Raw genomic sequence first — 57,671 nt, 5'->3', positions numbered from 1 at the left:
CGTTCATTGTTTCCAACTGTTCAAATAACTACGGTCCGAATCATTTCCCAGAGAAATTGATTCCTCTTTGTATTTCAAATATTCTTAATGAAAAACCTTTACCAATTTACGGTGACGGAAAATATACAAGAGACTGGTTATTTGTAATCGACCATGCAAAAGGAATTCATCAGATTTTCAACGAAGCTAAAACAGGAGAAACTTACAATATCGGAGGTTTCAACGAATGGCAGAATATCGATTTGGTAAAAGAATTAATCAAACAAATGGATGAAAAGCTTGGACACCCTGCAGGACATTCAGAAAAATTAATTACTTATGTGAAAGACAGACCTGGTCACGACAAACGTTACGCAATCGACGCAACTAAGTTGAATTCAGATCTAGGATGGAAACCGTCTGTAACTTTCGAAGAAGGTTTGGCAAAAACTATCGACTGGTATCTTGAAAATAAAGAATGGCTGGAAAATGTAACCAGCGGAGATTACCAAAAATATTACGAAACACAATATAATTAATATGAGGCTTTTACTGACTTTTTTCACATTTATAATTCCTCTTATTGCTTTTTCGCAAAATCCTCCACCTATGTCTATGCCTAAAGGTAATCAAGTAGCATTAATTGAAGAATTTGTTAAGGTTTCTAATTATGAAGAATCTTTGAAGAAGTTTGGAATGGAATACATGTATTCTAAAATGTTTAAATATAAAAATGGGGAGAATATCAGAGTTTTAACAAAAGAACAAGCAGAACAAATACTTAATCAGTTTGATTTTAAATCCTTTAAGGAACATAGTATTTATAATACATTTTCACTTGTTTCAGAAGACAATTTGAAAGCCCTAATAGAATTTTATAAAACATTAAACGGAAAGATAGACAAATCAGGAGGATTGTTTATAAACAATAATGCAATTATTACAAACTTCACAGGTTATCTTAATCAAGAAATTGAAAAAACAAAAGCAAACAAATGAAAGGAATAATATTAGCCGGAGGTTCCGGAACAAGACTCTACCCTCTTACCATTGCTGTAAGTAAGCAATTAATGCCTGTTTACGACAAACCAATGATCTATTATCCTTTATCAACATTATTGTTGGCAGGGATTAAAGATATTTTAATTATCACGACTCCACATGATCAGGCAGGATTCGTTAAACTTTTAGGTGACGGTTCACAAATCGGCTGTAATATTGAATATGTGGTACAGCCAAGTCCGGACGGATTAGCTCAGGCATTTATTTTAGGAGATAAATTCATTGGAGACGATTCTGCGGCATTGGTTTTAGGTGATAATATTTTCTATGGTTCCGAAATGGGAACTTTGCTTAAAAACAAGACAAACCCAGAAGGAGGTGTAGTTTTTGCCTATCACGTTTCAGATCCTGAAAGATACGGAGTTGTAGAATTTGATGATGATTTCAAGGCTGTCTCTATTGAAGAGAAACCTTTAACACCCAAGTCAAATTATGCTGTTCCCGGATTATATTTCTACGATAATGAAGTTGTGGAAATTGCAAAAAACATTCAACCTTCCCCGAGAGGCGAACTGGAAATCACTGATGTCAACAATGTTTATCTTCAAAAAGGAAAACTGGAAGTAGGCGTTCTCGACAGAGGTACAGCCTGGCTGGACACAGGAACATTTGATTCCCTGAACGACGCCTCAGAATTTGTAAGAGTAATTGAAAAAAGACAGGGCTTCAAAATCGGATGTATTGAAGAAATTGCCTTCCGAAATAAATTCATTAATGAAGAAAAACTACTGGAAACCGCTATTAAATATGGAAAGAGTGGTTATGGAGAATATCTGAAGCAGCTAGTCAACAAATAAATACCCTCATTAATAAATTCGAAAACTATTGGCTGTATGGTCAATAGTTTTTTGATCGTAATAACAAATATTAATACAATTAATACATTAGTTGCTAATTTCCTATTTCATGTAAATAATATTTCACAATACATGAAGTTAGGAATCAATTAATATTTATAAATTTGAAAAAAAAATCTACCTTGAAAACAGTAGTATACACATCTGATAAAAAAACACATTTTTTCCAAGAGCTTAAATCAATTTGCCGAGATATTAAATCCTCTAATTTTTTGGCCTATCAAATGACTAAAAGAGATATACAGTCTCAACATAGACAGTCTTTATTAGGTTTCTTTTGGATATTAGCTCCTGTAATTATTAATTCCTTAATCTGGTTATTTTTAAATGGATCCGGGGTAGTAAATGTGAATATACCGGGAGGAATACCTTATCCCGTTTTTGTTATTTTAGGTACCACAATTTGGAATATCTTCGCTGAAGCTGTTCAAAGTCCAATAACAGCAGTAAATTCCGGAAGAGCGATTATTTCTAAAATCAATTTTCCTAAAGAAGCATTATTAATGAAAGGATTGTACACTGTCCTTTTCAATTTAGCCATAAAAATGATACCTGTTATTGCTATTTTGATAGTTTATCAGGTGGCACCTTCGTGGAATTTATTACTTTTTCCTTTTTATATTATAGCTTTAATGATTTTCGCTTTTGCTATAGGTCTAATTATGACTCCCCTAGGATTAATCTATACCGATATAAGTAAAGCACTAATTACAGGCATTCCTTTTTTAATGTATATTACGCCTGTAGTATATGCTGCTCCTAAAGTAGGTATTTTTAAATTTTTGTTTAATCTGAATCCTTTAACTTATATAATTAATGATATGCGAAATACACTGGTAGGAGTAGAAACAAATTCTTTGTTATTTACAATCATTTTAACAGTGATCAGTTTTATTGTTTTATTAATCGGTTTGGTTATTTTCAGAAAATCGATGCCGATAGTTATTGAAAAAATTGCAGGGTAATGAAAAAAGATAAAGAAGTATTAGTATCGGTACAGAATGTCTCTAAAAAATTCAGTAAAAGTCTGAAAAGCTCACTGAAATATGGAGCTTCAGATATTGTCCGCAGTACGCTGGGTTTAACAATAAATAAAGACCTACGCCCTCAGGAATTTTGGGCTGTGAATGATGTTAGTTTCGAACTGAGAAGAGGAGAATGTATCGGTCTGATCGGTCATAATGGAGCCGGAAAATCTACCCTTCTAAAAGTTCTGAACGGATTATATGCTCCCGATAAAGGACAGATTGTAATGAAAGGAAAAATTGGAGCCTTGATAGAACTGGGCGCAGGTTTTAATCCAATACTTACAGGTCGGGAAAATATCTATAATAATGCTTCCATTTTGGGATTTACAAAAAAAGAAGTTGAAGAGAAAATAGAATCGATAATCGATTTTTCCGAAATAAAAGATTTTATAGATACACCAGTCCAAAATTATTCTTCCGGTATGAAGGTACGTTTGGGATTCGCTGTTGCAGCTCATCTCGAACCTGATGTATTGATTATTGATGAAGTATTAGCTGTTGGAGATTTGGGGTTTGTTTTGAAATGCTTTAGTAAAATTGATGAATTACTTCCCCATACTGCTGTTATCTTTGTTTCTCACAGTATGCCGATGGTATCAAGAATATGTAATGAAATCATCTTAATGGATCATGGTAAAGTTGAATATCAGGGAAAAGAAATAGGAAAAGGAATACAGCTTTATTACAATAAATTTTCAAACAACAGCCAAAATAAAGTATATGATAACAGCACTTTTGAATTGATTTCTGCACAAACAGATCTTTTGAATAACGAAATACACCGTCATCAGGATTTTAATCTCACTTTTGAATTCAAAATCAATAAACCTGTTGATACATTGCCTGTGCTATATCTTGAATTCAAGGATAAGGAACAGAAGCCAATTGCAGGAATTTCCGTTAAAGAATATAAAGAAGATGTAAAGCAGGGCACAAAAATTATTTACAAAACAACTGTTAAAAATCCACTTTTTACATTAGGAAAATATATCCTGGATGTAGGATTGTATGAACCCGCTACAGAATCACCATATCTTAGAATTAATAACATGATTGAGTTCACAGTAAGCGGAGAAAAAGAACAATGGATACCATTTGAGCTCGATAGCGAAAATATCATAACTTTACATTAAAATTTATTATGATTCCCGTAACACAACCCTTTCTTCCGCCTCAGGAAGAATATGAAAAATATTTAGACGGCATCTGGAAAAGAAACTGGCTTACCAATATGGGACCTTTAGCCAGTCAGCTTGAAATGGAACTTAAAGACCATCTTAAACTCCAGCATTTACTTTTCGTTACCAACGGAACTGTTGCCATTCAAATGGCAATAAAAGCATTAGAAATTTCAGGAGAAGTAATTACTACACCATTTTCTTTTATAGCAACTACAAGTTCTATTGTGTGGGAAGGTTGTACTCCGGTTTTCGTAGATATTGATGAGAAAACTTTATGTATAGATCCTAAAAAAATTGAAGAAGCAATAACAGAAAAAACCAGCGCAATTCTTGCGACCCATGTTTACGGAAATCCATGTGATGTAGTCACAATAGAAGCTATTGCTAAAAAACATAACCTTAAGGTAATTTATGATGCTGCTCACGCATTTGGAGTAGAAGTTAACGGAAAGTCTATTTTTGAATATGGTGATATTTCTACTTGCTCTCTCCATGCAACCAAACTTTATCACACGATTGAAGGAGGTTTAGTGATAACAAAAGATCCTGAACTGCTTAAAAAATTGGCATTTATAAGAAATTTTGGCATTTCGGGGTTCGATTCATTTTCGGAATTAGGGCTCAATGGTAAAAATTCCGAATTTCATGCTGCAATGGGACTTGTTAATCTGAAATATATTTCTAAAATACACGAAAAAAGAAAAGCTCTTGCCGAACTTTATGATCAGAAACTTAAAAACCTGCATGCAGTAAAACCTCTATGGCATTCTAAATCTAATAATAATCATTCTTATTATCCTGTTGTTTTAGAAAGTGAAGAACTTTTACTCAAATTAAAAAAAGAAATGGATAAACAGGAGATTTTTACAAGAAGATATTTTTATCCAAGTCTTGCATCTGCATTGCCCTATTTACCTAAAATTGAAATGCCTATTACTGAAGATATTGCCAAAAGAGTCCTGTGTCTTCCGTTTTATTATGATCTTACATTTGAAGAGGTTGAGCTTATTGCCCGTCTTATGCTTAGAATTCAAAATAATTAATTATGTTGATTGTAGGTGCTAAAGGCTTCGCAAAAGAGATACTTGAAATTTGCCATCAGAAAAACGAATTACAAAACCTCGTTTTTTATGACGACATAAGTGGAGATACCAATATTCTGTATGAAAAATTCCCTGTTCTGCAAAATGTAGCAGCAGCAGCAGATTATTTCAAAACTGTAGATCGGAAATTTACCTTAGGAATCGGAAATCCGAAATTAAGAAAAAAACTGGCAGACAAATTTACGAATATCGGAGGTGAACTTGCTTCTACAATTAGCATTAAGGCAGATATTGGATCTTACGGAATAACAATAGGCGATGGCGCTAATATTTTAGACGGAGCAAAAATCTCCAACGATGTCACCATTGGCTATGCCCCTATCATATATTACAATTCAATCATAACCCATGATGTGAAAATCGGGGATTTTGTAGAAATATCGCCGGATGTAAAAATATTGGGAAGAGCAACAATAGGAAATTTCTGTCAGCTTGGAGCGGGAACAATTATCCTTCCCGATATAAAAATCGGAAACAACGTAATTATAGGAGCAGGAACTGTTGTTACAAAAGACCTGCCTGACAATTGTACCGCTGTAGGAGTTCCTTCAAAAATTATAAAGCAAAACTAAATGATGAATCCCCTAGTAAGTGTTGTAATGATCACATATGGTCATGAAGATTATATCGAAGAAAGTATTAATGGAGTTCTCGCTCAGGTTCTTGATGCTGAAATTGAACTTATTATTTCCGATGACTGCTCTCCGGACAATACTGAAGCTGTTGTAAAAAGAATAATAGAAAATCATCCTAACGGACATTGGATAAAATATATAAAGCATACTGAAAACAAAGGAGCAATCCCAAATTTTGTATGGGCAATTTCTCAGGCAAAAGGTAAATTTATTGCTTTGTGCGAAGGAGATGATTATTGGATTGATCCTTTGAAATTAAAAAAACAGATTGAATTTTTAGAAAAAAATCCCGATTACAGCCTTACATTTCACAAAATAAAAGAACTTACGACCAGAGAAGAAAAGTTTACTTATACTAATCCTGATGAAGAAAAAACGTATACCATCAGTGATCTTTCAAAAGAAAATTTTATCATAACAGTTTCAGTGGTTTTCAAAAAAAACATGGAAACAATGCCGAATTGGTTACAATACTCTCCTATCGGAGATTATCCGTTGCATTTGTTAAACGCCTCGTATGGTCTCATAAAATATTTCCCAGACGAAATGGCAGTTTATAGAGTGGGAAGTGGTATGTGGAGCACGCAGAACACAGTAGATCAGATTGTAAATACAATGTTTTCTCTGAGATTTTTATTACAACATTTTAAAAGTAATAAAGAAGTTTTTGATAATCTGAAACTGCAGTATACTAATTTTCAAAAAGCACTTTCGAATCCTTTCGACGAAAGAAGGTCGTTAGAGATAAAAATTAAAGATTATCACTATCTTGAAAGTATAACATCTTTTAGCTATCTTTTAAAAATGCTAAAAATAAAACTCCTAAAAAAATTGCAGAATTAAAAAAATATAAACCTGTTCCAAATGTTCCAAAAAATAAAAAATTATCTTCATAAAAAAATCTTCAATATCGTTACTGATTTTGAAGAGCTGGAGAAGAAAAAAAGATGGTGGCGATTCACTTCAAAACCAAACATTAATATCCATCATACTTTTGCTCCTCAAGATGTTAATATATTTAAAGGACACGAAGGCGAATTTGGAAATATTACTATTGGTGAAACGTTTTTTGTAAGAGATTACTGCAGTATTTCAGTACTTCCAGGTGCTATTCTCAACATTGGAAAAGGAGTTTTTTTTAACAATTATTCATCCATTAATTGTCTCGATAACATAACAATTGGAGATGATTCTATTTTCGGAGAAGGTGTAAAAATATATGACCACAATCATAAATACGGATTTGATCCCGATTTTTCCGTCTATAAAAATAATTACAAAACAGCTCCTGTCATTATCGGAAACAATTGCTGGATTGGCAGTAATACGGTCATTCTGAAAGGAGTAGAAATTGGTGACAACTGCATAATTGGAGCAGGATGTGTTATTCACAAATCCGTTCCTGCAAACACTATTATAAAAAACAGTCAAAATTTAATATCTGAATCTTTACAAAAATGAGTGAAACAAAAAAAATATTATTAATTTCCCATGAAGCATCTTTATCAGGTGCTCCGATTCTTGTCTTAAGTTTATTGAAAAAACTTAGACAGCAAAGAAAAAATTATAGCGTAGATGTTCTTTTATTAAGACCCGGACAATTGTATGAAGATTTTGCAAAGCTTTCTGATAATAAAATTCTTGTTGCTAATTACTTCAACCAGTCCTTATCTTTTGTAAACAGAAATTTCAAAAAATTTCAGAATGCCTTCTTTCCAAAAGAGGAAACCAAAGAAAAACAGATTGAAAAAATAACAGGAAAACTTCTTCAAAACAATTATGATCTTGTTTATGCCAATACAGCAGAAACTTTGGTATGGACAATTCCGTTTTATAAGAAAAACATTCCTACCATCGTAGCCATTCATGAGCTTACTTTTGGTATTGAAAGTGCTTATTCAAAAGATTTTATTTTAGAGAACATCTCGAATGTTTCTATGATTATTGCGGGTTCAAATGCTGTGGCAGACAACCTCATCAACAGATACAATGCAGATCCTAAAAAAGTAAAAGCAATTCACTCTTTTGTGGATGAAAAATTAGAAATTCAAAAAGATAAAGAGCAAATAAAAAAGGAATTAAATATTCCTGAATCCGATATCATTCTTGGTATTGCAAGTTCCCAGGAATTAAGAAAGGGAACCGATCTCGTACCTCTTCTAGTAAAGAAAATTGCAGATAAAACAGACATAAATTTCAAGTTCATCAATCTTGGGGGTTCATCAAAAATCGGTCCAGTGAAGTGTTCTAAAATCGATGCCGAGAAACTGGGTGTTGAAGAAAAAATAATATATGTTGATCATAATAAAACACCTAACGATTATATTAATACTTTTGATATTTTCCTGCTTTTATCAAGAGAAGATCCTTTTCCATTGGTAATGCTTACCGCAGCAAAGCTTCAGAAACCTATTGTTGCCTTCGAAAAAAGTGGTGGTGCTGTAGAATTTTTAGAAAACGGCCATGGAGTTCTCGCACCATATCTTGATCTTGATACAATGGCAGATGAAATTGTAAAACTTCTTCAGGATAAAAATCTAAGAGAAAATTACGGCTCAAAAATTCAGCACAGACTGGAAGAAGAATATTCTGAAGACAAACTTACTTCACAGATTTTTAATCTAATTGATGAATTAATATAACATGATTTCAATAGTAATTTCATCATACCAGGAACATTATTACAATCAGCTTGTCAAAAACATTGATGAGACTATCGGTTCGTGTCAATATGAAATAATACAAATCTGGAATCCAGCACTTATGAGTATCACCAAGGCGTATAATCTAGGTGCGGCTAAAGCAGAATATGAAAATATTCTGTTCATTCATGAAGATCTTATTTTTAAAACTCAAAATTGGGGAGGAAAATTGATTTCACATCTTGAAAAACCACATGTTGGAATTATAGGAGTTTCCGGTTCTTCATACGTGCCTACTGCTCCTTCGAGTTGGACTGTATCAGAAGAATATCAACAAACCAATATTCTTGAAAGCACCAAAGAAAACCCTAATCCAAGGCATACAAATACAATGCAGAATAACATGAATGAAGTGTATGGAGTGGATGGAGTTTTTTTGGCTTTAAAAAAAGAAAATTATTTAACTTATAAATTTAATGAAGAACTAAAAGGTTTTCATGGCTACGACTTAGATATTAGTTTAAGAGTATCAAAAACACTACAGAATTATACCGTTGACGACATATTAATTGAGCATTTTTCTATGGGAAAGCTAGATAAGATCTGGTTTGATACTAATATTATTATCCGAGAAAAATTAGGAGCCTCATTTCACAAAAAAAATTCAGAGACAGAAAAAAAAGCTTTTTTAAGTTTTTTAAACAGATATTTCCAATATTACCCGATAAACACCAAAAACATTTTATTTACATTGAAATTTTATCCTTATAAATTCCTTAATATAAATGGACATTCCGTAATTTTAAAAAAATATTTTAATTATTTAAGATATTCTTTTGATATAAATAAAAAAATCGAGTCATAAAATAATTAATCAACACTTTAATCTTAATAGTAAAAACATTATAATGAAACAATTTCTAAACACCCACAATCAAGACTTATTAAAATTTGCTGAAGATAATTCTTCAAACTATAAAAATGCGGCTCCCTTTCCAAGCATCTCATTTGACAATTTTTTCAATCCTGAATTTTTAGATGAAGTTCTGAAAGAATTCCCGGATCTATCTACACAGGATGCAATTAATTTTAATGATCCTCTTCAAAAAAAATTCGCTGGTAAAGGTGAAAAATCCTTTGGTCCAAAAACCAGAGAATTAATGTATTTCTTAAATTCAGAACCTTTTCTGAATTTTGTAAATAAACTTACCGGCATTGAAGAAGTACTCTATGGCGATCCATATTTTTCAGGGGGAGGACTTCATGAAATAAAAAAAGGAGGGCTTTTAAAAGTTCATGCAGACTTTAATAAAAATCCTATCAATGGCTTAGACAGAAGAGTTAATATTTTAGTTTATTTAAATAAAGATTGGAAAGAAGAATACGGTGGCCATTTTGAATTATGGAATGACGATTTAACGAAATGCGAAACTAAAATAGCTCCAACCTTTAACACACTAGCAATGTTTTCAACAACGTCAAATTCATATCACGGTCATCCTGACCCATTGAATTGCCCTGAAGACAGAAGCAGAAAATCTTTAGCATTATATTATTATTCAAACGGAAGACCAGAATCTGAAGCAATTGCTTTTAAAGAAAGTCACAATACACTTTTTGTACAAAGAAAAGACTCTGACCAAGATACAACTGCTTGGGATGAAAATAAAAAAAGAAAAAAACAAGAGTATAAAAAGCCTTCATTAATAAGAAGAGTTTACTACAAAATTTTTGGAAATTAAAAATTTTTATTAATAAACTTAAGAATATGATTATAGGAAGTGGGCTTATTGCAAACTCATTAAAAAATATAGATTCGGAAGATCATTTATTCTTTGCATCTGGAGTCTCAAATTCCCTCGAAACAAGAAGCTCAGAATTTGAAAGAGAATTTTCACTTTTAAAAAACAGCATTAAAACCAATAATAAAAGTAAATTAGTTTACTTTTCAACATTAAGCGTAAATGACCAGTCGAAACAGGATAGTCATTACGTTCTGCATAAACTGGAAATTGAAGATTATATAAAAAATAATTGCCGCAATTATCTCATTTTAAGAATAGGAAATATTGTAGGAAAGGGTGGAAATCCAAATACATTGTTTAACTTTCTTAAAAATCAAATTACCAACAGCAGCGAATTTAAAGTACATAGCAAAGCCAGGAGATTATTGTTGGATATAGACGATATTCCAAAATTTCTAAGTACAGATTGTCTCAATATAAAAAATGAAACGATTAATTTCGCTTATCCTTTTTACTATGATTTAAAGGAAATTATAGGTGCAATTCAAGATCAGATTCAAAAAAATGCAAATTATACAGAATCGGATGAAGGAGATTTTTATAAAGTCAATTTTAATGACATTACAACCGAATTTTTCACCGGGATTGAACCCAACGAATATTTAAAAATTTTAGCCGAAAAGTATATCTAAATAAAACACAAATGCCAAAGATTTATTTTATTATCGTTACCTATAATGCCATGAGATGGGCAGAAAGATGCTTTACAAGTTTAAAGCGGTCTTCTGTTCCGGTTCAGTGTATTGTTATCGATAATTGTTCTACAGATGGTACTCAGGAATATATCAAAGCTAATTTTCCGGAAGTAGATTTTATTCAATCCGAACAGAATTTAGGTTTTGGAAAAGCCAACAATATCGGAATAGAGAAAGCTTACAAACAAGGCGCAGATTTCTTTTACCTGATGAATCAGGATGCATGGATTTATGAAAATAGTCTTGAAAAATTATTAGCCATATATAACAGCTCGGATATCAAAAACGAGATTGGAATATTAAGCCCTATGCATCTGGACGGAACAGAAAAAAGAATGGATATTTTTTTTGAAAGATATCTTGCCAGAAACACCCATATCAACAGAATTTTCTCTGATGCTTTTAACAACAGCCTGAAAGACAGCTATGAAATCGATTTTGTGAATGCTGCCCATTGGTTTTTACCCAGAAAGACGATAGAGGAAGTCGGCGGTTTTAACCCTTATTTTTTCCATTATTCTGAAGATTATGAATATGTACAACGTATCTTATTTTTCAAAAAGAAGATAATAGTTTGTCCGGGAAGTATCGTCGTGCACGACGGTAGACAGGATTTTAATAAAACCAATCATATTAATGCCTTGAGGGTTCAAAGAGAGCAGCGTTACTTAAATCCGGCTTATGATTTCAATAAAACAATTTTAAATAAAGAATTTATTCCGAAAATCATAAAACAGACTCTGGCTCTTAGATTTTCAGACGCTTCCGAGACATGGAAGGAATATAATTATCAAAGCTCAAAATGTGATGAAATTATGAACTCAAGAGCAATTCTGAAAAATAAAGGGGCTTCTTTTCTCAACATAAATAAATAATATTGTAACTTAGTAATCTACTGCAGTAGATCGAAAAAGAATTTTAACCCCTCCAATGAATCCAAAAGTATCCGTTATAATGCTTACCTATAACCATGCTCCATATCTCAGGCAAGCTATAGAAGGCGTTCTCTCCCAAAAAACAGATTTTCCAGTTGAGCTCATTATCTGCAATGATAATTCTCCGGACAATACCGATCCGGTTATTGCTGAATTTGCTGAAAAATACCCTGACATTATAAAATATTTTAAGCACAAGAAAAATATCGGATTTGTAGAAAACCAAAGATTTGCATTTGGTCTGGCAAAAGGAGAATATTTGGCTTATTGTGAAGGTGATGATTACTGGACAGATAATAATAAACTTCAGTTTCAATCGGATTTTCTTGACAGGAATACAGATTTTGTGATGGTTACCGCGAGGAATCAATTATTCATCCAAAATGAAAATAAGTTGACCAGCGATGGTAAAGATCATATATTTGCTGATAAAGAATTTTTGGACTACACCCAAGACAGTTTTTTCATAAGCCGCCCTACGCAGACTTTCACTTACATGATCAGAAAAAAATTTATGGATCTTAAATGGATAAACATTTATCCTGATTACAGAGATCTTTATTATTTTTATCATCTTCTGGAATTCGGAAAAGGCAGATCTTTTAATAAAATTATCGGAGTATACCGCCTTCATGACGGAGGTGTTTTCAGTTCTCTTGAAATTGAAAAAAAGCACAGAACTTCCATTAATATTTTTAAGAATATCAAGAGACAGAATAATGACAGCCGGGCAGACAGACAAATCATTAAAGATCTGGATCAGCTTATATTACAATATTATTACAGGAAAGAATTTAACACTCCGATAATAAACTCTAATCTTTACTCTGCTATATTTGAAAGATTTTTCCTATCCGGGAATTTTAAAATATTTTTGATACAAATCTTAAAAATTCTAAAGTATACAATAAAAAGGTAAACATGGCTAAGGTTCATATTATTATTATCACTTATAACGCCATGAAATGGGCAGAAAGATGTTTTAAAAGCTTAAGACATTCATCCATTCCCGTAAAATGTTTTGTGATCGATAACGGATCTTCCGATGGAACCCAGCAATATATTAAAAATCATTTCCCTGAAATAGATTTTACCCAATCTGAGACTAATCTGGGTTTTGGAAAAGCCAATAATATAGGAATTGAAAAAGCATATAAAGACGGAGCCGATTTTTTTTATCTGATGAATCAGGATGCATGGCTGTATCAGGATAGCATAGAAAAAATGCTGGAAATATATAATCATCACCCCAATAAAGAAGAAATAGGAATTATCACTCCCATGCATGTTGATGGATCAGAGAAATATCTTGATATTTTTTTAGACCAGTATATTGCTAACAATTATGAAAAAACAAGGATGATTTCTGACTTATATTTTCAGACTCTGAAGCCTTATTACGAAGTAAAATTCATCAATGCCGCCCATTGGCTTTTACCGAAAAAAACAATTGAAACGATAGGTGGTTTTAATCCTTACTTCTTTCATTATGGCGAAGATGATGAATATGTAAACCGTATTCATTTCCATAAAAAGAAAGTATTGCTGGTTCCCGGCAGTAAAGCCGTTCATGATGGGGTACAGTTATTACGAAAAATTGATTTAAATAAATATCCTGATCTCCGGGTAGAAACAAATATTATGAACCCCAACATAATAAATGCTCTTCAGACAGAAAAAAAATCATTCAGGCAAAGTATGATTAAAAATCTTGTAACTGGTAAAATAGAGAATTACAAAAAACTCTCTCAAAAGTACAGGAAAATCTCGAAAGAAGAAAAAATGTTAATAAATTACAGAAATCAGGTATCTCAGATAGGAAATACTTTTCTTAATCTGTCGTAAATTAGCATATCCAAAATTTGAAAATTAATGATGAAAAATAAAATTTTATGTGTGGAATAGCCGGAATAATTGCTAATAATGCCCGAAATTATCATGAAGAACTAAAAAAAATGACTGATGCCATTGCGCATCGCGGTCCTGATTCTTCTGATGTTGAATTTTATGAAAATGCAGCTTTAGGTCACCGCAGACTTTCCATTATAGATCTTTCTGAAAATGGAAAACAACCGATGCTTTCCAGCACAAAGAATGAATGTATCGTTCTGAATGGTGAAATTTATGGCTATCAAAATATAAAAGCACAATATCCTGAATATCCTTACCGTGGAAGCTCTGACACCGAAGTTATTCTTGCCATGTACCAGAGAAAACAGGAAAATCTTATCCATGATCTTCCCGGAATGTTTGCATTTGCAATCTGGGACAACGGAAAACAGGAATTATTCTGTGCAAGAGACCGTTTTGGTGAAAAACCTTTCTTCTACGCCATCGGAAAAAATAACGAATTCATTTTCGCATCTGAAATAAAGGCAATTCTGGCTTCAGGACTGATTCAGCCAAAAGTGAATCAGGAAGCACTTTCACATTATTTACAGTATGGTTATGTAAATACTTACCATAGCATTTACGAAAATATACATACATTACCTCCGGCTCACCAACTGATCTGGAAAGACGGCAAATTTTCTGTTTCAAGATATTACAGCCTGCCTGCAAAAGACCGGGTTTTAAGCTTATCTGATGCAAAAGAAGAATTCACTTATCTTTTAAAAAAAGCCGTTCAAAAACAGCTTATTGCAGATGTGGAAGTAGGAAGTTTTTTAAGTGGTGGTCTCGATTCTTCATCAATTGTAGCCCTTGTTGCTGAATTTTTACCTAAACAGACTACAATCAGTTTTGGGTATGATCACGAAAACAGTGAGTTAAAATACGCCAAAGAAATCGCCGAAAAATATAATACCAATCATATTGAAGTTCATGAAAAGAAACAGGATCTGGCAACTTCACTTTTAAAAATTTCTCCTTTTTTTGATGAGCCGTTTGCTGATATTTCTTTCATTCCGCATTTTGAGATTTGCAGAAATGCCAGAAAAAATCTTACCGTCGTTTTATCAGGAGATGTCGGTGATGAATTATTCGGTGGATACAATTTTTATCGTGTTGAAAATCAACTAAGAAAACATTTCAGCTATAAAAATATCATTGCTAAATTTGGTCTTAATTTATATCAAAAATTAAAACCTATTTCTTTCATTTCACAAAAAAATTTACAATATGAAAATATTCTGGATTTCCATCAAAATCATGTAAGAAATTCATTTAATAAAGAAGAAAAAGATACCTTGGGAATTACTTCAACCTATTCTCAGCCTTACAGCTTCAATCCTAATCCTGATTCACTAAATGATATTATGAGAGTTGATTTAGAAGGCTATGTTCCGGGAAATATGATGGTAAAATCCGACAGAATGGCAATGGCAAACTCTTTGGAAGTAAGAACTCCTTTTTTGGATCTTGATTTTGCGGAATTTTGCATTCAATTACCTGAGCAGTTAAAATTGAATAACGAAAACGATAAAATCATCCTGCGTGAAGCGATGGGATCTTACTGGACAGAAACCATCAGAAAACGTCATAAACAAGGCTTTGGAATGAGTATAAAAAGTTGGTTTGAAGAAGAAAATCTTGTTAATCTTTCCAACGATTTATTAAAAGACGCTGATCAAAAAATATTTAAATATATTGATTTTAAAGCCACTCAGAAGTTTTTGAATAAAGACCATAAACACTGGAATCTCTTACAATTGGCTCTTTGGGCCCATAACAATCAAAATGTTCTGTAATGATTGATATTTCGGTAATCATTCCTGTTTATAATGCAGAACAGTTTTTGGAAAAAGCTGTAGAATCTGCTGTGTATTTTGATGAAGTAAAAGAAATTATTTTAATTGAAGATAAATCAACGGATAATTCTTTAGAAATCTGTCAAAAATTAGCTGCAGAAAATCTTAAAATAAAATTATTTCAACATCCCGACAAAGGAAATCACGGCGCCGGTGCGACAAGAAATCTGGGAATAGAAAAAGCAACGGGAAATTTTATTACTTTTTTAGATGCCGATGACTATTATCTTCCCAACCGTTTTGACGCGGAAAAAGAAATTTTTAATGATCCAAAAATAGATGGTGTTTTCAGTGCCATCGGTGTTGAATATTTAACCGAAAAAGGAAAGCAGGAATATCTTACAAAATTTAAGGATTCGCCACTCACGACTGTCAATTATCAGGCTGAAGGAGAAGAAGTTTTCAGAGGATTATTAAGTTTAACGCCTAAAATTTTCGGTACATTTTTTCATTTAAATGCACTCACTATCAGAAAATCTGCATTAGACAGAACGCAGCTTAGATTTAATGAAAATCTGCGTGTGCATCAGGATTCTGATTTTAATATAAAACTTTCTTATCATTGTTATTTAAAGTCCGGAATAATTGATCAGGCTGTTGCCATCAGAGGAATTCACGATGATAACAGGATTACAAAAATTGTTCAGTATTCACCTCAGTATAACCAAAGACAATACATTTACTGGAAATCTTTATATGATTGGGCAAGTGCAAATAACCTGCCTCACGAATATAAAAAGAGAATATATTTAAGCTTTAAATCTTTTGATCTTTCCCAGAAAAAAGGATTGACAAAGTATATTAATATTTTGTTGGAAGGAATTAAAAACCCGGAAATATTAAAAACAAAATATCGTTTTAATTATTACAGATAAATGAGAATTTCCGTAGTCATACCCGTTTATAATGCGGAAAAATATGTTATACAAGCTGTAGAATCTGCTCTTCAGTTTGAGGAAGTTTATGAAGTTATTTTAGTTGAAGATAAATCGCCGGATAATGCTTTAAAAGTATGTCAGGAACTGGCTGAAAAATATGAAAAAATAAAGCTTTTTCAACATCCCGATAAAGAAAATCACGGAGCATCAGCTTCAAGAAATTTAGGCATAAAAAAAGCTACAGGAGATTATATTGCCTTTCTGGATGCTGATGATTATTATCTTTCCAACCGTTTTGATGCAGAAAGGAAACTGTTTAAAGATCCAAAAACAGAAGGCGTTTACGGAGCTTTAGGTGTTCATTTTTATTCGGAAAAAGCAAAAGAACAGTATTATAAGGTTTTTAGAAATTCTTTGACTACTGTTAATAAAAAATACCATCCCAAAGAAGTTTTTCCAGGCCAATTATATATGCTGGGAAGTTTCGGAATGTTTAGTATTGATACTTTAACGGTAAAAAGAGATTCTTTAATAAAAAAAATGAATCCTCTTTTTAAATCAACGTTAAAGCTTCATGAAGATACCGAATTTCTTTTCCGATTGTCTTACTATTTAGATCTTTATCCCGGCATTATAGATAAACCCGTAGCTTTAAGAGGCGTACATGAAGAAAACAGGATAACAAAAATTGGAATCGATAAAAAAACTCCCATATTATCAAGATCAATTCTTTGGAACGATGTTCATGAATGGGCAAAAAATGAAAAAACAATGCCCGAAAATATCAAAATCCATATCAAAAGAATGCTTCGCAGCTATGAAATTGCCAAAGCTTCTAAACCAAAAAAATGGATAATGATCCTGAAATATCTAATTTTCGATTATAAAAGCATAAGATCAGGATTATACAATATCAATTTCAGAAATACTATAATTTAAATTCGTTTAAACACAATATCAAATGAAAATTTCCGTAATCACTCCCGTTTACAATGCCGAGAAATATGTAACTCAAGCCGTAGAATCTGCTCTTCAATTTGAAGAAGTCTATGAAGTTATCTTAATTGAAGATAAATCGCCGGATAATGCTTTAAAAGTATGTCAGGAATTAGCTGAAAAATATGACAGAGTGAAGCTTTTTCAACATCCTGATAAAGGAAATCACGGTGCAGGACCTACTAGAAACTTAGGTTTAGAAAATGCAACAGGTGATTTCATTGCTTTTTTAGATGCTGATGATTATTATCTTCCCAACCGCTTTGATGCAGAAAAAGAACTTTTCAAGGATCCGAAGGTAGAGGGTGTTTACGGAGCTTTGGGTGTTCATTATTATTCAGAAAAGGCGAAAGAACAATATTATCAGCTCTTCAGAGATGATTTAACAACAGTTTACAAGAGATACGACCCTAAAGATGTTTTTCCTGGACAAATCGGCATGCGGGGAAGTTTTGGGCTTTTCAGCATCGATTGCTTAACGATAAGAAGAGATGCAATGGTAAAAAAATTAAAACCGCTTTTCAAAACACATCTGAGACTCCATCAGGACACGGAATTTTTGTTCAGGCTCTCCTATTACCTTGATCTTTATCCCGGGATTTTAGATAAAGCTGTCGCAGTAAGAGGCGTTCATGAAAATAACAGAATTACCGCTGTAGATGCAAAAAAAGTGAAACCTGCAACGACAAGAGTTTTGCTTTGGAAGGAAATTAATGATTGGGCACAAAATGAAAATACAATTCCGGCAGATGTAAAACTACACATCAAAAGAATGCACCGAAGCTATGAAATTGCCCTTGCTCCAACCCTGAAAAAATGGAAAATGGTCACAAAATACCTCATCTCCGATTATCCTAGCATCAGATCAGGACTTTACAATATCAATTTCAGAGAGTACTTATTTTAATTTTTTTGTATTTGAAAGTATAGAATCTGCGATTTGTGCTGTGAAAACTTTTCCGGATTCTTTGTACATATGATTTCCGTCTGTGTACATATAGTCTTTAGCTTTTGAAGAAAAATCGAAGAATTTAATCCCATGTCTTTTAGAAATTGTTTTCATTTTTTCGTTAAAATCAGGTGAATAAGAACTTTCGAGCTTCATCAGCTTTTCCGATGCAGGAATTCTGACCAGATAAACGGTTCCTTTAGGTTTTAGAAATTTGATGATATCTTCTAAAGAATTTAATCTCTTTTGTGATAAAGATTGTGTTTTAACCAAATCTGTATAAAAGATATCTATCTTTTCGAATTCCCTTTTTGCCACCGAATCTTTCTGCATATTGACATTTACTTCCATCCATCCGTCTTTATGCAAATAGGTATTAGATCTTCCTTTATCTTCTCTTTCAGTAAAAATTTTAAACCAGCTTCTGCTATAATTTTTTAAAAGATATTCATAATTTGGAGACCAGTCATAAGAATACATATTTTTCAGCGGAGAATGTTCTTCCGGAAAATCTTTTGAACTTTTAACGTTTTTATTTAAAGACAAATTCCAGGGATCTACCGTTAAAATAAACAATCCGTTTTTAGTTTCAGGATTTATTTTTCTTTTTAAAGCCTCCAGATAAATCGGTCCGTAAGGTGACTGTACAACATTCAGCGAAAAATTGTCGAATTTTTGTTGAAGTTTATCCTTCAGAATACTTGGTAATACAGCCTGAGAACCTCTCGAATCTCCTAAAATAATATTATGAGGCTTTTCTACTGCAAAATGCATATAATTATCATCGGTGTTACCGTCTGCAAATGAGCCAAGTACAGCAAATACCAATATTCCTGCCGCTAAATAAAACGATAATTTGAGTAAAAACTTTTTCATACTAAAATTGAAAATAAATAAATTCATTATTCCCGAAATTAGCATAACGGAGAATGATATATATAATCACTAAATACAAGATTCTTCTCAGCCACGGATTAAATCTCTTGATTTCCAAACCGTGAAACATATTCCGGTTAATCCATTCAATCAAAAGCATGATCCCGACAAGTGACAAAATTTTATAAGGTAAATGCGGCGGAATCGAAAGTATGGTCTTATTACATATTTTTCCGATATAAGAAATCGCCTGAGAAACCGACGCTGCTCTAAAGAAAATCCACGCAAAACAGGTAAGCGAAAATGTGATTAAAATTTGGAAAATTTCTTTAAAAGAAGGAATTAATTTTCCCATAGCAACCACTTCAAGATTTTGTCGGTTTTTGTCCGTTATTAATAAAGGCATAAAGTAAAGAGCATTCAGCCCTCCCCAAATAATGAAAGTCCAGTTGGCGCCGTGCCAGAATCCCGAAACAAGAAAAATGATAAATGTGTTCCGTATTTTCATCATCAGTCCGCCTTTACTTCCTCCTAAAGGAATATATAGATAGTCTCTGAACCACGACGACAATGAGATATGCCATCTCCTCCAGAATTCTGCAATATCTCTTGAAAAGTATGGAAATGAAAAGTTTTTCAACAGCTCTATCCCAAATAATCGTGAAACACCTAAAGCAATATCAGAATATCCCGAAAAATCACCATAAATCTGGAAAGCAAATAACACGGCTCCTAAAACCAAATTACTTGCACTTTCTGTCTGATAATGGGTAAAAATATCGTTTACTAACGGGGCACAATTATCCGCAATCACCATTTTTTTGAAAAATCCCCAGAGAATCTGTCGCATTCCGTCTGCAGCCTGTTCATAATTGAAGACTCTTTTTCTTTGAATTTGTGGTAAAAGGTGTGTCGCTCTTTCAATAGGTCCCGCAACTAACAAAGGAAAATAGCTTACAAAAACTGCGTAATCGATAAAATTTCTCTCCGCCGAAATTCTCTTCTTATAAATATCTATAACATAAGAAAGCCCGTGAAATGTATAAAACGAAATCCCCACAGGAAGCACAATCTTCAGCAGCCATACATTGGCATGGAAGCCAAAACCACTCAGTAAATCCGAGAAGCTTCCTACAAAAAAGTTATAATATTTAAAAAAACCTAAAAATCCGAGATTTATTATAATACTGATAGCCAGCCAGATTTGCGCTTCTTTTTTGCTTTTGCTTTTCTCAATCTGAATTCCTGAAAAGAAATCCAATCCAATGGAAAACATTAATAAAAAAAGAAATCTCCAATCCCAACAGGCATAGAAATAAAAACTTGCTACAAGCACAAGCAAATTCTGATGCTGATATTTTTTGTTGAAAACAAACCAATACAGTATAAAAACTATTGGCAAAAAGATTAAAAACCCTATTGAATTAAATAGCATAAAATTTTCTTAAAAATTAATTTTCTTACGAAATTTTACGATCTATATTTTTAAATACAGTTTTTTCAAAAATAAAAAACATTTTTGGGAACATCATTTCAATCATAGTGAATTCATTTATGTTTAGCAAAAGTAAATATTTTTATCTAATTTTTATTTTCTTTAAATAATCTCTCAAAGGTTTTTCGATAAATTGATAAAAAAGCCCCGAAATAATTATTAAAACAGGAATATAAATCCAAAACACAGCATTGTGCTCATACACCTGAAAATTCTCCCATAAAACCGATCTCAAAATATATAAGACAGGAATATGAATAATGTAGACCGCATAGCTGATTTCTCCTAAATATTCAAGCGGTTTCAGTGAAAAAACTTTGGTTAAAATACCGTTATTAGATGAAATTAAATAGATCAAAGGAATAAATAAAACTGCCATCAAACCATTATGAAAATTTAAAGGAATAAAAATTAAAGACAATAAAATTGCTATAAAAATTAATGTAATGACAACATCATAATTCCTTTCTCTGAAGTTTTTAACAAAATATAAACCAGCAAGATTTCCCACCAAAAATTCATTGATATGCCAAAGCGGAAAATAATGACCGAACTCGTGACTCATCGTATGCGGACCTTTGTACATCAAAGAATTTACATAAAGATTTGAAAAAAACTGTGTTACAACCCAAATCAAAACTGCTATAATCCAAATACTTTTGTTCCCTTTTGAATAAAAATAATTGTAAAGCAAGGGAAAAATTAAGTAAAAAAGAAATTCTACAGAAATAGACCATCCCGGAAAATTCAGAACCAGTGCATCACCCGGAATCCAGCTTTGAATCCCAAACAGATACAAAAATACCTTGTAAAAATTAAAATCGGAATATCTCGTCACCAAAAGCAGCAGCACCCCTACAACATACAGCGGATAAATCCTTGCAAACCTGTTTCTGTAGTAATCCAGATAATTAATTTGCGTCTTTTTATGATACGCCACAATCATAATAAACCCGGAAAGGATGAAGAAATAGCTAACCCCGACATTCGCCCTTAGGAAAATGTCGGAGATATAATTGATTTTATATAAAAATAATTCTTTATTAAAATGAGAAATAACAATCGCCATTGCAGCGACAAAGCGGGTAAATGTAATCTGACTTATCTTCACGAATCAAAAATACATTTAAAACTCATTATTTTACAAACACGCCGATGTATTTCCCTTCGTACTCTACAACAGTAGTTTCAATATTATTTTTTTCGCAGAAATCCTGATAGGCAGAATTATCACCAATATCATCACTGATAAAAACACCACCTTTTCTTAAATGATTGTAAAGCTCTCCATAAGCCCAGAATCTTCCATTATAACTCTTATCAGAATCATAATGTACCACATCAAAAGAGGCATTATCTGCAAAAATTTTCGGTAAAGATTCTTTATCTGCAAAACGGAATAGTTTCCAATTTGGTTTAAGATTTTCAGGAACAACATACCCTACATACTGATCGCCATCCTGTGCCAGATAAGGCATATCAGAACTGTATAATTTTCCGTCTCTTTTTTCCAAAGATAAAAGTGCAGCCAATGAAGACCATCCATAAGCAACCCCTGTTTCTACGGCACTTTTTGCATTAGTAAATTCACAAGAATAATAGATTAATTCTAAAGCTCCTGCCCCACCCATTTTAATAGGACATTCGTTTTGTCTTCTTTCCGCTTCTTTTAAAATTTCAGAAAAATCATCTTTAAAAGGATCAATATTAATCCCGAAAAGTTTAGAAACCGCTTCCTTCTCAGAAATGGCTCTTGAAGCTGCCCAGGAATTGGTTTTTTCTTTCCCTTTAAAAGCATTTCCTCTGTTTACCGTATTTTTGACAATTTTTCTTCCCAGCTCAGGATAAAGGTCAGGTCTTTTAAGATATGCTACAAATGTTTTGAGAACTCTTGATATTTCGCTCACTGTGTTAAATTTAGGACACAAAAATAAAGATTTTTCTCTTATCTTTAAGATATAATTATATTTGTAAAAATTTATTAACACAAAAAGGATGAAGTTTTCTATTTTAATTGCCAATTACAATAATGGAAAATTCTTTAAGGAATGCTACAACTCTATTCTTGTACAGGAATATAAAAACTGGGAAGCCGTAATTTTAGACGATGCCTCCACAGATAATTCTGTAGATGTCATAAAAAATATAATCGGGAATGATGAACGTTTCAGGTTTTTTGAAAATGACAAAAACAGCGGTGTAGGAGTAACAAAAAGCAAACTTATAGAACTTGCCAACGGCGATATCTGCGGTTTTGTAGATCCTGATGACGCGATCACTTCCAACGCGGTTTTTTCCAGTATTAAGGTTTTTGAAAAAAAGAAAGATGTAGTTCTTACCTATACCAAATTTGCTAAATGTGACGAAAATCTTAAACCGATAGAAGTTCCAAAAATAGTACATCAGGTCATCAATAACAATCCTTATTTTTTCAATTGTCCTGTGAATATTGTACATTTTGTATGCTTTAGAAAAAGTATTTACAATCAGACCGAAAAAATGAATACTGTAATGAAAATTGCAGAAGATCAGGATCTTTATCTGAAAATGTACGAAAAGGGAAAAGTAGAGTTTATTGACGAAACAAATTATTTATACAGACTTCATTCCGGCGGAATTTCTCAGAATGATAACAAACCAACATCCCGCGAGTATTTTGCAAAAGTAATTTTCAATGCCATGAAACGTAGAAAATTAAAAACAATACACGGCAAACCAATTCCAGAAGAATACACAAATTCAAAGGATATTTACGGTCTTTTGGAGTATCAGAATTCATTTTCGTTCAGAGCAAAGAAGAAGCTAATCATATTTGCACAACAAATCTTTAGTTAATGACAAAAAACAATAAAATAAAAGTACTTTTCAGACACCGTTCAATGGAGATGGGAGGCGTGGAAAAAGTAGTTTTAAGCATGCTCAATAATCTTAATAAAGAGAAATTTGAGATGACTATCTGCTTAAATATGAATCAGGGAGAGCTTCGAAACGAAATCCCCGAACATGTAAGGAAAACTTATCTTACGGACGGCAGAGAAGATCTTTCCGAAAATTCGCTGATCCAGAAAGTACAGCTGGCAAAAAGAAAACTCAGGCTTCAGAAAGCATTGAAAAACCCTTCAGTTGCTCAGAAAATCCTTGGTGACAACTACGACGTGGAAATTGCCCCGACTTACGCTGCTTTTTCCGCGGTTTTGAATTCCCTTAACAAAAATTCAAAAAAAATCGGATGGTTTCATTCCGATATTACTTTACCTAAGCTTCAGCCACTTGTTCCGGAAATTTTAAAACAGATTCCTCAATTTGATTATTTTATTTTTGGTTCTCAACAGACTAAAGATATTTTAATTAAAACATATCCCGACCTTAAAATCCCTGAAAATCAGGTTATTTTAAATGCAATTCCGATTGAAGAATTGAAGCAAAAATCATTGGCATTTAAACCCGAATTGCCTAATAAACCTGTTTTTGTTTCTGTTGCGAGACTTCACAGCCGAAAAGGATTTCATAAATTAATGGATGCTCATGCCAAATTGTTAAAAGATGGCTTTGACCATCATATTATTGTTATCGGTGACGGTGAAGAAATGGAAAACCTAAAGAAACAATCAGAAAATCTGGGTGTTACAAATAGTTTTCAACTATTAGGTTCTTCGATGAATCCGTATCCTCATGTGAAAAATGCCGACTTTTTTATTCTTCCTTCAGAATCCGAAAGCTGGCCTTTGATTATTGCAGATAGTTTAATTCTTCAAAAACCCATTATTTCAACCAATGTCGGAGGAATTCCTGAGATGATTGAGCATGAAAAAACAGGTTACCTTATCAATTATGAAACTGACGAAATGTATGAATCCATGAAAAAATTTATTACAGATCCTCAATTTGTTTCGCAGATCAAAGAAAATTTAAAAAATATTGAAAAACAGTTCGACAATCAGAAGATTTTTGATGCTGTTGAAAATATTATCATTAATTTATCAAAAAAATAAATATGCTTTTATTTTACCGCGCCATCCTTAAAATCCACACCATGTATCAATTTATGATACAGAGAATTTATCTTAAAATCTGTCTTTCAAAAGGTTTGAAAGTAGGTAAAAATGTTCGTTTTGTGGAAGTTCCGCAGTTTGGGACAGAATGTTTTTTAATAGAAATCGGTGATGAAACCACATTTTCCAATAATGTAAGATTCGTGAATCATGACGGTGGTCAGAATGCACTGCATTTTTTCGATAAATATAAAGATGTAAGAACTTTCGGAAGAATAAAAATCGGAAAACAATGTTTGATCGGCGCAGATACAATCATTATGTTGGGTGTGGAAATGGGCGACAACTGTGTTTTGGGAGCGGGTTCTATTTTAACGACTTCCATGCCGAAAGGAACAGTTTACGCCGGAGTTCCCGCAAAATACATTTGTACGATAGAAGAATATGGCGATAAATTATTGGCAAACAACGTAATGTATCCCCGCGAACTGGAGCCGGACAGACCGAAACTGGAAGCTTACATTAAAGAACATCTCCCTTACAAATACAAACCTGTAAAAAAATAAATGACTGAAAAAAAGAAAATACTTATCCGTATCGGATCTCTGCGTCATGGCGGCGCGGAAAAAGTATTGGTTACCTTCCTTAAAAATCTCCCTCACGATCAATATGAAATTGATTTATTGCTAAATCTTTATTCCGGAAAATATTTAGCTGAAGTTCCAAAATGGATCAATATTCTATACCTTCACAAAGGCGAAATGATTACAACCAACCGTCCCCATGAAATTCCGAGAAAAGTGACGAGGGTACTTCATGAAAAAACATTAAAAAAATTCCCGAATCTTCTTTATAAAAGAAAATTAAAGAATAAAAAATACGATATCGAATTTGCTGCAATCCACGGAATGCGTGATGAAATTCTGGGTTCACCTTTAAAAAATTCGAAAAAAATTGTCTGGATTCACAATGATCTTTCGCAGGTGAAAGGCTATACGAATGATGAAATCCGTAAATTTTTTGGGTTTGATAAAATCATGGTGATCTCAGAAAAAATCGAACAGCTTTTTCACAGTCTGGCAAAAAATGATGCTGAGAAAAAGAAAATTGTAAAAATTTATAATCCTTTAGACACGGAAGAATTTACTGTAAAAGCAGATCTTCCTGTTTTAAACTATGAATTTGATCAAACTGTCACTACTTTTATTTCCGTTGGAACTGTTTTTCCTCAAAAAGGGTTTGACAGATTATTAAAAGTTCACAAAAGGCTGCTGAATGAAGGTTTTCAGCACAGAATTCTGATTGTTGGTGATGGATATGATTTTGAAAATATTAAAAAACTAAAATCTGATCTTGGAGTTGACAAAACGGCAACAATGTTGGGTTTTACAGATAATCCTTATCCATATTTCAAAAAAGCAGATTTTTACATCTTAAGTTCAAGATATGAAGGTTTTCCTACCGTTCTTTTTGAAGCAATTACCTTAAAAAAGAGGATAATTTCCACGGAAGTTTCCGGTTCGGCCGAAATGCTGAATAATGGCGAATTAGGCTTAATTGTGGAAAATTCAGAAGAAGGAATTTATAACGGAATGAAAAAAGCATTATCCGAACCTGAATCTTTCGAAAAATATTCTGAGAAGCTGAAAGATTACGAAATGCCTTTCAATCTTGAAAATTCCGTCCGAAAAATCAGTTCTATTTTAGACGAATTATAGTAAAATCAACGTTCAAAAAATCCTAGATTTCATACATTTGTTTTATGGCAGATCAACATTCTACTCTTCAAAAAGATTTTTACCGTGAAAGTGGAAAATGGCTTTCCACTTTTGAAATTTGGGCAAAATGCATCAATCCCAATCTTCATTTTCTCTATGTCCTAAGAAAATCTCAAAAATATAAGCACACTCCGTTTTTAAAAATTGTCTGGAAGTTTATTCTGAGACATTATCAGATCAAATACGGTTTCCAGATTTACCCGGAAACAGAAATCGGAGAAGGCTTTTATTTGGGACATTGGGGAAGTCTGGTCATTAACCCGAATGCTAAAATCGGAAAAAACTGCAATATTGCACAGGGTGTAACCATCGGGCAGCAAAATCGCGGAAAAAACACAGGTTTTCCAAAGATTGGTGATGAAGTCTGGATCGGTACAAATGCTGTAATTGTAGGTGGAATCACTGTCGGAAACAATGTTCTTATTGCTCCTAATTCTTATATAAATTTTGATGTTCCGGGAAATTCTATTGTTATGGGGAATCCGGGGAAAATTTATGAAAGTGAAAATGCAACGGAAGGCTATATCAATAATAAAATTTAAGAATATTTAATTAACGATTCATTGCTGTTTTATTGTTTGTTTGTAATTTTATCAATAATTATTATACAGTTTGGATTATTAAAACAGCAAAATAATTATTAAAAAGGAAGAATATATCTTTCAATCCTTTATTTATATATGATTTTAAGCATATTTTAATATTAAACTTTGTTAAAAATGTTTGCTTTTTCATCAAAAATTATATTTTTGCATTGTTATTGATTTGGTCTATTGAATTTGAAAATAATTTAAACGAAATAAATAATTGTAAAACTTTAAATTTTTAAATTATGTCACAATCGTACGAGCTTATTTTCGAAAACAATAAAAAATGGGTAGAATCTAAAATTGCAAATGACCCGAATTTCTTCAAAGAATTAGCTAAAACTCAAAATCCTGAGTATCTTTACATTGGATGTTCTGACAGCAGAGTGACGGCAGAAGAATTGATGGGTACACAACCAGGCGAAGTTTTTGTGACAAGAAACATCGCAAATGTCGTAAATACTTTGGATATGAGCTCAACAGCTGTTATTCAGTATGCCGTAGAGCATTTAAAAGTAAAACACATTATTGTTTGTGGACATTACAACTGTGGTGGTGTGAAAGCAGCCATGACACCTCAGGATTTAGGATTATTAAATCCTTGGCTGAGAAACATTCGTGATGTTTACAGATTACACCAAGCCGAATTAGATGCTATTGAAGATGAAGGGAAACGTTATGACAGACTTGTAGAATTAAATGTACAGGAACAGTGCATCAACGTAATTAAAATGGCTTGTGTACAGGAAAGATACATTTTAGATGAATATCCTGTTGTTCACGGCTGGGTTTTTGACCTTAGAACCGGAAAGATTATTGATCTGGAGATTGACTTTGAAAAAGTTTTGAAAGACATCCAAAAGATCTACAATCTTACAAGTTCTGATTGGGTAATGAACAAAAAAAATAAATAATTTTTATAAAGAAAAGAAAGTGAAATGAAACTTTGGAGTATTATTACATTACTGTTCTTCCTCAACTTTACAGCGCTGCCAAGCATTGCTGCTGTTTTTGGTTGGGATCTTACGAGAACGAATGTAATAATCAATGAAGAAGAACCGCATTCTCACGCAACATCTTTTATTGTTTACGAAAAGACTCTTCCAAAACCTTTAGATGTATTCGATTATCTGAAGTTTTTTGAACCTTCTGTAGAAGGCAGATCTTTTGTGCTGATAGACGATTCCTTTCATCTGTCGCCGTTATTAACTATATTTTCTCCGCCCCCGGAAGCTTAATTTTAAAGTCAGATTTTTTTTGATCCCAATTCTATATCAAGTTTTTGATATTGAATATACATGTGCTTTAAAAATTAAATTTCCAATCTTTTACAATTGATTTATTTAAATACAGATAAATCGGTTACTCTCACAGCTTAACATCATGAAAAAAACATCATTAATAGGAGGAATTAAGGAGAATTTCCCTTCAGGACTCGTAGTATTTTTAGTTGCTCTTCCCTTATGCTTAGGAATTGCTCTGGCATCAGGAGCACCCCCATTATCCGGTATTATTGCAGGAGTTGTAGGTGGTATCGTAGTAGGATCACTCAGTAATTCTAATATATCGGTTTCCGGACCTGCAGCAGGCTTAACGGCAATTGTTTTAACAGCGATTACGGATCTTGGCGCATTTGAACTTTTCCTTTGTGCAGGGATTATTGCAGGGCTTATACAATTGATCCTTGGATTTGTAAGGGCAGGAAGTATTTCCAATTATTTTCCAAATAATGTTATTGAAGGAATGCTTGCCGCGATCGGTATTATTATTATTTTAAAGCAAATTCCACACGCTTTAGGGTTTGATAAAGACTATGAAGGTCATGAATCTATTTTTGACAACGGATTAAACTTCGGATACTTTACAGAGTTATTGGGAGCAATTCATCCGGGTGCCATTATCGTTACCGCGGTTTCAATTGCGATTCTTATTACCTGGGATAAAGTTCATACTTTAAAAAGAATAAAAATGCTTCCCGGAGCTTTGGTTGCCGTAGTTGCAGGAATTCTTTTAAACCAGATTTTCAGAATGACGGGAAGCTCATTAGCAATCCAGCCTCAGCATTTGGTTTCTCTTCCTGTTCCGCAGTCTTTGGACGATTTCAAAAATTTGGTAACAACACCCGATTTTAATGGTTTTACCAATCTGAAAGTATGGATTGTAGGTGCAACTATTGCCATTGTAGCATCTATAGAAACACTGCTTTGTATCGAAGCATCAGACAGATTAGACCAGCAAAGGAGAATAACAGATACGAATTTAGAATTAAAAGCACAGGGAATCGGGAATCTTATCAGCTCATTTATCGGCGGACTTCCAATGACTTCGGTTGTAGTAAGAAGTTCAGCTAATGCCAATGCAGGAGCAACATCCAAATCATCAGCAATAATTCACGGAATTTTATTATTAATCTGTGTACTTTCCATCCCTGTTGTTTTAAATTTAATTCCATTGGCGACTTTGGCGGCGGTATTACTTTTAGTCGGATACAAATTAGCAAAACCTGCGACTTTCAAACACTTCTGGCATTTGGGGAAATTCCAGTTTATTCCGTTCGTTGCGACAGTTGTAGCAGTTGTAGCGACAGATCTATTAAAAGGTGTAGGAATCGGTCTTGCGATTTCAGTTTTCTATATTCTTCAGGGAAATATGAAGAGAGCTTATTATTTAAGCAAAGAAAAACTGGACGATGCAGACGGAATCAACATCAAGCTTGCTGAAGAAGTTTCATTTTTAAACAAAGCAGCCATCAAAAAAACTTTGAAAAACATTAAACCCAATTCTAACGTAACCATCGATGCAAGAGGAACTTCATACATTGCCACCGATGTTCTGGAAATGATTCAGGATTTTGCCAATATACGAGCGAAAGAAGAAGACATAACCGTTGAACTTTTAGGCTTCAAAACTTCATACAGAGATTATGAAAGAGATGAAGATTCTCACATTCTGGTTACTCACCGAAGAGCCATGTAAGCTCATCATCAATATTTTTTAACTTTAAATAAAATTCAATAAACAAACAATATGAAAGCACATACTTCAGAAACCCAGTCAACAATTACTCCTGAAAAAGCATTAAATTTTTTAAAAGAAGGAAACCAAAGATTTGTAAACAACCTTAAGGCAAACAGAGACCTTTTGGAGCAGGTAAATGCTACCCGTGAAGGACAATGGCCCTTTGCAGTGGTTTTAAGCTGTATAGACAGCCGTACTTCTGCCGAACTTATCTTTGATCAGGGACTGGGAGATGTTTTCAGCATCAGAATTGCAGGTAATTTCGTCAATCAGGATATTTTAGGTTCAATGGAATTTGGCTGCAACGTTGCAGGCTCTAAGCTTATTGTAGTTTTAGGACACACCAAATGCGGTGCTTTAAAAGGTGGTCTTGATGCAGCACAAATCAAAGGACTGGGAATGGATAACCTGAACCACCTGATTAATCATTTTGATCCGATCATTAATGAAGTGATCGAAGAAGGAGAAGAACGTTCATCAAAAAACAGTTCATTGTTGGAAAGACTGAATCAACAGAACGTGAAAAGTGCTATCGAAGACATTCGTAAATTGAGTTCAACACTTAACAACCTTGAAAATGAAGGTAAAATAAAAATAGTTGGAGCCAACTACGACGTTGAAACAGGTGCTGTAACTTGGTTGTAAGATAAAATATGTTATAGTTAGATAGATTGGAAATTAATTTTTTAAAAGTACATCTCAAGACCATCGATTTTTCGGTGGTCTCTTTTTTTAATTAAGTTTTAACTAAAAGTCAATTCAAATCTGTTTTTAAAATACTTACTTTTGATATTCTAATAAATGTTGCAGATTAACTTATGAAAATACATACAAATATACTTCTTCTAGGAATTTTACTTTTCTTAAATGGTTTCTTAAAGGCCCAAAAGCCCGTCAATGACACGCTTGCTTATGCTAAAAAATTTGAAACGAATAAAGAAAAATACATCGGAAAACCTTTTTCCCTTTTATTAAAAGATATGACTCAATTGCAGTTTAAAAAAGCAAAATCTGATATAAAAGAAGATGAGAAAAATACGTTGCCAAGTACATTATTTAGATTTTCAGATAAAGATATCAATTCAGGGAACGAGGTAACTTTAGTCATTAGATGGAAACCTGATAACGCTTCAACTACTCAGATCGAGTTTTTTCAGGAAGAGCATAATTACGGTTTTACAGTAAGCGAAAAAAACTTCTTTGAGAAGAAAGTCATAAGAGATATTGTAGTTTATAAATAATAAAAACCTCCTGTTTAGGAGGTTTTATTTTATACTAAGTTTGTGTGGTCGATTATTTCCCGTTAAAAGCAGACATTGTATTATTGATTCCGGCAAAAACGAATGATAGAGATGCTTTTGTAAACTTTTCGATTCTTTCAGAAAGCGTTTTATTTTCTTCCTCATTCCAGGTTCCGAGAACGTAGTCTACTTGTTTTCCTTCAGAAAAATCCGCAGAAATTCCAAAACGAAGTCTTGCGTAATTTTGCGTCTGAAGAACTTCATTGATATTTTTCAGTCCGTTATGTCCGGCGTCTGAACCTTTTCCTTTCATTCTTAAAGTTCCAAAAGGCAGGGCTAAATCATCCGTCACAATCAAAACATTTTCCAAAGGAATATTTTCTTTCTGCATCCAGAATCTTACAGCGTTACCGGAAAGATTCATATAAGTATCAGGCTTTAAAACCAATACTCTTCTTCCTTTGTATTTTCCATCAGCCATCCAGCCAAAGTTTGTCGTATTAAATGAGACGTCTAAAGTTTCCGCAATTTTCTCCGCTACTTTAAAACCGATATTATGACGGGTATTTTCGTATTCAGGACCTTTGTTTCCAAGACCGACTATTAAATATTTCATCGAGAAATTTTTTGCAAAATTAAGGCATTAAAAATAAAAAACTCAACCTTCGAAAAGATTGAGTTTAAATATTTTTATAAAATTGTTTTTACAATGGTTTGTAAATATAATTTACTCCGTATCCTTTCTGCATGTAAGTCTGAGGATCGTAATTGTAATCTGTAGAGAACACAACCGGAGCAGGAATTGGCTGCGTAAGATCTGTAATCGAATATCTTTTCGGACTGTTCGGTGACAAAATCCAGCTGTCTACATCGTTGATTTCTGTCTCTAAAATTCTTGAAATTTTATAAGCAAAAGGTATTAGCGTGAACGGATTGATTTTATCATCATAATTTGAGTACGCATAACCATATTTGGTTACAGGTGCTCCGAATACGCTTCCATTCATAGGACCATACTGTCTTACCACATTAGAAACATTGTCTCCCGCATATTGGTAAGTTGTTTGCGAATAGTTGGTATAATTGAAAGGAGTTCCAGACACATCTTCTCCGGTTTGCATAGTAAGAGATTCCAGTTTAGCTGTTGTCGTACTATATTTCAGATTATAAAGAGTTTTTGATTTTCTGAACAATGCATAAGGACCTAGTACAGCTGGTGGAACTGGTGTTCCACGTTTGTAAATAGAACGATTCTCTGAAATAGATTCAAGTCTTCCTAAATTATTGTAAGTATATAACTGAGTATATATAACACTATCCTGGTCTAAAGCATTATCATTATCAAGATCCAAATGCCCTTTAAAATCAATTCTACTGATCTTATCTCCGCTCCAAGCTACATCTGTAACAGATTTATATTTAGTATTTACCCCCGGAGTAATTACTTTGCTTACCTGCAACCCGTTGTAAGAATATGTTGCCAAAGTATCTGCATTCGTTATTTCTCTGTATAAAGCTCTTGGACCATTCAGCCCGCTGTTGGTATTTATATCTAATAGAGGATTTCCATCTTCATCTAATAAATCTTTACAAGAATGGATTGTAGAAACACCTACCAATAGTAAAATAAAATAAAAAAGTCGTTTCATTCCAAAAGGGATTATTTATTTTTCCACAAATATAATTTTTTTTTGCATAAAAATCAGATATTTATTCATTTTCACACAAAACTATTAAAAGATAATTATAACGGTTTGTATATATAATGAAGCTGACCCTGATCCGAAATAGGATAATTTTCAGAATCATACGAATATAATTTCGGGTAAGAAATCGGAGGTCCTGCAGGGTTTTGGATTGTTACTTTGCCTACGTTATTTGTCGAAAGCAAATAAGAATTAACCTGAGTTGTTGCCACAAGGGAAACTATAAGATACTCTTTCGGCAGTGTAGTGTAAGGATTTATCTTAGAGTCAAAATTTTCATACAGATAAGATGTAGTAGATGCTGTAGAAGTATCAGGAATTCCTCCGCTCATCAACATGGTTGTGTAATCTGTTTTTACCACATTACTTGCCGAGAAAGTGTATTTAGTTTCAATATAATGAGTATATGAAGTGCTACCCAGTTTTTTCTTCTCTTCAATTCTATATAATTCTCCGTTTGCGTCATAAAATACCGTAAAATCACTGTGATTAGTCGTACCAAATACAGGTTGATCCATCGTAAAGCTTGATAATTTCCCGCTTGTATAGGTAAGCACATACGTATTGTCTGTAACGTGAGGGGTTACATTATCCTGAATTTTTATCTGAGAGATCTTACTACCGCTATAAGTCACCGTAGAAGTTATGGTATTCGTTGAAGCTGCATCTCTTGTAAAAGCCTGAGAAAGTGCTCCTCCATTTGTAATATATTCTTCGAGGTCTTTAGTTCCGTTATTAATTTTGCTTAAAATTCTCGGTCCTGTAATCGTTGCTGTTGGCGGAGTCGTTTTATTCTGATTTGGCGGATCGTCTGTTGTATTATCACAAGATACCACGAAACCGAGTGCTAATGCAGCAAAAGTTGAAAAAAAGTATTTTTTTGTCATATGATTATTATTTTTTAATGCCGTCAAATATAATTGATTTTCTTTTAGTATGAAATTAAAATTCTCAAATAACTCTCATAATAACACAAAAAAATCTAAAAACTTTCGCTTTTAGATTTTTATTTATCATTTATTCCTAAAAAAATTAGTACGGTTGTAAAACTGATAACGTTAAAACAGATTTCGACATGTCTGCATTCAGATACGTTGTATCAACTGCTCTCCCGATTCCTAAAGTATTAGAATTGATATTTCTTTTAATACATGCAGCTTTTACTGTGTAATTGTTTTTTGGAGTAAGGTCCGTTAATGTCGCATTAAGATTAAAAATCTTGTTTGTTCCTGCAGCGCCGATTATAACATCTGTTCTTACTGCTCTCAATTTATCATCAACAAAAATTCCGCACGCAAAACTTGTCGATGTATCTCCGTTTCCTGTTTTCTGAGCCGTTGTCTGGAAATTGAACGTTACTTTATTCGTAGCGTTTGTGATGGAAAAAGTAGATGAAGTTCCCGTCAAAACAGACCACGAACTTGTAATATTCGAACCTTCACCATATGGCACAGTAGCACCGTTATTTCCGGAAAAAGATACTCCGGTCTTATCTTCCAGTGTATTCATGGAATATAAAGACATACTTGTCAATCCGTCTGCAACCTTAATACTTTTCCAGTCGTTTACAGTAAGACTGGAGCTGTTATGAAAAATTGTCCCTGCTGCACCTGCAGAACCTTTTACGGTGTTTGTACCTCCTGTCCTTAATTCCTTTCTTACATTTAGGTCACCGTTGATGTCAAGCATGTTTACCGGAGTAGTTGTATTGATTCCAACTTGAGCGTTATATAAAAATGCTACAAGTAAATTCGTTATTAGTAATATCTTTTTCATTTGTATTAATTTGTAATTGTGTTAAATACCTGCGGAACTTCGTATACGTCTATTTTCAGAGAAGACTCAGAAATAAAAGAATCAATATTAGTCGCTACAGCTTTTCCGATGCCTAAAACCGTTCCGTTTTCTACATTGTAAGATCCAAGTCTTGAACACGCTACACTTACCGTATGCGCCCCTTTTGAAAGGTTTTCAATAAGACCAATTTGATTATGAGTAAGGAAAGGATTGTTTGCACTACTTGCTTTTAAGTTTCCTTGTCTCAAGTTTACCAATTTATCATCAACAAAAATTCCACAACCATAATCAATCGAAGTATCTGTACTTCCGGCAGCATTAAAAGTAGCCTGAACTACAGTTTCAAACTGAAAATAAGCCTTACTTACCGTACTGTAAATATTAATTGTCTGAGTAAGCCCCGGAATTTTTTTAAATTTCGTGAAGTTTGTATAGGCATTATTTTTAGCAAAAGTCGTAGCTCTTGAAGTGATCGTAGATTCTTCTGCAGCCGTAAATGAAACTCCTGTATTATCTGAAAATGAATTGTTAAAAATTAAATAAAACTTATTCGCTTCATATTCAGGAATTCTGAGGGTCTTCCAGATTGGTGCATATCCCGAACCTTGAGAAACCAATATCTGAGTGTCCGTTCCTTCAGAAAGAGTAGCGTTTGTTGCATTAGAAACAGCAAGCTTTCCTCTTAAATTTGTGTCTCCATTAACGTCTAGCTTAGCTTTTGGAGATTCAGTTTTAATTCCGATTTGGGCAGAAAGAGATAACCCTATTGCGATGAATAGGATAGAAAATATATTTTTCATGTTTTTTTGATTTAGTTGTAGCTTACATATTCTATGATATCAATTTTTATCATAGATTCGAGAGTAAATGCATTCGATACATTGTTTGTATTCGATAAGTTTCGTCCAATTGTAAATTGAGAGTTTACATTGGATGAATTAATTTTCCTACAAGCAACTTCAACTTTCTGAGCTCCTGCCGGAACATTCTGTTCCGTATAATTCAATGTAAAAATATAATCCTGGATTCCAGCTTTTTCAGAATTATTGTTTGAAGAGATTTTATCAGGACGTATCGCTACAAGCTTACTATTCCTGAAAACACCACATGTAAAGCTTACATTCTGTGATGTCGTTGCAACCGGCGCTTTCATCTCAACTCCTGCCTGAAACTGATAAGTAAGCTTGTTTCTGGCATCTTTAACGGTGAAATTGTTTTCAAGACCTGCAATTTTTACCCATTTTCCTTTTGTAGTATCTGTAATATCGTCACCAATACTATTTTTGTAGACACCATCGGCTGCAATGCCATTGGAAAGTGTACTAATACCCACTTGGTCATTAGATAAGTACGAATTAATTAATCTGTACTGTCCTTCTTCTATAAAGGTAACATTCAAAGATTTCCAGACAGGAGGCAAACCTTCTCCTTGGGAAACCAACACTTGGCCGTTTAAGCCGGGATTACCGACTGTAGTTGAAGTACCGCCTACTCTAAGTTCTTTTCTTAAGGTGGTTTTCCCGTTTACATCGAGAACAGAATTGGGGGTACTTGTACCAATTCCCACTTGAGCGTAAGCCTGGATTGAAATAAACAATCCAGCTACGCAGCAATACACAGTTTTTTTCATAATAAGGGACTGCAAAGGTAACTAAAAAAACAAACAAAAAGTAGAGTTACAATCCATAAACCAATATAAACTAACTAATTACGATACAATAAATTCTTACGAATATTAGAATTATTACTACGAACAAGTGTTAGGTTTTTGGATTTGGCAATATTAGAATTAACAAATAATTCACTTAAAAGAAACTTATTATATCATATTTAATCATTAAAAAGTGATTTTTATGTTTGATAAATTCTCCTTTTAAAAGTGTTTTATACACAAAATTGACAAATATAATGCAATATGATTAATCTATTTAGTGTGACAAATTATTAGAATTATATTTTAAAACCTTTGGAAAATGTTATGTTTTTTAATACAATTTTTTCGAATAAAAAATGGTCGTAAACCGCCTTAAATCTTAATTTTATTTTAATATTTTTTTTGTAGATTTTTTTCTACAACCAACAAAACCCTAAGTAAATCATCAACTTACATTCAAAATTCAGTAAATTTTATTCCTATTTATTTTAAAAGAACCCTATCATGAAACAAAACAAAATGCCGTATTGAATATACATCAATACGGCAATATTTATTTTTTCCGGAAACTTGTACTAAGCCTCACTTTTTAAGATTGATTTTAAAAGATAATTCACCTCATCAACATTTATCACTTTATCTTTCCTCATCATAAGGTGATTCCCGTCTTTTCCTGTTTTCTCCTTCAATTGAGCTTCTGCAGGGTTTTTCGTCAAGTAATTAATAATGTTTCTGAACTTATTGGTCTGATAAAATTTGTCTTGAGGATTAGTCGGGAAGTATCCTAAAAACACTCCGTTTTTCATGACAATTTTTTCAAAACCAATGTCGGAAGCCAGCCATTTTAAGCTTACACTTTTCAATAAATTGATCGCTTCTTTCGGTAATTCCCCAAAACGGTCTATTAACTCAGACTCAAATTTCAACAAATTCTCTTCATTATTGATCTCAGCTAATTTTTGATAGAGTAATAACCTTTCTTCCGTATTCGAAATATACCAATCAGGAAGCATCAGTTCTAAATCTGTATCAATATTGACATCTTTGGTTGTTTTGAAAAGCTTGTTTCTGTCTTCTTCATTTTCGAACAGGTTTTCAAACTCTACATCGTCTTTCAATTCTTCGAGAGCTTCCTGCATTAATTTTTGGTAGGTTTCAAAGCCCATTTCATTGATAAAACCACTTTGTTCTGCACCCAGCAAATCTCCAGCCCCACGAATTTCCAGATCTTTCATCGCAATCTGGAAACCACTTCCCAAATCGGAAAACTGTTCAATTGCTTCCAGACGTTTTCTCGCATCGGAGGTCATCATATCATAAGGCGGCGTAATCAGATAACAAAATGCTTTCCTGTTGCTTCGTCCGACACGACCTCTCATCTGGTGAAGATCTGCCATTCCGAATTTTTGAGCATCATTAATAAAGATCGTATTGGCATTCGGAACATCCACTCCACTTTCTACAATAGTTGTGGAAACCAAAACGTCATATTTTCCTTCCATAAAATCGAGAACGTTCTTTTCCAATTGCTTTCCTTCCATCTGCCCGTGACCGGTAATCACTCTTGCATCAGGAACCAATCTCTGGATTAATCCTGCAATATCTTTAAGGTTTTCAATTCTGTTATTGATAAAATAAACCTGCCCGTCACGCTGAAGTTCATAAGAAACAGCGTCACGAAGAATTTCTTCACTAAAGCCTATCAATTGTGTATCTACAGGCTGTCTGTTTGGTGGCGGCGTTTTAATAACCGACAAATCTCTTGCAGCCATTAAAGAAAACTGCAATGTTCTCGGAATTGGTGTCGCTGTCAAAGTCAATGTATCAACATTACTTTTCAGTGTTTTTAATTTATCTTTTACAGAAACACCAAACTTATGTTCTTCATCAATAATCAACAGTCCTAAATCCTTAAACTTAACAGAACTGCTTGCCAATTGATGCGTTCCTATTATAATATCGACTTTTCCGTTTTTTAAAGCATCTAATGTTTCAGATTTTTGTTTTGCTGTTCTGAAACGATTGACGTACGCGACATTTACCGGAAAATCCTTCAATCTCTCTTTAAAACTTCTGTAATGCTGAAAAGCCAGAATGGTAGTCGGAACTAAAATCGCAACTTGTTTTCCATCCGTTGCTGCCTTGAATGCCGCACGAATTGCAACTTCCGTTTTGCCGAAACCTACATCTCCGCAAATCAGTCGATCCATCACAGTATCGGCTTCCATATCATTTTTAACATCAATTGTCGCTTTTTCCTGATCCGGAGTATCTTCGTAAAGGAAACTCGCTTCCAATTCATTTTGCAGATAAGAATCGGGAGTATAGGCAAATCCTTTCGCTGTTTTCCTTTCGGCGTATAATCTTATTAAATCGAATGCAATCTGCTTTACTTTCGCTTTTGTTTTCTGTTTTAAAGATTTCCAGGTTGGTGAGCCCAATTTACTTAGAACAACTTCCTTTCCATCCGGACCGTTGTATTTTGAGATTTTATGAAGCGAATGAATACTTACATATAATAGGTCTCCGTTTTTATAAGTCAGTTTAAAACATTCCTGAATTTTCCCGTCATTATTTACTTTCACCAACCCCATGAATTTTCCGATTCCGTGGTCGATGTGAGCGATATAGTCTCCTATTTTCAGAGACATTAAATCTTTCAACGTCAACTGTTCAGATTTTGCAAAGGTATTTTTTGCTTTATATCTTTGGTAACGGTCAAAAATCTGATGATCGGTATAGACTAAAATTTTATGATCATTATCTACAAAACCTTCATGAAGCTCAGATTTAAAACTTTTAAAAGGCAGTTGATGCTCAAGTTCTTCAAAAATTGATTCTAATCTTTCTTTTTGCTTTTCAGTAGAAAAAGAAATCCATGTATCGAAACCTTCATTTTGCCTATCTTCAAGATCTTCAATTAATAATTCAAAGTTTTTATGGAAAGTAGGCTGTGAAATCTGGTTGATTTTCATTTCTGTCAATTCGATCAGTCCTTCAATGGAAACACTTCCAAAATCAACTGTTTTGAATTTTTTATAATCGAATAAAAATTCCTGATCAGAAATAAATAATTCCTGCGGCGATCTGTGCGCAATGTCTTTGCTTAAAGTTTCATATTTTTCCAATGACTTTTCATAGAACGATTTCAGCCTCTGCATTCCGACGATTCCGTTTTTAGAAACTACAAAACTTTCTTTTGGCAACAACTGAAGCAACGAAACCCTGATTCCTGTGACAGAAAAATTCATATTGGAAACCAATTGAAAATCGGTCACTTTATCTATTGAGAGCTGAGTTTCGATATCAAAAGTTTTAATACTTTCAATCTCGTTACCGAAAAATGTGATCCGATAAGGTTTTTCATTAGAAAATGAAAAAACATCAACAATTCCTCCTCTCACAGAAAATTCTCCCGGCTCGGAAACGAAATCTGCCTGCTGGAAATTATAATGATTTAATAATTCATCCACAAAATCAAAATCAAGCTGATCTCCTACTTTAATATGATGTGAAATTGCCTTAAAATCTTCTTTCTTCAACACCTTTTCCGACAAAGCCCCTGAATAAGCTACAATCACTTTCGGAGATTTGCTGGAAGTAATTTTATTGATGACCTCTGTTCTTAAAACTAAGTTTGCATTCTGCGTTTTTTCAATCTGATAGGGCTCCAGATGTGTCGCAGGAAAATACAGAACTTTGTCTTTACCTAAAAGATCTTCCATTTCGGTATTGGCATACAACGCATCTTCTTTATCATCAACCAGATAAAGGATATGTTTTTTCTGCGTGAGAAAAAGCTCAGCTACAAAAATTGAGACCGAAGATCCGGCACTTCCTTTTACAGAAATATGTTGATTATTTTCCAATTGAGTAAAAATCTCCTTTCCAAATTCTTTTTGAAGCAAATCCGGAAGGAACTTCTCGTTAATGGTTTTTAACTGCATAAATAGTAAATATATAAACGACAAAAGCGATTTCGGGAGTTCCCGAAATCGTTTGATTTACACAAAGGTAAGGATTATTTTTTCTTTTAAAGGAACATTACGAAGTATTCAAAACTTAAAATAATCGTTAAAAACCTTATTAATCTTAATATTTACTAAAAATTCTAATTTAAAGTTAAAACAATTCTCATTTTCTCTAGTGGCATAATGTTTGAAAATTTTACAGTACACCAAACCATTAAAGAAATAATATTATGAAAAAAGTAACTAAAATTTTAGGATTGTTCCTGCTGGTATTTTTTGTGGTCACGTCATTTTCATCTTGCAGCCGTGATGATGATCCCACCAATAACGACTTTTTCGCAGGAACTTACAAAGGCAGCATTTCTTACCACGACAGTGATAATGACATAAACGCGAATGATGGAAGTGTATTTGTAACCAAAATTGCGAGTGGGACTAAGTACAACTTCGCCTTTTCAAACGGAATTCCTGATCTGAACGGAATAGAATTTAATCAGCAGGGCGATCATACTTTGGTAATGGTAGGATCAACAGCTACATCCTACATAAGAATTGACAACAATGAGTTGAAAATTTTATTCATCAAAGATGGCAAAACGTGGACAGCTAATTGTACTCGTTAACCAACTTTTCATACATATGTTAGGATCTGTTTTCTCATTTTGGGAAAGCAGATTTTTTATTTCCATATTATTTATAAATACATTTAATCTTTTTTTAAGCTGTGATAAACTTTAGTTAAGTTTCTAAAAGTGAGGTTTTCAGTCTGATTTTTGTATAACTTTGACTCAAGAAAACAAACAAAATCATCTTTTTATGAAAAAATTATTATCAGCAATGTCAATAGTATTAGGACTAGGACTTGCAACAGCTCAACAAACCGCTCCGGCAACTACAGCTGCCCCTCATCCAACTGCAAAAACAGTAAAAGCTGCAAAACCCGCTCCTACTGCGACAACAGCAAAGCCAGCATCTACAGCTGCTCCTGCTGCAAAAATGAAGAAGGACGGAACACCTGACAAAAGATATAAAGAAAACAAAAAATTAAAAAAAGACGGTACTCCAGACAAAAGGTACAAAGCAAATAAATAAACTCAACATATAGTTGTTATTTTCATAATCAAATTTCGAAGAACCGATGTACACTCATTCATCGGTTTTTTTTATGTGCATATTTGATGAAAATGATAGCAGATTCTTTAGTTATTTATAAATTTGAAGCATGTTAAACTTCCTAAAGAAAAATGCGGCGTTGGTTTGGGCAAAAAAAAATGTTCAAAAAGCTGAAGAATTTAAGAAAAATGCAGAGAAAAATCAAGAAGACTTGCTATTATCTCTTGTTGAAACAGCCCAAAAAACTCTTTTTGGAAGAGAACATGATTTTGAAAATATTAAATCTACAAAAGATTTTCAGGAAAGAGTAAAAATCGCCGATTACGAAGACCTGAAACCTTATATAGAAAGAGTAAAAAAAGGTCAGGCGAATATTCTCTGGACAGAAACCCCGGAATATTTTGCAAAAACTTCAGGAACGACTTCGGGTTCAAAATATATTCCTATTTCTAAAGAAGGAATGCCTTTTCAGATCAAAGGAGCTCAGAGTGCCCTTTTCCATTATATTGCTAAGAAAAACAATGCCGATTTTGTAAAAGGAAAAATGATCTTTTTGCAGGGAAGCCCCGAATTGGAAGAAGTTTTCGGAATAAAAACCGGTCGTCTTTCCGGAATTGTTGCGCACCATATTCCAAAATATTTACAGAAAAACAGACTTCCGAGTTGGGAAACCAATATTATGGAAGATTGGGAAGCAAAAGTTGATAAAATTGTTGAGGAAACCGAGAAGGAAAACATGACTTTAATTTCGGGAATTCCACCTTGGTTAATTATGTATTTTGAAAAACTAATTGAAAAACACGGTAAAAAAATCAAGCAACTTTTCCCAAATCTTCAATTGATTGTTACAGGCGGTGTGAATTACGAACCTTACCGCGATAAAATGGAAGAATTATTGGGCGGAAAAGTGGATATCGTACAAACATTTCCTGCTTCGGAAGGTTTTTTTGCGTTTCAGGATGATTATACAAAAGAAGGATTATTACTTTTAACCGATCATGGGATTTTCTATGAATTTATTCCTTTGGAAGAATATGGAAAACCTGAAGCGAGAAGACTAACTTTAAAAGAGGTTGAGCTTAATAAAGATTATGCTTTAATTTTAACTACAAATTCGGGACTTTGGGCGTATTCGATTGGTGATGTTGTGAGGTTTATTGATAAAAACCCGCACAGAATTATGGTAAGCGGAAGAACAAAGCATTTCACCTCGGCTTTTGGCGAACATGTGATTGCTTTTGAAGTGGAAGAAGCCATGAAAGCAACTTTAGAAAAATATCCTGCACAAATTACTGAGTTTCATTTAGCACCACAGGTTAATCCGAGCGAAGGACTTCCTTACCATGAGTGGTTTATCGAATTTGAAAAAGAACCTGAAAATTTAGATTCATTTAAAAATGAGCTTGATGATCAGTTGAGAAAACGCAATACTTATTATGATGATCTGATTTCGGGAAACATTCTGCAAAAACTTCATATTGCCAATTTAAAGAAAAACGCTTTCCAGGAATATGCCAAATCTCAGGGAAAATTAGGCGGTCAAAACAAAACTCCACGACTTGGTAATGACAGAAAAGTTGCAGATTTATTGGAAATTTATAAACTTTAAACACATTTTTTCAATTCCGGAAACGTATATTCGAAAAAAATTATAAATTTGGAAAACTAAAAAATAATAATGAAAGCATCTGTACTTCTAAAATCATCTTTACTGACGTCGTTATTTGTAATTTCATCTTGTGCAACTACAAAATACACAGAGGATACTGCAAAAAATGACTATTCTAATCTTGAAGCAGGAAAAATATATTCTGTAACGATGAAAGATGGTTCAAAAAAACAAAAAATGTTATTCCGTAATGTTGATGGCGATAATCTAATCGGTACAGCCGGAAAAAAAGACAGTACAGTCGTGACAATACCAAAAGCTAATGTAGCTGCTGTAAAAGATGTAAGAAAAGCAAGAATTACTGCAGGCGCTGTTGTAATTGGTGCTGCAGGTGTTGCCGCATTGGTTCTAAGCTCTACAAGAGCTGACAACTAAATAGATTTTATCTTTTAGTCTTCATTTAATTTATCATTCAAAAAAATATGATATGAATAGCCTTAAATCAATATTTGAGGCTATTTTTGTCGGATGATTTCTTTTACCCCGTTACAGACATTGCAAAATGTCGAATTCAGAAACCTTCTTACGGGAAGATTTTTTATCGTTTTAGCTTTCAGGATGCTCGCTACTTTATTGGGATGGTGGGTGTATCAATTAACAAAAGATCCTTTTTCAATCGGATTGATCGGGCTTTCGGAAGTCATTCCGGCGGTGAGCTGTGCTTTGTATGCCGGTCACGTAATTGATATGAACGAAAAGAAAAAATTACTATTAATCTGCAATTACGCTTACATTTTTTTAATCGGATTACTGCTAATCCCTGCTTTTCTTAACGTAGAATTGCATTTTACGGGACATCAGATTACTTACTTCATTTACGGAGTAATTTTCTTTACAGGAATTGCGAGAGCTTTTATCGGACCGATTGTTCCGTCAATGATCCCTAAAATCGTAAAAAAAGATAATCTTCCGAATGCTGTTACTTTAAATCAGGCAACATTTCTTATCTCATCCGTTTGCGGACATGCAATCGGTGGCTTTCTGATCGGCTATTTTGGAGTAAAATGGACTTTGGTTGTAATTATTTCATTGATATTTGTTGCCTCTTTATTCTTTTTCCAATTAAAAAAACAATATTCTGAATACAAAAAAGAGAATGTTAACGTTATAGATAGTATGCGTGAAGGAATTTCCTACATTTTTAAGACAAAAGAAATTTTGGGTGCGCTGTGTTTGGATATGTTTGCTGTCCTTTTCGGAGGTGCGGTTGCGATGATTCCGGTTTACGCAACTGATATTCTGAAAGTAGGTGCAGAAGGTTTCGGATTATTGAATGCCGCATCTGATATCGGATCGATGTGTATCATTACAATTTTATCAATAATTCCGTTGAAAAAGAATCAAGGTAAGATTTTGCTTGTCGTGGTCACAGGATTTGGTCTTTGTATTATCGGTTTCGGATTATCAAATTGGTACTGGCTTTCATTCATGTTCCTTGTATTAAGCGGAATGCTGGATGGGATTTCTGTAGTAATCAGAGGAACGATTGTTCAGCTGAAAACTCCGGATCATATAAGAGGACGGGTTTTAAGTGTAAACTCAATCTTCATTATGTCGAGTAACGAAATGGGACAATTTGAAAGCGGACTCTCGGCAAAATTACTCGGAGTTGTACGATCCGTCATCTTTGGCGGAACGATGACTGTACTTGTTGCACTGGTTGTTGGAAGTACAAATCCGAAATTAAGAAAAATGCAATATTAAAACAATATACACGTTTTTATTAAATTAATCTTAAAAACTTTAAATTAAGATTAATAATTTTTTATATTTGTGATATAAAATTTCCCCTACATGAAAAAAACTTTACTAATTTGGTTTTCCGTATTAGGTTTTTGCATCAATGCACAAAACCTTACAGAAAAAGATTTCCAACAGTCTGTCTCACAAGTAAATACAGCTAAAACAGATAATGATTACGACAACGTTTTCAAAAAGTTTTCTGCGTACACTGGAACAAAGCCGTCTGATAAATGGCAGGCTTATTATTACGCTGCTGTTTCAATGTATTTAAAAACAGAATCTCAATCAAAGAAAACGGTACATCAGGACCTTTCAGAATCTAATGCTGTTGCACGAAAATTCGCAAATGCAGCATATTCTCAGCAAAATAATGCTGAAACTAATATTTTGTTAGGACTGATATATCTTCAGAAAATCGAGGTAGATAAATCTAAAGATGTTCAAATAGATCTGGAATTTGTTTTAAAATTGATTGCAAAAGCTGAAGCAACTTCACCGAGCAATCCGAGATTAGCGATTTTAAAAGCTAAAATGCAGGAAAGATCCGGAAATAAAGAAAATGCTGTGAAGTTATTTCAGCAGGCATTATCCGGGTTTGAGAATAACAATTCTTCGAACGGCTCTACTCTAAATTGGGGCAGACAATTAATTCAATCTAGTAAATAATTTTAGGATTAAAACATCTAAAAATCGATTTAAAATGAAAAAAACTCTATATATTTTTTTGATTCTCATTTCGCAGATGATTTTCGCTCAATCTTCTACTTGCCCATCACCATCTGATTGTGGACTAAATGTAACTCAAGTTTGCGGAAGCACTCCAATTTCTTTTACGCCACAGGGATACGGATGTACTCAGGAAGCTTTGGGAGGCTGTCTTGGCAACGAACATTATTCTGTATGGTACACATTTTCTATCGCTACCTCTGGTACATTAACTTTTAATATCAGCCCTAATAACCCTACAAATGACTATGACTGGGCTGTTTATGGCCCCAATGTTAGTTGCGCAACTTTAGGAACACCCATTAGATGTAATTATTCAGCTACATCAGGTAATACAGGACTAAACATGACATCACCCGCTACTTCACAGGGCGCAGGAGGTTCTCCATTCTGTTCTTATATGGATGTTGTAGCCGGACAGACCTATTATCTTATTGTTGATAATTTCACTTCTGTTGCAAGTGGTTTCGTGTTATCATGGGGAGGGACTGCTACTTTAGTATCTCCATTTAACAGTGCTTTCCAACCCTATCCTTTTATGGAGCCAGGAAATCCCGGACCAACACCAAGTTCTCCCAGAGAGGTTATTGTATGTTCAAATCCGGCTGTTTTTGATTTCACAACTTTATCTGCAGGAATTATAAATAACAACCCGAACTTTGTAGTATCTTATTATACTACTTCAAATGATGCGATTACAGGTAACAACCCAATAACATCTCCAATAACGGTCAATACAACAAGTACATATTATTACGCAATTACTTACTCTGTTCCGGGCGCTCCAGCTGGTGCTATTAACAGGTGTAGAATTCCGGGTAATTTTAAGTTTGTTCAGCGTGCTATTACAGCTAGTGATGTAACTCTAACGATGTGTAATAACAATAATATGGGTACTGCCATATTTAATCTGACTACCGCTAATGTAATTGCAGATCCTACGGTAACTAAGAAGTATTATCCAACGATGGCTGATCTTAATGCTGGTACCAATGAGATCACGAATCCTTATCAATATGTTTCTGCCGGTGGTTCTGTTTTTGTTTTGGTAACTTCGCCATACGGATGTACAGACGTAGCAGAAATTACTTTAAGCTTCTTTCCTGTAGTAGTGGTAACAGAGGCTACATTAAGATCTTGTTTCATTGAGACAAATCCGGCTACAGCTTCATTCGATCTCACCTTAGCTACAGTAACGACACAGACAGGAACTAAGACTTATTATCCTTCTATGACTGATGCTGTTGCAGGAACTAATGAAATATTAAATCCAACTACTTACATCTCTCCAAACGGAGTGGTTTTCATTAAAGTAACTAATGGAAACGGGTGTTACGGAGTTGCAAAAGTAAATCTTATTGTTCTGCCACCAGTATACTCTAATATATTGGAAGATAAGATTATCTGTATGGAAGACACTACAACATTAGATGCAGGTCCCGGATTTACAGCTTATAAGTGGAGCACAGGGGCAACAACCCAAACAATTAGCAATGTAACAGTTGGAACTTATTGGGTAGATCTTAAAACAGGAAATTGTACAACAAGACAAACTGTAAAAGTTTATCCTTCTGAGCAACCTGTTATTTCCAGCATTGACATTGCAAACAATACAGTTACTGTAAATGTTGTTGGAGGAACTCCTCCTTATAAGTTCTCAATTGACGGTATCAACTGGCAGGATTCTAATGTTTTCACAAACATACCAAGAGGTGACAATACTGTCTATGTAAAAGATGATTATGATTGCGATCCTCTTACGGTGACGGTAGTAGTTCCTAATTTGGTTAACGTAATCACTCCAAACGGAGATGGCGTGAACGATATAATCGACTATTCGGCATTGGCAGGCAAACAAAACCTGGTATTAAGTATTTTCGACAGATACGGAGTAAAAGTTGGTCAGGCTGACAAATTCAGCGGATTCAAATGGGACGGAACTACAGGTGGTAAAAAAGTGCCTACCGGAACATACTGGTATTCTGTAGAATGGAACGAAAACGATAAGAAAAATACACCATTCAAATTCTCAGGATGGGTAATGGTAAAAAATAGAGAATAAACACCAAATATTTAAAGAAAAACCGCTCGAAAAAAGCGGTTTTTTTCACATAATAAAGTCTAATATATTTTTAAAATCATTTCTAATGAAGAAATTATTACTATTGACTGTTTTATTTCTGTCGCAAATGTTTTTTTCACAGTCTGATTGTGCTACGGCAATCCCCGTATGTGGAAACTCAAACATTTCATATGACCCGACAGGTCCCGGAACAGTAGTAGACATCCCTTATCCGGCTCCGGATTGGCTTTGTCTTAAAGGAGGAGAACATTACTCCGTTTGGTACACTTTCACTGTAGCAACTTCAGGTACATTAACTTTTGAAATTACTCCAAATGTTAATCTTAGCTTACCTTCAACAAGTCCAGGAAACTCTGCAGATTATGACTGGGCGGTTTGGGGACCGAGTCCTACTTGTGGAAATTTAGGAACACCTGTTACATGTAATTTTGCTGGGATGACAGGGACGTGGCCAAATCCTACAGGATTATCAGCCAACCCGCCAAATGCTCCCAATGCAGGTTATAATGCTCCTATGAATGTAACAGCCGGTGAAACTTATGTTTTATTAGTAGACAACTATAGCCATAATACATTAGGTTTTTCTTTAACATGGGGAGGAACCGCATCTTTAACATCAGCATTTACTGACCCGACATTGACACCTCATCCATTCATTCCTCCCGGATCACCTGCAGCAAACCCTGCCGATCCAAATGAAATTTTAAAGTGTTCTTTACCAACAATGTTTGATTTCAGTACGTTATCTACCGGAATTATTAATGGTAATCCAAATTTTACAGTATCATATCATTTAACGAGTAATGATGCCATTACAGGAAATGCTCCTATTACAACTCCGATAATGGTTAATGGAACAACTATTTATTATTATCGATTAAAATATACAGATCCTGCCAACCCAACCAACCCTATTAATGGCTGTTTCCAGGTTGGAAAATTCAAATTTAAAACAGGAAATATCACCGCATCGGACGCAACTCTTACTGCTTGTAACAACAATGGGGCAGGAACTGCGACATTCAATCTTACATCGGCAGCCGTCTACTTAGGAACTAATATTACCAAAAAATATTATCCTACAATGGCAGATTTGCTGGCTGGAACCAACGAGATTACCAATCCTTCAGCTTATGTATCCGGTGAGAAAAAAGTATATGTAAGAGTAACAACCTCAGACGGATGTTCTGATGATGCTGAAATTACTTTAACATTCTTCCCTGTTGTTGTAGTAACAGAAGCTACTCTTGAATCTTGTTATATTGAAACTGCAATAACAACAGCTTCATTCGACCTTACAACTGCGACAGTGAATTCTCAAGGCGGAATGACTAAAAAATATTACAAAACTCAGGCTGATGCTTTAGCAGCAGTCAATGAGATTTCACCTGCAAATACCTATATTTCAGCAACGGGTACTGTTTATGCAAGAGTAACCAGTGAAAATGGTTGTTTTGCCATTGCAAAAATTAACTTGAAAGTTTTGCCTCCGGTAAAATCTAATGTTCTGAAAGATAAAATCATCTGTATGGAAGACACGACGGTTTTAGACGCAGGACCAGGATTTGACGGTTACGAATGGAGCACAGGAGCAACAACTCAATCTATCTCAAATGTAGGAGCAGGTATTTACTGGGTGAAGCTTAAAACCGGAAAATGTTTTACTTTACAGGAGGTACACGTTAACGCGTCTGCACAACCGGTAATTACTAACATTGAAATCACTAATGATTCTTTCACGGTAACTGTAAATGGAGGAAAAGCACCTTACAAATATTCTTTAGACGGAATTACTTGGCAAGATTCTAATGTATTTACCGGTCTTCCGAGAGGAGAAAATAAAGTTTTTGTAAAAGATGCCTATGACTGTAACCCTATTGAAGTTCAGGTAACTGTTCCAAATCTTCTGAATGCAATTACACCAAACGGAGATAATAAAAATGACTTTATTGATTATTCAGCATTGGCTTATAAGAAAAATCTTGTATTTACGGTTTACGACAGATACGGAAATATGTTATATCAGGCTGATAAAATCAGAAACTTCACATGGGACGGAACCTCAGGTGGTAAGAAAATCAAAACAGGAACTTACTGGTACACCATCTCATGGAATGAAAATGACAAAAACAATACCCAGACAAAATACAGCGGTTGGATATTGGTAAAAAATATAGAATAATTAAAAAACTATTAATTATCAAATACTTAAAATCACCTCAAAATTTGAGGTGATTTTTTTATGCCTGTATAAAGAGCTTTATGAGTTTTGGGAGTAAAATGTTAGTAATTTTTTTTTCAAATAAACTATCTTTGCATCATTATGGCGCAGAAAGAAACATTATCTTCTTTGACGAACGGAAACTTTGCGAAAGAGCTCTCTATTGCTGATGGAAAAATGCCTCCAAATGCACTTGATTTTGAGAGACTGGTTATTGGTACATTCTTAATTGATAAAAAAGGTCTCGATCATTCCATCGATTTATTAACGCCTGAAGTTTTCTACGATCCGAGACATCAGGTAATTTTTACTGCTATTTTAAAATTATACGAAGGCAACCAGCCTGTCGATTTAATGACCATTATTCAGGCTCTGAAAAAGGAAGATAAACTTAATCAGGCAGGTGGAGATCATTATATTATTGATTTAACAATGGGAGTAAGTTCATCTGCTCATATTGAATATCATGTTCGTGTTATTTTAGAAAAATATATTTTAAGAAGTTTAATCAATGTTTCTGCCAATGTAATTGATGCTTCCTATAAAGAATCAACAGACGTTTTCGAACTTTTAGATAAAGCCGAACAATCATTTTTTGAGATCACAAACGGAACAATCAAAAAAGGATTCGATACCGCAAATTCATTAGTAAAGCAGGCAATTGAAACCATTAAATCTCTGAAAGATAAAGAAGGACTTTCCGGAGTACCTTCAGGATTCCGTGATGTGGATAAAGAAACCGGAGGATGGCAAAATTCTGACCTTATCATTATTGCAGCACGTCCGGCGATGGGAAAAACGGCATTTTTGCTTTCAATGGCAAGAAATATTGCAGTGGGTCACAAAATTCCGATGGCTTTATTCTCTCTGGAGATGGCTTCGGTACAGCTGATCACAAGGATGATTGCTTCTGAAACAAGAATTTCATCAGAAAAATTAAGAAAAGGAACTTTGGATGATGATGAATGGCAAAGACTGTTCTCCAACGTATCAGAATTGGAAAATGCTCCTTTATATATTGACGAAACCCCTTCCCTTTCTATTTTCGACTTCCGTGCAAAATGCCGAAGACTGGTAATGCAGCATGGCGTAAGACTAATCATGGTCGATTATCTCCAATTAATGACAGCCGGTGGTGGCGGAAAAGGAGGTGGAAACCGTGAACAGGAAATTTCCATGATTTCCCGTTCATTAAAAGCAATAGCAAAAGAACTGAATGTTCCGGTAATTGCACTTTCCCAGCTTTCGCGTAGTGTGGAAACCCGTCCAGGAAAAAGACCTCAGCTTTCTGACTTGAGGGAATCCGGAGCAATTGAGCAGGATGCGGATATCGTATCTTTCATCTTCAGACCGGAATATTATAAAATTACAGTTTGGGATAACGATGAAGAAGGACAGGAAACTACAACGGAAAACCAAGCAGAATTAATTATTGCCAAACACAGAAACGGTGCAACTGCCGATGTGAGATTATCTTTCTTAAAACATTTTGCAAAATTCGCAGATATTGAAGCTGCATTAAACGGAGGAATGGATGGATATCCTTCCAATTTCGGAAAACCTGAGCAAAGTGGTTTTGATAAAATTAAAACTACCATTCAACCGGGTGCAGCATTTGATCTTCCAGACAGCTCGAAACTTTCAGGATCTTCCATGAATGATTTTGATGATGAGGATGATTTTCCTTTTTAATTTAAGGTTAAAATTTAATTTTAAATAGAAATTTGAAAATAGAAATATACACCGACGGCGCTTGCAGCGGAAATCCCGGAAAAGGCGGATACGGAATTCTCATGCGTGTTCCTGAAAAAAGCTACCAGAAAACTTTCTCCAAAGGTTTCAGAAAAACCACCAACAACAGAATGGAACTTCTGGCCGTCATCACTGCATTGGAAAAACTGAAATCTCCCGATAACGACATTCATATTTATACTGACAGCAAATATGTTGCGGATGCTATTAACCAAAACTGGCTTGCCGGCTGGATCAAAAGAGGTTGGAAAAATGTGAAGAATCCTGATCTTTGGCAAAAATTCGTGGTATTATACAATTTACACAAACCTAAAATGCACTGGATCAAGGGCCACGCAGGACATTTTGAGAATGAGCTCTGTGACAAACTAGCCGTAACTGCCGCTGCATCAGACAGTTTAGAAATAGATACTTATTTCGAAAATCTTGAAAACAATTCTCTTTTTTAATTTATATTTGAACTAAATTCAGATTAAAAGTTTTCAGTATTTCATCTTTTAGCTTATCATTTATTACAAAATAACTAGCAATTTTAGCAAAATTAACATTGAATACGCATTTATTGATTGGGATTTAATATCTTTGACACGTCTAATTTTAAGTGTACCAATAAATGAATAAAAAAAACTACCTTTTTTGGTTTGTAGGTATTTTGCTGTTTTTTTCACAACATCTTACTTCTCAAACTTACCAACTTACAGGAACCCCAATAACTACCACAGGATGGACAATGGTTTCTCCCACCATAGTAGGAGCTGGTGGAGACTTCATTCAGCTAACTCCGGACACCAACAACCAATCCGGATCCATCAGATTAAATGACCCGATTAACTTAAAATACTGTGATAAATGGAAGGTGGAATTCGATTTCAGAATGGATTCCAACCAAACTGCCAACGGAGACGGTATTGCCTTTTGGTATCTTCAAAATCCACCGGTAGCAAGTGTATTAGGTTCAGGTCTTGGTGTTTCTCAGAATGCAATCGGTCTCGTTGTAGGATTTGACACTTACAACAATACGACTACAGCCGTAATGAGCAAAGTACATGTCGGTTATGGGCAAATTGCCAATACAACCGATACCAACAATGTAGAGTTTTTCAATACTGCAGGGAGTTCTTTCCACTCACCGGATATGAATACAACCCTTCCTTTTCAGGGAACAACTTACAAACACGTTGAAGTTACATCACAAGTCGTTCCAGGTACTCAAAACTGGATGATAAAAATTACAATTGATGGTAATCAAATCTGTAATCAGGCTTTTGCACCATCTGGTGCTGCAGCCGGAATGACTGTGGGATATTTTGGCTTTTCAGCTTCTACGGGAGGAAACAGATCAAGACATTCTATTAAAAATGTAAAAGTTTATATAGATAAAGTTGCCTTAAATCAAACTACCGTAACAGATACTTTCTGCCCGAATCCTAATACAGGACAAGGAACAGTAAACTTAACAAGTTATCAGAACCAATTCGTAACGACTCCTGCAAACTATACATTCTCGTACAGTGTTGCCGGAACTCCGATTGCGAATCCTACCAGCTATCAGTTTAGTGCAAACACGACAGTTTCTGTTTTAATTAAAGATAATGCAGGTGTTCTCTGTGATAACCCGGATGGAAAAATACAATTGAATCTTTCCCCGTTTACTGCAACTCCCGCAACGCTTACAGAATGCAATAATAATAATGCAGGAATAGCAACTTTCAACCTGAGTCTTGCTAATGTAGGCGAACCGCCGGGTTCTGTGAAAAAGTATTATAAAACTTTAGCAGACCTTAATGCAGGAACTAATGAGATTGTTAATTTTGCGACTTACATTTCAGCACCGACAACGGTATATGTAAAAATAACCACTCCACTTGGATGTCAGGGTTCTGCCCCGATTACATTAACATTCTTCCCTGCAATCGTGTCGAATGACGCAACAATAGAGTCTTGCTTTATAGAAAGTGCTCCTACAACAGCTTCATTTGACTTGACGCAGGCCAATGTAACCTCAGCACCGGGTATCACCAAAATATACTATAAAACTCTGGCTGATGCTTTAGCAGGAACTAATCCGATTGGAAATCCGACTGCTTATATTACAACATCATCAACTGTTTATGTAAGAATAACAAATGTTGCCACTTGTTTTATCATTGTTAAAATAAATCTGAAAGTTTTACCGCCGATTTATTCTTCTGTTTTAAAAGATAAAACGATCTGTATCGATGCCAAAACTACTCTTGATGCAGGACCGGGATTTGACACCTATCTATGGAGCACAGGAGCTACAACGCAGTCGATTCAGAATATTTCTCCTGGCCTTTACTGGGTACAATTGAAATCCGGAAGATGTACAACAATGCAGCTTGTAAAAGTAAATGCTGCACCTCAACCTGTAATTTCAAGTATTGATATCACAAATAACACAATTACAGTAAACGTAGCCGGAGGAAAAGCTCCTTTCCAATACTCTTTAGATGGAGTAAATTGGCAAGATTCGAATGTTTTCACGGGACTTGCAAGAGGAGAAGTTGTGGTGTATGTAAAAGATTCTTATAACTGTACACCAGTTCATGTACAGATCACAGTTCCTAATCTTATCAACGCAATTACTCCAAACGGAGATAATGTGAATGATGTGATCGACTATACAGCTTTGGCGTACAAGAAAAATCTGGTTTTCACAATCTATGACAGATATGGAAACAAATTGTACGAAGCCAACAAGCTAAGAAATTACAAATGGGACGGAACAGCAGGAGGCAAAAAAGTAGTGACAGGAACTTACTGGTACACCATCACATGGAATGAAAACGACAAAAACAACACTCAGACAACTTACAACGGCTGGGTATTGGTGAAAAATTTCGAATAATTTACACAAAAAGATCACTTCTATTAAGGAGTGGTCTTTTTTTATTTCTTTTATAAAAGGATTCAATCGATTACCCAAAGAAAATTTATTGCATCCAATTTTTGATTTATAGACAAAGTAGCATTCAGTTATAAACAAAAATTAAAAATCAAAATATTAATAAACTTAACCAGCTCGTTTAAATGAAAAAATTACTCCTTTATTTCTCTATCATTTTCATTTTTCTTACAGGAAAACTCTCTGGACAAACCTACCAGCTTACAGGAACTCCTGTAAACACCACAGGATGGGATCTTGTCTCCAATGCCTCTGTAAGTGGAGATTTTATACAACTTACCCAAGATGTCGGAAGCCAATTCGGGGTTGTAAAATTAGCAACACCGATTAATCTTAAATATTGTGACAAATGGAAAGTGGAATTCGATTTCAGAATCGACGGAAACGGAACTACACAATATGGAAGAGGTGACGGTTTCACATTCTGGTATTTAAGCAATCCGCCGACAGGATTTACCGGCGGTGGGGGTCTCGGAATTCCTTCAGGTGCCAATGGATTGATGGTCGGTTTCGATATCTTCAACAACAGTACTGAAGGGCAGATGAGTAAAATCCATGTTTTATACGGAACAAACAATTTACCTGTAGGAAATAACAATATTGAATACAATACTACGGCAGGAAGTACTTTCCACACTGCCGATCTGAATCCAACACAGCCATTCGTAGGAGCAAATTACAAGCATGTAATCGTAAACGGTGAGATGGATCCTGTTAATACAAATATATGGCATATTAAAATTCAATTGGACGGAGTACTACTTGTAGATCAAGCATTTACCGCTTCCGGAGGCGCAGTCGGGATGACTACCGGATATTTCGGATTCTCTGCCGCAACAGGTGGAGCAAGCGCAAGACACTCTATTAAAAATGCTAAAATTTATATTGATAAAGTTCCAATTTTAACAAACACAGTTACTCCTTTTGTCTGCGTAAATCCTGCTACAGGAAACGGAACAGTAGATTTAACATCTTTCCAAAACCAGTTTGTAACAAATCCGGCGAACTACGTTTTTACATATTTAGGACCTGGAGGAACTCCGATTACAAACCCTACAAATTATCAATATTCAACCGGGACTACTAATGTTACAGTGATTGTAAAAGACCCGTCATCTACACTTTGTGACAACGGAGACGGAAAAATTGTATTGACGCCCACTCCTTTTGCAGCAAACGATGTCACCCTAACCGGCTGTAATAACAACAATGCAGGAGGAGCGATATTTGATCTTACTGCAGCAGCATTATCTTCAGTTCCAGGTAGCACATCGGTATTCTATAATACAATGTTTGATCTTAATAATCATATTAATCCGATTACAAATCCTTCTGCTTATCTTTCTCCGGCAGCAACAATTTTTGCTCAGGTCACAACTCCGTTAGGCTGTACAGATGTCGCGCAAATTACATTGTCTTTATTTCCGGTTGTCGAAGTACAGGAAGCTACTTTAAGATCTTGTTCGATTGAAACAAAACCCTCAACAGGACTGTTCAATCTTACGACAGCTACAGTAACAACGCAGGCAGGAACTAAACAATATTATCCTTCTTTAGCCGATGCGCAAAATGGGACTAATGAAATTCTGACACCCATTACTTACACATCTCCAAATGGAGTTATATTTATTAAAGTGATTAATGGAAATGGATGTTACGCCATTGCTAAAGTGAATTTGATTGTAATTCCACCAGTATTTTCAAATATTCTGGAAGACAAAATAATCTGTATGGAAGACACTACAACTTTGGATGCAGGTCCCGGATTTACAGCTTACAAATGGAGCACAGGAGCAACAACTCAAACAATTAGTAATGTAACAGTTGGAACCTATTGGGTAGATCTTAAAACAGGAGATTGTACTGTAAGACAAACTGTAAAAGTTTACCCTTCTGAACAGCCTGTTATTACAACTGTTGATATTTCAAGCACAACTGTTACAGTGTATGTAAATGGAGGAACTTCACCTTATAAATATTCAATGGATGGAATCCAATGGCAGGATTCTAATGTATTCACGAATGTTCCGAGAGGTGACAACCACATTTTCGTAAAAGATGCTTACGATTGCGACCCGATCGACATTACAATAGTAGTTCCGAACTTAATTAACGTAATTACGCCAAATGGTGACGGAATTAATGATGCTATTGATTATTCAGCTCTTGCAGGCAAGCAAAATCTTGTATTTAATATATTCGACAGATATGGCGCAAAAATTCATCAGGCAGACAAATCAGCCAGATACAAATGGGACGGAACAGTAGGCGGACGAAAAGTTCCTACAGGAAGTTACTGGTATTCTGTTTCATGGAATGAAAATGACAAGAAAAACACACCAATTAAATATTCCGGTTGGATTCTTGTGAAAAACAGAGATTAATAATAACCATTCTTTATAAAGAAAGATCACTTCAAGTTTTTGGAGTGATCTTTTTTATTTAATTAAGAGAAATAATTTATGGTTTAAAATCAACAATTTGTCCGGATACCACTTCATTAAACATTTTTATAAACATCCAAACCATAATTAGTAAATCAACAATTAAATCACGTAAATAACATTACATAAAACAACATAAATTAATTATATTTACATACTCTTAAACTAATAAACTTTCACCTATGAAAAAAAACTACCCCTTTCTGTTTTTCATTATTTTACTCTCTCTTTCGACCAGACTTTGCTCACAAACCTATCAGCTTACAGGAGTTCCTGTAAACACTACCGGGTGGACTATGGTTGCTCCCACAGTGGTGGGAACAGGTGGAGATTTCATTCAGCTTACTCCGGATGTTAACGATAATTCCGGATCGATTCGTCTGAA

General features: G+C 34.2%; 54 protein-coding genes (1 of these 54 running past the window's edge). 43 read left to right on the top strand and 11 right to left on the bottom strand.

The window, feature by feature from the left end; genetic code table 11:
- The 20 genes from rfbB to ABD745_RS08490 all read left to right on the top strand — a co-directional run.
- Nucleotides 1-518: the end of a dTDP-glucose 4,6-dehydratase gene (gene rfbB / locus ABD745_RS08585; RefSeq protein WP_344828112.1), read on the top strand. Its footprint begins 562 nt before the window's first position; 518 of the gene's 1,080 nt are visible here — the last part of the coding sequence; its start codon lies beyond the left edge, outside the window; the stop codon is at nt 516-518.
- 70 nt (nt 519-588) lie between these two features.
- On the top strand, nt 589-978 hold the full coding sequence (locus tag ABD745_RS08580; RefSeq protein ID WP_344828109.1) for a hypothetical protein: 390 nt from the start codon (nt 589-591) through the stop codon (nt 976-978).
- Entirely contained in the window at nt 975-1,838 is an 864-nt protein-coding gene (gene rfbA, locus ABD745_RS08575; protein ID WP_344828108.1) for a glucose-1-phosphate thymidylyltransferase RfbA, read from the top strand. The genes ABD745_RS08580 and rfbA overlap by 4 nt, the downstream gene beginning before the upstream one ends.
- A 182-nt stretch (nt 1,839-2,020) precedes the next feature.
- Nucleotides 2,021-2,863: an ABC transporter permease gene (locus ABD745_RS08570; protein WP_344828105.1), complete on the top strand. Its 843-nt coding sequence runs from the start codon at nt 2,021-2,023 to the stop codon at nt 2,861-2,863.
- Complete coding sequence (locus ABD745_RS08565) at nt 2,863-4,059, top strand: ABC transporter ATP-binding protein (RefSeq protein WP_344828103.1); 1,197 nt, start codon at nt 2,863-2,865, stop codon at nt 4,057-4,059. The genes ABD745_RS08570 and ABD745_RS08565 overlap by 1 nt, the downstream gene beginning before the upstream one ends.
- A gap of 8 nt (nt 4,060-4,067) precedes the next feature.
- On the top strand, nt 4,068-5,150 hold the full coding sequence (locus ABD745_RS08560; protein WP_344828100.1) for a DegT/DnrJ/EryC1/StrS family aminotransferase: 1,083 nt from the start codon (nt 4,068-4,070) through the stop codon (nt 5,148-5,150).
- 2 nt (nt 5,151-5,152) lie between these two features.
- A complete protein-coding gene (locus ABD745_RS08555) occupies nt 5,153-5,782 on the top strand; it encodes an acetyltransferase (protein WP_344828098.1) in 630 nt (209 codons plus the stop codon).
- Nucleotides 5,783-6,688: a glycosyltransferase family 2 protein gene (locus ABD745_RS08550; RefSeq protein ID WP_344828095.1), complete on the top strand. Its 906-nt coding sequence runs from the start codon at nt 5,783-5,785 to the stop codon at nt 6,686-6,688.
- Nucleotides 6,689-6,709: 21 nt separating this feature from the next.
- Nucleotides 6,710-7,306, top strand: a complete 597-nt coding sequence (locus ABD745_RS08545; protein ID WP_344828093.1) for an acyltransferase — start codon at nt 6,710-6,712, stop codon at nt 7,304-7,306.
- Nucleotides 7,303-8,487 carry a glycosyltransferase family 4 protein gene (locus ABD745_RS08540; RefSeq protein ID WP_344828090.1) on the top strand — a complete coding sequence of 395 codons (1,185 nt, stop codon included), beginning with the start codon at nt 7,303-7,305 and terminating at the stop codon, nt 8,485-8,487. The genes ABD745_RS08545 and ABD745_RS08540 overlap by 4 nt, the downstream gene beginning before the upstream one ends.
- 1 nt (nt 8,488) lies before the next feature.
- Nucleotides 8,489-9,352, top strand: a complete 864-nt coding sequence (locus tag ABD745_RS08535) for a glycosyltransferase (RefSeq protein WP_344828087.1) — start codon at nt 8,489-8,491, stop codon at nt 9,350-9,352.
- Nucleotides 9,353-9,395: 43 nt separating this feature from the next.
- A complete protein-coding gene (locus tag ABD745_RS08530; RefSeq protein ID WP_344828084.1) occupies nt 9,396-10,229 on the top strand; it encodes a 2OG-Fe(II) oxygenase in 834 nt (277 codons plus the stop codon).
- Nucleotides 10,230-10,255: 26 nt separating this feature from the next.
- Entirely contained in the window at nt 10,256-10,924 is a 669-nt protein-coding gene (locus tag ABD745_RS08525; RefSeq protein ID WP_344828082.1) for an NAD-dependent epimerase/dehydratase family protein, read from the top strand.
- A gap of 11 nt (nt 10,925-10,935) precedes the next feature.
- Nucleotides 10,936-11,862, top strand: coding sequence for a glycosyltransferase family 2 protein (locus tag ABD745_RS08520; protein ID WP_344828079.1), 927 nt, complete (start codon nt 10,936-10,938; stop codon nt 11,860-11,862).
- 55 nt (nt 11,863-11,917) lie between these two features.
- On the top strand, nt 11,918-12,841 hold the full coding sequence (locus ABD745_RS08515; RefSeq protein ID WP_344828077.1) for a glycosyltransferase family 2 protein: 924 nt from the start codon (nt 11,918-11,920) through the stop codon (nt 12,839-12,841).
- Between the two features lie 2 nt (nt 12,842-12,843).
- Nucleotides 12,844-13,767 carry a glycosyltransferase family 2 protein gene (locus tag ABD745_RS08510; protein ID WP_344828074.1) on the top strand — a complete coding sequence of 308 codons (924 nt, stop codon included), beginning with the start codon at nt 12,844-12,846 and terminating at the stop codon, nt 13,765-13,767.
- Between the two features lie 47 nt (nt 13,768-13,814).
- Nucleotides 13,815-15,611 carry an asparagine synthase (glutamine-hydrolyzing) gene (asnB, locus tag ABD745_RS08505; RefSeq protein ID WP_344828071.1) on the top strand — a complete coding sequence of 599 codons (1,797 nt, stop codon included), beginning with the start codon at nt 13,815-13,817 and terminating at the stop codon, nt 15,609-15,611.
- On the top strand, nt 15,611-16,546 hold the full coding sequence (locus tag ABD745_RS08500) for a glycosyltransferase family 2 protein (RefSeq protein ID WP_344828068.1): 936 nt from the start codon (nt 15,611-15,613) through the stop codon (nt 16,544-16,546). The genes asnB and ABD745_RS08500 overlap by 1 nt, the downstream gene beginning before the upstream one ends.
- Entirely contained in the window at nt 16,547-17,488 is a 942-nt protein-coding gene (locus ABD745_RS08495) for a glycosyltransferase family 2 protein (protein WP_344828066.1), read from the top strand.
- A 22-nt stretch (nt 17,489-17,510) separates the two neighbouring features.
- On the top strand, nt 17,511-18,452 hold the full coding sequence (locus ABD745_RS08490) for a glycosyltransferase family 2 protein (RefSeq protein WP_344828063.1): 942 nt from the start codon (nt 17,511-17,513) through the stop codon (nt 18,450-18,452).
- On the opposite strand, the gene ABD745_RS08485 is transcribed toward ABD745_RS08490, so the two are convergent.
- From ABD745_RS08485 to ABD745_RS08470, 4 genes are all read right to left on the bottom strand, one after another.
- A complete protein-coding gene (locus ABD745_RS08485; protein WP_344828062.1) occupies nt 18,444-19,370 on the bottom strand; it encodes an SGNH/GDSL hydrolase family protein in 927 nt (308 codons plus the stop codon). The genes ABD745_RS08490 and ABD745_RS08485 overlap by 9 nt on opposite strands.
- Before the next feature lies 1 nt (nt 19,371).
- A complete protein-coding gene (locus ABD745_RS08480; RefSeq protein ID WP_344828059.1) occupies nt 19,372-20,805 on the bottom strand; it encodes an MBOAT family O-acyltransferase in 1,434 nt (477 codons plus the stop codon).
- Nucleotides 20,806-20,947: 142 nt separating this feature from the next.
- Nucleotides 20,948-21,976, bottom strand: a complete 1,029-nt coding sequence (locus ABD745_RS08475) for an acyltransferase family protein (RefSeq protein WP_344828057.1) — start codon at nt 21,974-21,976, stop codon at nt 20,948-20,950.
- A gap of 25 nt (nt 21,977-22,001) precedes the next feature.
- Nucleotides 22,002-22,772 (bottom strand): class I SAM-dependent methyltransferase, encoded by a 771-nt coding sequence (locus ABD745_RS08470; protein WP_344828054.1) that lies wholly within the window; start codon nt 22,770-22,772, stop codon nt 22,002-22,004.
- Nucleotides 22,773-22,860: 88 nt separating this feature from the next.
- Between ABD745_RS08470 and ABD745_RS08465 the strand changes: the two genes are divergently transcribed.
- The 10 genes from ABD745_RS08465 to ABD745_RS08420 all read left to right on the top strand — a co-directional run bounded on the left by ABD745_RS08465 (nt 22,861) and on the right by ABD745_RS08420 (nt 31,481).
- Complete coding sequence (locus tag ABD745_RS08465; RefSeq protein WP_344828052.1) at nt 22,861-23,700, top strand: glycosyltransferase family 2 protein; 840 nt, start codon at nt 22,861-22,863, stop codon at nt 23,698-23,700.
- Nucleotides 23,700-24,857, top strand: coding sequence for a glycosyltransferase (locus tag ABD745_RS08460; protein ID WP_344828050.1), 1,158 nt, complete (start codon nt 23,700-23,702; stop codon nt 24,855-24,857). Before ABD745_RS08465 ends, ABD745_RS08460 begins: the two co-directional genes overlap by 1 nt.
- Nucleotides 24,858-24,859: 2 nt before the next feature.
- Nucleotides 24,860-25,423, top strand: coding sequence for an acyltransferase (locus ABD745_RS08455; protein ID WP_344828047.1), 564 nt, complete (start codon nt 24,860-24,862; stop codon nt 25,421-25,423).
- Nucleotides 25,424-26,575, top strand: a complete 1,152-nt coding sequence (locus tag ABD745_RS08450) for a glycosyltransferase (protein WP_344828044.1) — start codon at nt 25,424-25,426, stop codon at nt 26,573-26,575.
- A gap of 44 nt (nt 26,576-26,619) precedes the next feature.
- The gene (locus tag ABD745_RS08445; RefSeq protein ID WP_344828042.1) at nt 26,620-27,177 is read left to right on the top strand and encodes a serine acetyltransferase; all 558 of its coding nucleotides are present in this window, start codon (nt 26,620-26,622) and stop codon (nt 27,175-27,177) included.
- A 290-nt stretch (nt 27,178-27,467) separates the two neighbouring features.
- Nucleotides 27,468-28,136 carry a carbonic anhydrase gene (locus ABD745_RS08440; protein WP_344828039.1) on the top strand — a complete coding sequence of 223 codons (669 nt, stop codon included), beginning with the start codon at nt 27,468-27,470 and terminating at the stop codon, nt 28,134-28,136.
- A 24-nt stretch (nt 28,137-28,160) separates the two neighbouring features.
- Nucleotides 28,161-28,460 (top strand): hypothetical protein, encoded by a 300-nt coding sequence (locus tag ABD745_RS08435; protein WP_047401155.1) that lies wholly within the window; start codon nt 28,161-28,163, stop codon nt 28,458-28,460.
- 145 nt (nt 28,461-28,605) lie between these two features.
- Complete coding sequence (locus ABD745_RS08430; RefSeq protein WP_344828036.1) at nt 28,606-30,198, top strand: SulP family inorganic anion transporter; 1,593 nt, start codon at nt 28,606-28,608, stop codon at nt 30,196-30,198.
- Nucleotides 30,199-30,249: 51 nt separating this feature from the next.
- A complete protein-coding gene (locus ABD745_RS08425; RefSeq protein ID WP_344828034.1) occupies nt 30,250-30,885 on the top strand; it encodes a carbonic anhydrase in 636 nt (211 codons plus the stop codon).
- A gap of 173 nt (nt 30,886-31,058) precedes the next feature.
- Entirely contained in the window at nt 31,059-31,481 is a 423-nt protein-coding gene (locus ABD745_RS08420; RefSeq protein ID WP_344828031.1) for a hypothetical protein, read from the top strand.
- 52 nt (nt 31,482-31,533) lie between these two features.
- Here ABD745_RS08420 and pth read toward each other — a convergent pair whose 3' ends face one another.
- The 7 genes from pth to mfd all read right to left on the bottom strand — a co-directional run bounded on the left by pth (nt 31,534) and on the right by mfd (nt 40,585).
- Complete coding sequence (gene pth / locus ABD745_RS08415; RefSeq protein ID WP_344828029.1) at nt 31,534-32,097, bottom strand: aminoacyl-tRNA hydrolase; 564 nt, start codon at nt 32,095-32,097, stop codon at nt 31,534-31,536.
- Between the two features lie 88 nt (nt 32,098-32,185).
- On the bottom strand, nt 32,186-33,130 hold the full coding sequence (locus ABD745_RS08410; RefSeq protein WP_344828026.1) for a hypothetical protein: 945 nt from the start codon (nt 33,128-33,130) through the stop codon (nt 32,186-32,188).
- Nucleotides 33,131-33,225: 95 nt separating this feature from the next.
- A complete protein-coding gene (locus tag ABD745_RS08405; protein WP_344828024.1) occupies nt 33,226-34,074 on the bottom strand; it encodes a hypothetical protein in 849 nt (282 codons plus the stop codon).
- A gap of 145 nt (nt 34,075-34,219) precedes the next feature.
- Nucleotides 34,220-34,963: a hypothetical protein gene (locus tag ABD745_RS08400; protein WP_344828021.1), complete on the bottom strand. Its 744-nt coding sequence runs from the start codon at nt 34,961-34,963 to the stop codon at nt 34,220-34,222.
- A gap of 5 nt (nt 34,964-34,968) precedes the next feature.
- Complete coding sequence (locus ABD745_RS08395) at nt 34,969-35,784, bottom strand: hypothetical protein (protein WP_344828020.1); 816 nt, start codon at nt 35,782-35,784, stop codon at nt 34,969-34,971.
- Between the two features lie 11 nt (nt 35,785-35,795).
- Nucleotides 35,796-36,614 (bottom strand): hypothetical protein, encoded by an 819-nt coding sequence (locus ABD745_RS08390; protein ID WP_344828017.1) that lies wholly within the window; start codon nt 36,612-36,614, stop codon nt 35,796-35,798.
- 599 nt (nt 36,615-37,213) lie between these two features.
- Entirely contained in the window at nt 37,214-40,585 is a 3,372-nt protein-coding gene (mfd, locus tag ABD745_RS08385) for a transcription-repair coupling factor (protein WP_344828015.1), read from the bottom strand.
- A 254-nt stretch (nt 40,586-40,839) separates the two neighbouring features.
- On the opposite strand from mfd, the gene ABD745_RS08380 reads away from it, so the two are divergent.
- The 13 genes from ABD745_RS08380 to ABD745_RS08320 all read left to right on the top strand — a co-directional run.
- Entirely contained in the window at nt 40,840-41,232 is a 393-nt protein-coding gene (locus ABD745_RS08380) for a hypothetical protein (RefSeq protein WP_344828012.1), read from the top strand.
- Between the two features lie 193 nt (nt 41,233-41,425).
- The gene (locus tag ABD745_RS08375) at nt 41,426-41,701 is read left to right on the top strand and encodes a hypothetical protein (RefSeq protein ID WP_047401139.1); all 276 of its coding nucleotides are present in this window, start codon (nt 41,426-41,428) and stop codon (nt 41,699-41,701) included.
- 130 nt (nt 41,702-41,831) lie between these two features.
- Complete coding sequence (locus tag ABD745_RS08370; protein WP_344828010.1) at nt 41,832-43,331, top strand: GH3 auxin-responsive promoter family protein; 1,500 nt, start codon at nt 41,832-41,834, stop codon at nt 43,329-43,331.
- A 69-nt stretch (nt 43,332-43,400) separates the two neighbouring features.
- Complete coding sequence (locus tag ABD745_RS08365) at nt 43,401-43,766, top strand: hypothetical protein (protein WP_047401137.1); 366 nt, start codon at nt 43,401-43,403, stop codon at nt 43,764-43,766.
- A 93-nt stretch (nt 43,767-43,859) separates the two neighbouring features.
- A complete protein-coding gene (locus tag ABD745_RS08360) occupies nt 43,860-45,095 on the top strand; it encodes an MFS transporter (RefSeq protein WP_344828003.1) in 1,236 nt (411 codons plus the stop codon).
- A gap of 90 nt (nt 45,096-45,185) precedes the next feature.
- The gene (locus ABD745_RS08355; protein ID WP_344828000.1) at nt 45,186-45,800 is read left to right on the top strand and encodes a tetratricopeptide repeat protein; all 615 of its coding nucleotides are present in this window, start codon (nt 45,186-45,188) and stop codon (nt 45,798-45,800) included.
- Nucleotides 45,801-45,834: 34 nt separating this feature from the next.
- Nucleotides 45,835-47,922, top strand: a complete 2,088-nt coding sequence (locus ABD745_RS08350) for a T9SS type B sorting domain-containing protein (protein ID WP_344827998.1) — start codon at nt 45,835-45,837, stop codon at nt 47,920-47,922.
- A gap of 85 nt (nt 47,923-48,007) precedes the next feature.
- A complete protein-coding gene (locus tag ABD745_RS08345; protein WP_344827995.1) occupies nt 48,008-50,125 on the top strand; it encodes a T9SS type B sorting domain-containing protein in 2,118 nt (705 codons plus the stop codon).
- 141 nt (nt 50,126-50,266) lie between these two features.
- Entirely contained in the window at nt 50,267-51,856 is a 1,590-nt protein-coding gene (dnaB, locus tag ABD745_RS08340) for a replicative DNA helicase (protein ID WP_047401127.1), read from the top strand.
- A 32-nt stretch (nt 51,857-51,888) separates the two neighbouring features.
- Nucleotides 51,889-52,365 (top strand): ribonuclease HI, encoded by a 477-nt coding sequence (gene rnhA / locus ABD745_RS08335; RefSeq protein WP_344827991.1) that lies wholly within the window; start codon nt 51,889-51,891, stop codon nt 52,363-52,365.
- A gap of 164 nt (nt 52,366-52,529) precedes the next feature.
- Nucleotides 52,530-54,785: a T9SS type B sorting domain-containing protein gene (locus ABD745_RS08330; protein WP_344827988.1), complete on the top strand. Its 2,256-nt coding sequence runs from the start codon at nt 52,530-52,532 to the stop codon at nt 54,783-54,785.
- Between the two features lie 182 nt (nt 54,786-54,967).
- Nucleotides 54,968-57,226, top strand: coding sequence for a T9SS type B sorting domain-containing protein (locus tag ABD745_RS08325; RefSeq protein ID WP_344827985.1), 2,259 nt, complete (start codon nt 54,968-54,970; stop codon nt 57,224-57,226).
- Between the two features lie 242 nt (nt 57,227-57,468).
- On the top strand, nt 57,469-57,671 hold a 203-nt coding region (locus ABD745_RS08320; RefSeq protein WP_344827983.1), incomplete at its 3' end, for a hypothetical protein.

The organism is Chryseobacterium ginsenosidimutans, assembly GCF_039536845.1.
In the GTDB taxonomy this organism is placed as follows: domain Bacteria; phylum Bacteroidota; class Bacteroidia; order Flavobacteriales; family Weeksellaceae; genus Chryseobacterium; species Chryseobacterium ginsenosidimutans_B.
Note: the sequence above shows the minus strand (reverse complement) of the source record. Positions and strands in the feature narration are given on the sequence as shown.

Coding starts and splice junctions, on each gene's coding strand:
- ABD745_RS08580 (WP_344828109.1), top strand. CDS start 589: ATGTCTATGCCTAAAGGTAATCAAGTAGCATTAATTGAAGAATTTGTT.
- rfbA (WP_344828108.1), top strand. CDS start 975: ATGAAAGGAATAATATTAGCCGGAGGTTCCGGAACAAGACTCTACCCT.
- ABD745_RS08565 (WP_344828103.1), top strand. CDS start 2,863: ATGAAAAAAGATAAAGAAGTATTAGTATCGGTACAGAATGTCTCTAAA.
- ABD745_RS08560 (WP_344828100.1), top strand. CDS start 4,068: ATGATTCCCGTAACACAACCCTTTCTTCCGCCTCAGGAAGAATATGAA.
- ABD745_RS08555 (WP_344828098.1), top strand. CDS start 5,153: ATGTTGATTGTAGGTGCTAAAGGCTTCGCAAAAGAGATACTTGAAATT.
- ABD745_RS08550 (WP_344828095.1), top strand. CDS start 5,783: ATGATGAATCCCCTAGTAAGTGTTGTAATGATCACATATGGTCATGAA.
- ABD745_RS08545 (WP_344828093.1), top strand. CDS start 6,710: ATGTTCCAAAAAATAAAAAATTATCTTCATAAAAAAATCTTCAATATC.
- ABD745_RS08540 (WP_344828090.1), top strand. CDS start 7,303: ATGAGTGAAACAAAAAAAATATTATTAATTTCCCATGAAGCATCTTTA.
- ABD745_RS08535 (WP_344828087.1), top strand. CDS start 8,489: ATGATTTCAATAGTAATTTCATCATACCAGGAACATTATTACAATCAG.
- ABD745_RS08530 (WP_344828084.1), top strand. CDS start 9,396: ATGAAACAATTTCTAAACACCCACAATCAAGACTTATTAAAATTTGCT.
- ABD745_RS08525 (WP_344828082.1), top strand. CDS start 10,256: ATGATTATAGGAAGTGGGCTTATTGCAAACTCATTAAAAAATATAGAT.
- ABD745_RS08520 (WP_344828079.1), top strand. CDS start 10,936: ATGCCAAAGATTTATTTTATTATCGTTACCTATAATGCCATGAGATGG.
- ABD745_RS08515 (WP_344828077.1), top strand. CDS start 11,918: ATGAATCCAAAAGTATCCGTTATAATGCTTACCTATAACCATGCTCCA.
- ABD745_RS08510 (WP_344828074.1), top strand. CDS start 12,844: ATGGCTAAGGTTCATATTATTATTATCACTTATAACGCCATGAAATGG.
- asnB (WP_344828071.1), top strand. CDS start 13,815: ATGTGTGGAATAGCCGGAATAATTGCTAATAATGCCCGAAATTATCAT.
- ABD745_RS08500 (WP_344828068.1), top strand. CDS start 15,611: ATGATTGATATTTCGGTAATCATTCCTGTTTATAATGCAGAACAGTTT.
- ABD745_RS08495 (WP_344828066.1), top strand. CDS start 16,547: ATGAGAATTTCCGTAGTCATACCCGTTTATAATGCGGAAAAATATGTT.
- ABD745_RS08490 (WP_344828063.1), top strand. CDS start 17,511: ATGAAAATTTCCGTAATCACTCCCGTTTACAATGCCGAGAAATATGTA.
- ABD745_RS08485 (WP_344828062.1), bottom strand. CDS start 19,370: ATGAAAAAGTTTTTACTCAAATTATCGTTTTATTTAGCGGCAGGAATA.
- ABD745_RS08480 (WP_344828059.1), bottom strand. CDS start 20,805: ATGCTATTTAATTCAATAGGGTTTTTAATCTTTTTGCCAATAGTTTTT.
- ABD745_RS08465 (WP_344828052.1), top strand. CDS start 22,861: ATGAAGTTTTCTATTTTAATTGCCAATTACAATAATGGAAAATTCTTT.
- ABD745_RS08460 (WP_344828050.1), top strand. CDS start 23,700: ATGACAAAAAACAATAAAATAAAAGTACTTTTCAGACACCGTTCAATG.
- ABD745_RS08455 (WP_344828047.1), top strand. CDS start 24,860: ATGCTTTTATTTTACCGCGCCATCCTTAAAATCCACACCATGTATCAA.
- ABD745_RS08450 (WP_344828044.1), top strand. CDS start 25,424: ATGACTGAAAAAAAGAAAATACTTATCCGTATCGGATCTCTGCGTCAT.
- ABD745_RS08445 (WP_344828042.1), top strand. CDS start 26,620: ATGGCAGATCAACATTCTACTCTTCAAAAAGATTTTTACCGTGAAAGT.
- ABD745_RS08440 (WP_344828039.1), top strand. CDS start 27,468: ATGTCACAATCGTACGAGCTTATTTTCGAAAACAATAAAAAATGGGTA.
- ABD745_RS08435 (WP_047401155.1), top strand. CDS start 28,161: ATGAAACTTTGGAGTATTATTACATTACTGTTCTTCCTCAACTTTACA.
- ABD745_RS08430 (WP_344828036.1), top strand. CDS start 28,606: ATGAAAAAAACATCATTAATAGGAGGAATTAAGGAGAATTTCCCTTCA.
- ABD745_RS08425 (WP_344828034.1), top strand. CDS start 30,250: ATGAAAGCACATACTTCAGAAACCCAGTCAACAATTACTCCTGAAAAA.
- ABD745_RS08420 (WP_344828031.1), top strand. CDS start 31,059: ATGAAAATACATACAAATATACTTCTTCTAGGAATTTTACTTTTCTTA.
- pth (WP_344828029.1), bottom strand. CDS start 32,097: ATGAAATATTTAATAGTCGGTCTTGGAAACAAAGGTCCTGAATACGAA.
- ABD745_RS08410 (WP_344828026.1), bottom strand. CDS start 33,130: ATGAAACGACTTTTTTATTTTATTTTACTATTGGTAGGTGTTTCTACA.
- ABD745_RS08405 (WP_344828024.1), bottom strand. CDS start 34,074: ATGACAAAAAAATACTTTTTTTCAACTTTTGCTGCATTAGCACTCGGT.
- ABD745_RS08400 (WP_344828021.1), bottom strand. CDS start 34,963: ATGAAAAAGATATTACTAATAACGAATTTACTTGTAGCATTTTTATAT.
- ABD745_RS08395 (WP_344828020.1), bottom strand. CDS start 35,784: ATGAAAAATATATTTTCTATCCTATTCATCGCAATAGGGTTATCTCTT.
- ABD745_RS08390 (WP_344828017.1), bottom strand. CDS start 36,614: ATGAAAAAAACTGTGTATTGCTGCGTAGCTGGATTGTTTATTTCAATC.
- mfd (WP_344828015.1), bottom strand. CDS start 40,585: ATGCAGTTAAAAACCATTAACGAGAAGTTCCTTCCGGATTTGCTTCAA.
- ABD745_RS08380 (WP_344828012.1), top strand. CDS start 40,840: ATGAAAAAAGTAACTAAAATTTTAGGATTGTTCCTGCTGGTATTTTTT.
- ABD745_RS08375 (WP_047401139.1), top strand. CDS start 41,426: ATGAAAAAATTATTATCAGCAATGTCAATAGTATTAGGACTAGGACTT.
- ABD745_RS08370 (WP_344828010.1), top strand. CDS start 41,832: ATGTTAAACTTCCTAAAGAAAAATGCGGCGTTGGTTTGGGCAAAAAAA.
- ABD745_RS08365 (WP_047401137.1), top strand. CDS start 43,401: ATGAAAGCATCTGTACTTCTAAAATCATCTTTACTGACGTCGTTATTT.
- ABD745_RS08360 (WP_344828003.1), top strand. CDS start 43,860: ATGATTTCTTTTACCCCGTTACAGACATTGCAAAATGTCGAATTCAGA.
- ABD745_RS08355 (WP_344828000.1), top strand. CDS start 45,186: ATGAAAAAAACTTTACTAATTTGGTTTTCCGTATTAGGTTTTTGCATC.
- ABD745_RS08350 (WP_344827998.1), top strand. CDS start 45,835: ATGAAAAAAACTCTATATATTTTTTTGATTCTCATTTCGCAGATGATT.
- ABD745_RS08345 (WP_344827995.1), top strand. CDS start 48,008: ATGAAGAAATTATTACTATTGACTGTTTTATTTCTGTCGCAAATGTTT.
- dnaB (WP_047401127.1), top strand. CDS start 50,267: ATGGCGCAGAAAGAAACATTATCTTCTTTGACGAACGGAAACTTTGCG.
- ABD745_RS08330 (WP_344827988.1), top strand. CDS start 52,530: ATGAATAAAAAAAACTACCTTTTTTGGTTTGTAGGTATTTTGCTGTTT.
- ABD745_RS08325 (WP_344827985.1), top strand. CDS start 54,968: ATGAAAAAATTACTCCTTTATTTCTCTATCATTTTCATTTTTCTTACA.